Genomic DNA, 57,041 nt, shown 5'->3' with positions numbered 1-57,041 from the left:
GCCCGGCGCCGCGGGCACTCCGCCGTCCGCCTGACCGGCCCGCACGGCACGTCCGAACGGCGTTCCGGCATCGACTTTCGCCATCCGGCGGTCGACGTCCGGCCGCTGCCCGGGTCCGGGTGGCGGCGGCAGGCTCGGAGCATGATCCGAGTCGAGAACCTCAGCAAGCGGTACGGCGAGCACCAGGCCGTCTCCGACGTCTCCTTCGTGTGCGCGCCCGGCACGGTCACCGGCTTCCTCGGGCCGAACGGCGCGGGCAAGTCCACGACGATGCGCATGATCTGCGGGCTGACCGAGCCGAGTTCCGGCCAGGCAAGCGTGCTCGGCGTTCCGTACCGCAACCTGCCGAATCCGGGACGCCATGTCGGGGTCCTGCTCGATGCCGCCGCCCGGCATCCGGGCCGCAGCGGCCGGGAGACGTTGCTGCTGGCCGCGATGATGCTCGGCGTCGACCGGGCGCGGGTGGACGAGGTGCTCGACGAGGTAGGGCTCGCGTCGGCCGCCAAGCGGCGCGTGGGCGGCTATTCGTTCGGCATGCGGCAGCGGCTCGGGATGGCGCAGGCGCTGCTCGGCCGGCCGGGGGTGCTGATCCTGGACGAGCCGTCCAGCGGTTTGGACCCGGAGGGCATCCACAACATGCGGATGCTGCTGCGCGATTTCGCGGACCGCGGCGGGACGGTGCTGCTGTCCTCCCATCTGCTGTTCGAAGTGGAGGCGCTGGCCGACCGGTTCGTGATGATCTCGGGCGGCCGGGTCGTCGCGCAGGGCGCCAGGGACGAGTTGCTGCAGGAGCGTTCGGGCACGCTGGTGCGTTCCGCGGAGCCCGCGCAGGCCGCATTGGGCGAGGCGCTCGCGCAGGCCGGGCTGGCGGTGCGTACCGCGCATGCGAGCGGCGCGCTGGTCGTCGACGCCGTGCCCGAGCAGGTGGGCATCGCGGTCGCGCGGGCCGGCGTACCGCTGGTCGAACTGCGGGCCGCCGACGACCTTGGCCTCGAACAGCTCTTCCTGAGCCTGACCGGAACCGCGAACGCCGAGGAGGCGAAGGCATGAGCACGGACATCAACGCCGGCACGTACACCGACTCGGGCACGCGCGGGCAGACCGGGTTCCGGCAGTCGGCCGAGGCGGTCTTCGATCCGGCAGGCGCCCCCGCCGCCCCGAGCGGCCGGGTACTGACCCTCGTCGAGTTGCGCAAGATGACCGACACGCGCTCCGGCCGCTGGCTGATGGCCGTGATCGTGGCGGCGATGTTCGGCATGGTGTGCCTGGTGGTGTTCGCCGGCGAGAAGGGCGACCGCACCACGCCCGAGCTGTTCCTGGCGTCGCAGACCGGCATGTCGCTGCTGCTGCCGGTGGTGGCGATCCTGTCGGTGACCGCGGAGTGGTCGCAGCGGTCCGGGCTGACGACGTTCGCCCTGGTACCGCGGAGGTCGCGGGTGATCCAGGCGAAGCTCCAGGCCGGGCTGATCCTCTCGGCGGTGTTCGTGGCGCTGAGCGCGGTGGTCGCGTGGGGCGGGCACGCGCTCGCGCTGGCCACCGGCAACGCGGACGGCGGTTGGGGCATCCCGCCCGCCCTGGCCGGCACCCGGCTGCTCGACTGCGCGGTGTCGATCGTCACCGGGATCGGCTTCGGCATGCTGCTGACCAGCCCGATCCTGGCGATCCTGGCGCTGTACGCGGTGCCGCTGGTGCTGGGCATCCTGGGCAGTACGGTCGCCGCGCTCGACGGCACGATGGAGTGGCTGAACCCGGGTCAGGCACTGTCCCCGCTCAGCGAGGACGCCGGCATCTCGGCGACCGAGTGGGTCCGGATCGCACTGAACTGCGGCATGTTCGCGGTGCTGCCGTTCACCGGCGGCCTGCTGGCCTTGCGGCACCGCGAGTTCAAGTGACGGACGGGCGTCCCGGGCCGAGCCGGTGCGCGAGGGCGGTGTGCCGCCGTCCCGCCGAGACGGTGCGCACCGCCTGCGCCAGGGCCCGGCGCGAGCCGACCAGGACGACGAGCTTCTTGGCCCGGGTGACCGCGGTGTAGAGCAGGTTGCGCTGCAGCATCATCCAGGCGCTGGTGGTGACGGGGACGACGACGGCCGGGTATTCGCTGCCCTGCGAGCGGTGGATGGTGACCGCGTAGGCGTGCGACAGTTCGTCGAGTTCGGCGAAGTCGTAGGGGATGTCTTCGTCTTCCTCGGTCCGCACGGTCAGCGTCTGGTCGTCGGGGTTGATGCCGGTGACGACGCCGCCGGTGCCGTTGAAGACGCCCGCCTCGCCCTTGTCGTAGTTGTTCCGGATCTGGGTGACCTTGTCGCCGATGCGGAACGTGCGGCCGCCGAAGCGCTTTTCGGGGGCGCCCGGGCGGCCCGGCGTGAGGGCTTCCTGGAGCAGCAGGTTGAGCGCGCCGGCGCCCGCCGGGCCGCGGTGCATGGGGGCGAGGACCTGGACGTCGCGGCGCGGGTCGAGTCCGAAGCGGCGCGGGATGCGGCGGGCGACGACGTCGACGGTGAGGGCGGCGGCGTCCTCGGCTTCCTCGACCGGGAACAGGAAGAAGTCCGCGAGGCCGTCGGTGACCGGCGGGCGGCCGGCGTTGATGCGGTGCGCGTTGGTGACCACTCCGGACTGCTGGGCCTGCCGGAAGATCTTGGTGAGCCGGACGCGCGGGACGCGGTCGGCGGCCAGCAGGTCGCGCAGCACCTCGCCGGCCCCGACGCTGGGCAGTTGGTCGACGTCCCCGACGAACAGCAGGTGGGCGCCCGGCGGTACGGCCTTGACCAGCCGGTTCGCGAGCAGCAGGTCGAGCATGGAGGCCTCGTCGACGACCACGAGGTCGGCATCGAGCGGCCGGTCCTGGTCGTATGCGGCGTCGCCGCCCGGCTTCAGTTCGAGCAGCCGGTGCACGGTGGCCGCCTCGCTGCCGGTCAGTTCGGCAAGGCGTTTGGCGGCGCGCCCGGTGGGGGCGGCGAGCACGATCTTGGCCTTGCGGGCGCGCGCGAGTTCGACGACCGAGCGGACCGTGAAGCTCTTGCCGCAGCCGGGCCCGCCGGTCAGCACCGCGACTTTCTGCGTCAGCGCGAGGCGGACCGCGGCCTCCTGCTCGGCGGCCAGTTCGGTGCCGGTGCGGTCGTGCAGCCAGGCGAGCGCCTTGGTCCAGTCGACGCTGCCGAACGCGGCGAGCCGGTCCTCGCGGGCGCCGAGCAGGCTGCGCAGCCGGCTCGCGAGGGAGATCTCGGCCCGGTGGAAGGGCAGCAGGTAGACGCCTTCGACGTCGTCGCCCTGCGAACCGGTGGAACTGACGGTGCCGGGCAGGGTCTCGCGCACCACGCCTTCCTCGGCGACGAGTTCGTCGAGGCAGCGCTGCACCAGCGGGGCCGGGACGTCGAGTATCCCGACGGCGTCCGCGACCAGGTCGTCCTGCGGCAGGTAGCAGTGCCCGGCGTCGGCGCCCTCCGAGAGGGTGAACTGCAGTCCCGCCTTGACGCGTTCGGGCGAGTCGTGGGGTATGCCGACGGCCTGCGCGATGGCGTCCGCGGTCTTGAAGCCGATGCCCCACACGTCGGAGGCGAGGCGGTACGGCTCGGTGCGGACCACGGTGATGGACTGCTCGGCGTACTCCTTCCAGATGCGCACCGCGGGCGAGGTGGAGATGCCGATGCCCTGCAGGAAGACCATGACCTCCTTGATGGCCTTCTGCTCGACCCACGCGGCGGCGATCAGGTCGCGGCGCTTGGGGCCGAGGCCGGGGACCTCGATGAGGCGGGCGATGTCGTGCTCGATGACGTCGAGGGCGTCGACGCCGAAGAACTCCACGATGCGGTCCGCGATCCGCGGCCCGATGCCTTTGACGAGGCCGGAGCCGAGGTAGCGGCGGATGCCCTGCACGGTGGCGGGCAGCACGGTCTCGTACGAGTCGACGAGGAACTGCCGGCCGTACTGCGGGTGGCTCCCCCAACGGCCGTGCAGGCGCAGGGACTCGCCGGGCTGCGCGCCGAGCAGCGGCCCGACCACGGTGAGCAGGTCGCCGAGACCCGAGCCGCGGCCGGTGTCGACGCGGGCGACGGTCCAGCCGTTCTCGTCGTTCTGGTACGTGATGCGCTCCAGCACGGCGTCCAGCCGGGCACCCGGGACACGGTCGCCGGCCGGGCCGCCGGGCGGCCCCGATGCGGGCGCCGGCGGTCCGTCCGAGGCCGGGTGCGTCGGTGCCGTCATGGTGGTCCAAGCTAGTCCGTGCCGGGGACAGCCGCGGGGCCTTGTCCCCAGCCTGCCGCACCCGGAACGCAAGTGATTTGCAGAATTCTTGCAAAAAATCGACGCTGGTCGTACTAGTCTTGCGGGCATGGTGCGTCGACTTGCTGAAGTTGCCAAGAAGGTCGGAGTGAGCGAGGCGACGGTCAGTCGCGTGCTCAACGGGAAGTCCGGGGTGTCGGAGGGGACCCGGGCCGCGGTGCTGACCGCGCTGGACGTCATGGGGTACGAGCGGCCCACCCAGCTGCGCGGCGAACGCGCCCGGCTGGTCGGCCTGGTGCTGCCGGAACTGCAGAACCCGATCTTCCCCGCGTTCGCCGAGATCGTCGTCGGCGCGCTCGCGCAGCGCGGGTTCACGCCGGTGCTGTGCACCCAGACGGTCGGCGGGGTGAGCGAGGCCGACTACGTGGAGATGCTGCTCGACCAGGCGGTGTCCGGCGCGGTGTTCTTCGGCGGCCTGTACGCGCAGGCCGACTCGCCGCACGGCCACTACGCCCGGCTGGCCGAGCGCGGGCTGCCCACGGTGCTGCTCAACGCGGCCGTCGACCACCTCGACTTCCCCCGGGTGAGCTGCGACGACGCAGCCGCCGCGGAGCAGGCCATCGACCATCTGCAGGCGCTCGGGCACGAGCGGATCGGCATGGTGCTGGGGCCCCGCGACCATGTGCCCTCGAACCGCAAACTGGCCGCCGCGAAGGCCGCGATCGACATCGCCGACGACCGCGTCGAGCACACGCTGTTCTCCTCGGAGGGCGGCCAGGCCGCGGCCACCCGGCTGATCAACCGGGGCATGACCGCACTGGTGTGCGCGAGCGACCCGCTGGCCCTGGGCGCGGTGCGCGCCGCCCGCCGACTGGGCCGCAGCGTGCCGGGCGACGTGTCGGTGGTCGGCTACGACGACTCGGCGCTGATGGCCGCCACCGACCCGCCGCTGAGCACCGTGCGGCAGCCGATCGAGCTGATGGGCCGGGCCGCCGTGGAGATGCTGATGGCCGAGATCGCCGGCCATCCGGTCACCCACGACGAGTTGCTCTTCGAGCCGGAACTGGTGCTCCGCAAGTCCTCGGGCCCGGCGCCCGCGGAGGCCGCGGCACCCTGAACCGAGGCCCGGCCGGGCCGTGATCCAAGTTCTTCTCATCGCTGTCAATTTTTTGCGGACTTTCATCGAGATATTGAGTCCTGCTGCTCGCCGTGGTTGAGTGTGGCCCGCGCCACGCACGAACCGGCCGCATTACGGCCGGTTCGTGCGCATCTCCGTCTTTGTCAGACCCCCGGGCAGAAGGGCCTCCCCCCATGCGCAGCTCCACCCGGTACCGCAGAACCTCCGCGCTGTTCCTCGCCGCCGGCCTGCTCCTCACCGGCGCCGCGTGCTCCGACGACGACTCCGGGGACAAGGCCGCCGACGCGGGTGCCGCCTCGGGCGGCGGCACCGGTGCGGCCGAGGGCAAGAAGGTCTCGCTCACCGTCAACTGCAAGCCGCCGCGCACCGCGGAGGTCGACCGCAAGCAGTGGGAGCAGGACGTCGCGGCGTTCGAGAAGCTCAATCCGAACATCAAGATCGAGTCGAAGGACGCCTTCCCCTGCTCGGACCCGACGACCTTCGAGGCGAAGCTGTCGGGGAACCAGATGGAAGACCTGTTCTACGTCAACTACACCAACGTGCAGACGGTCCTGGCCCGCGGGGCCGCGGCCGACATCACGCCGTACGCGGAGAAGGTCCTCAAGGACAAGGAGATCCGCCCGGACCTGGTGAAGTTCTTCCAGGACGGCAGCGGCAAGACGTTCGGCATACCGCGCACGAACTACTCGATGGGCCTGGTCTACAACCGGGCGCTGTTCGCCAAGGCCGGCCTCGACCCGGCCAAGCCGCCCGCCACGTGGGACGAAGTCCGGGCGGCCGCCAAGAAGATCGCCGACCTGGGCAACAACACCGTCGGGTACGCCGACTACAGCGCGAGCAACCAGGGCGGCTGGCACTTCGTGGCCGAGCTCTACTCGCGCGGCGGGCAGGCGGTCTCCGCGGACGGCAAGACCGCGACCGTCGACACCGCGGAAGGCCGCGCGGTCCTGCAGACCCTGCACGACATGCGCTGGACCGACAACAGCATGGGCAGCAAGCAGCTGCTGACCATCAACGACGTGCAGCAGATGATGGGCAGCGGCCGGCTGGGCATGTACCTGGCCGCGCCGGACAACATCACGCAGATCGTCAACGAGTTCGGCGGCAAGCTCGCCGACGTGGGCATGGGCCCGATGCCCGACGGCAAGGGCACGCTGGCCGGCGGCGACGGCTACATGTTCAACAAGAAGTGCACCCCCGAGCAGATCGAAGCGGGCCTGAAGTGGCTGGAGTTCCTGGCCCTGACGCCCGGCAAGGGGCTGAACGACTGGGCCCGCGGCAAGCAGGACAAGGAGCCCGTCGGCCTGCCCGAGCCGGCCATCTGGACCGGGGCCGCGGCGAAGTCCAATGACGACCTCAAGGCGCAGAACGCGACGCTCCCGGTGGAGAACTACCAGGCGTTCGTGGCCGCCACCGGGAAGGTCCCGGCGATCGCGGAGCCCGTGCAGGCGCAGCAGATCTACTCGGTCCTCGACGGCGTGGTGTCCAGCGTGCTGACCAAGAAGGACGCCGACATCGCCAAGCTGCTGAGCGAGGCCAACGGCAAGATCACCCAGGTTCTCGGCAAGTCGTAGCCGCAGCCGCCGCCCCGCGCGGCAGCAGCGCCGAGACCGCCGGGTGGACCGGGGGCCCGCCGCTGCCCCGCGGGCGCCCTGGGGGGGGGGGGGGGGGGCGCCCCCCCGCCCCCCCCCCCCCCCCCCCCCCCCGCCCGGCCCGCCTGGGCCGCCTGGGCCGCCTGGGCCGCCCGGCTCACCGTGCGGCCGACCGCCCCCGGTCCCCGCGACCTGGTCCCCCGGCCCCACCGACCGCCACCCGCCATCCGCCGCCGGCCCGTCCGCCGCAGCGAGGGAGTGCCCGCCATGACCAGCACCGCCGTCGGTGCGCCCCGGAAGCCCGGGGAACCCGGAAAGCCGAGAAGGCCCCGGGTGACGTCCGGAGCGGCCGGCCCGTCCGGCCGCAAGCCGTCCGGCAGCCTGCGCCGCAAGATCACCGACAACCTCACGGCCTACGGCTTCCTGGCCGGCGGGCTCGCCTGCTTCGCGCTCTTCTCGTGGTACCCCGCGATCCGCGCGATCCAACTGGCCTTCCAGCGCACCGGCGGGCAGAGCGAGAGCGGCGGGACCGAGTGGGCCGGCTTCGACAACTTCACCACGGTCTTCCGCGACCCGGAGTTCGCCGCCGCGTGGCGCAACACCCTGCAGTTCACGCTGCTGGCGCTGCTCATCGGCTTCGTGGTGCCGTTCCTGCTGGCCCTGCTCATCAACGAGATGCGGCACGCCAAGACGTTCTTCCGGCTCGCGGTCTACCTGCCGGTGATGATCCCGCCGGTGGTCACCGCACTCATGTGGCAGTGGTTCTTCGACCCGGGTCCCGGCCTGTTCAACGAACTGCTGCGGGCCCTGCACCTGCCGACCTCGAACTGGACCAACGGCGAGGACACCGCGATGGTCTCGCTGGTCCTGGTCGCCACGTGGGCCAACCTGGGCGGCACCGTCCTCATCTACCTCGCCGCACTGCAGGGCATACCCGGCGAGCTCTACGAGGCCGCCGAACTCGACGGCGCCAACCTGTGGCAGCGGATCCGGCACGTCACCATCCCGCAGACGCGCTTCGTGATCCTCATGCTGATGCTGCTGCAGATCATCGCCACGATGCAGGTGTTCGTCGAACCCTTCATCATCACCGGCGGCGGACCGGGCGACTCGACCATCACCGTGCTCTACCTCGTCTACAAGTACGCCTTCGTCTACAACAACTACGGGAGCGCCTGCGCGCTGAGCGTGCTCCTGCTGGCCTTCCTCGCCGCCTTCTCCGCGCTCTACCTGCGCCTGACCCGCCACCACGGCTGAGGAGGGCGACGATGGCCGCCAAAGAGACCACGCACGTCCGCACCCTCGTATCGCCGATGCGCCTGCGCACCCGGCGCGGCCGCGCGACCTACTGGACCGTGTTCACGCTGACGGTCGCCGGCTTCACCTTCGCGTTCCTGTTCCCCATCTACTGGATGGTGACCGGCGCGTTCAAATCCCCCGACGAACTCCTCCAGAGCCCGCCCACGTACGTGCCCGAGGAATGGCACGCGGACAACTACTCCGAGGCGTGGAGCCGCATGGACCTGGCGCGCGTGCTGCGCAACACGGTCCTCCAGGCAGGCGGCGCCTGGCTGTTCCAGATCGTGCTGTGCACCGCGGCGGCGTACGCGCTGTCCAAGCTCAAGCCGGTGTTCGGGCAGATCGTGATGGGCGCCATCCTGGCGACCTTGATGGTCCCGGCGTCCGCACTGCTGGTGCCCAAGTACCTGACCGCGGTGGACGTCCCGTTCGTGGGCGCCAACCTGCTCAACACCCCGTGGGCGATCTGGCTGCCCTCGGTCGCGAACGCCTTCAACCTGTACCTGCTGAAGCGGTTCTTCGACCAGCTGCCGAGCGACGTCCTGGAGGCCGCCGCGATCGACGGCGCCGGACCGCTGCGCCGCCTGTGGTACATCGTGCTGCCCATGTCGCGGCCGGTGCTCGGCGTCGTGTCGATCTTCGCGGTGGTCGCGGTTTGGCAGGACTTCCTGTGGCCGCTGCTGGTCTACCCGGACACCGACAAGCAGCCGATCAGCGTCGCGCTCGTGCAGCTCTCCGCGAGCCTCCCGCTGACCTATCTGATCGCGGCCATGGTCATCGCGAGCATCCCCGTGGTCGCCGTCTTCCTCCTCTTCCAGCGGCACATCATCGCCGGCATCAGCGCCGGCGGCGTCAAGGAATAGCCGCCCCTCCCCCGCCCCCGCACATCCCGCAACCCCGCACCGCCGTACGAGGTACGACGTACTGCCGTACAGCCCGAAAGGACACGCGACGTGGCAGAGCACGGCCCGCACAACGCACCGGAGACCCCGTGGTGGCGCAGCGCGGTGATCTACCAGGTCTATCCGCGCAGCTTCGCCGACGGCGACGGCGACGGTACGGGCGACCTGGCCGGGGTCCGGCAGAAGCTGCCGTACTTGGCCGAACTCGGCGTCGACGCGCTGTGGTTCAATCCCTGGTACCCCTCGCCGATGGCGGACGGCGGCTACGACGTGGCCGACTACCGCGGTGTCGCACCGGAGTTCGGCACGCTGGCCGGCGCCGAGAAGCTGATGGCCGACGCACTCGAACTGGGCATCCGGACGATCGTCGACATCGTCCCCAACCACGTGTCGAGCGAGCACCCGTGGTTCCGGGCGGCCGCCGCCGACCCGGCCGCGCCCGAGCGCGAGCTGTTCTGGTTCCGTCCGGGCCGCGGCCCGGACGGCGAACTGCCGCCCAACAACTGGACATCCGAGTTCCACGGGCCGGCCTGGACGCGTACCACGGATCCGGACGGCACCCCCGGCGACTGGTACTTGAACCTCTTCGACTCCCGGCAGCCCGACCTCAACTGGGCGCATCCGGCGGTCCGCGCGGAGCACGAGGACGTGCTGCGCTTCTGGTTCGACCGCGGGGCCTCCGGGGTGCGCATCGACTCGGCGGCCCTGCTGGAGAAGGACCCGGCGCTCCCCGACCTCGTGGGCCCCGCGGGCGCGCCCCAGGAAGGCGGCCACCCGTACATCGACCGCGACGGCCTGCACGCCATCTACCGGTCGTGGCGGCGTATCGCCGACTCGTACCCGGACCCGCGGGTTTTGATCGGCGAGATCTGGCTGCCCGACCACGAGCGCTTCGCCCGCTACCTGCGCAGCGACGAGATCCACACGGCCTTCAACTTCGGCTTCCTGACCTGTCCGTGGGACGCGGACCGGCTGCGCGATTCGATCGAGGAGACGCTCGCCGCGCACGCGCCGGTGTCCGCCCCCGCGACGTGGGTGCTCGCCAACCACGACGTGACGCGCACGGTGACGCGCTACGGACGCGAGGACACCTCCTTCGGGTTCGCCGCGAAGGCCCGCGGAGTGCCGACCGACCTGGAGCTGGGCACCCGGCGGGCGCGGGCCGCGGCGCTGCTGACCCTCGCCCTGCCGGGGGCGGTGTACATCTACCAGGGCGAGGAGTTGGGCCTGCCGGAGGTCGAGGACATCCCGGCCGACCAGCTGCAGGACCCGATGGCGCTGCGCTCGGGAGGCGTGTCGCCGGGGCGGGACGGCTGCCGCGTGCCGCTGCCGTGGTCGGGCGACGCGCCGCCGTACGGATTCGGCCCCGCGGAAAGCGCGGCCCGGCCGTGGCTGCCGCAGCCGGACGACTGGGCGCCGCGTACCGCCGCCGCGCAGGACGGCGACCCGGACTCGATGCTGGAGCTGTACCGCACCGCGATCCGCCTGCGCCGGGCCGAACCCGCGCTCGGCGACGGCACGTTGGCGTGGCTGCCGGACGCCGCTCCGCAGACCCTGGCGTTCCGCCGGGGCGACCGCTTCGCCTGCGTGGTCAATCTGGGGCCGACCCCGGTCGCGCTGCCGCGGCACGATGCGGTGCTCGTCGCCAGTGGGCCGATGGCGGCCGGCGGGGAACTCCCCGCGGACACCGCGGCGTGGCTGCGTATGTGAGGACTCGCGCGGCCGACAGGTGCGCCGCGAGCGCGCGGGGATGCGCGGAAGGCCGTGCGTCGCGACCGGTGATCCCGGTGGCGCGGCGCACGGCCCGTCCTGCCGCCTGCCTCTGCCGTCACGGACGGACGATGCCGACCGGGTTGGGCACCGGGACCGCGTCGGTGTCCATGATGTAGCGGGCCAGCGGCACGGCCAGGTTGACGGCCTCCTCGACGGCGTACTCCCCCAGTGCGCGCAGCGGTGCGGACGCCAGGCGGTTGGTGGCCTCCTCGACCGAGGTGCGCAGCGCCGTGCCGGTGTCGGTGAGGTCGCCCGCGCTGTCCAGGATGCCGCGCCCGATCAGGTCGACCAGGGCCCGCTCCCACTGTGCCTCGGTCCACCCGCGGGTGGTCTGCACGCGCTGCCCGGGGGTGAGCCCGGTGGCAGCGTGCGTGATCGCCGCGTGCAGGCCGTCCAGGCCGTGGTCGACGCAGGCCAGCACGTGGCCGTCGCCGCGGTGCTCGCGCAGGACGGTGGCGGCTCGCCACAGCCGCAGCCTGGCCGAGGCGTCGTCCGGGAGCCGCACGGCGGACCAGGCCGCGGCCAGCGGCCGGCCGCCGAAGTCGCAGTTGCCCACTGCGTGTTCGAGGAGCGTGACGAGGCGCTCCTGGTCGGCCTCGGAGCCGGGCGGCAGCGCGCGCTCCAAGGCCCGGTCGACCGTTTCGAGCTGCGTGGCGAGGACCTTCTCGGGCGGCGCGAACGCCCACGCGTCGGGCAGCGCGCGCTGCACGCGGTCGGGCGCGAAGCCGAAGAACATCGCGGTCACCGCCTCGGGGCCCACCGCGCCGAGGGGCGCGGCGCGGCCCGCGAAGTAGCCCATGAACCAGCCCTTCAGCCCGATCGCCTTGGCGCCCTCGGCGACCTCGGGGGCGAAGTAGACCAGGGCGTGCAGGGGTTCGATGCCCGCCCACAGGCGCCGGGCCGGATGGGTCTCGAACGTCATGTCGCTTTCCCCGTCTTCCGCGAGGCCGCTCGGTCCGCGGTCTCTGCTGCGTCGGCGCTGTCCGCCGGGTGGTGCGCCCCTGCACCGTACGCCGGTACGCCGGCGGCGGGCAGACCGGCCGCGGACGGCGCCGCGGGCGGGCCCTGCGGCCCCTGCGGTGCCTGCGGTCCGCGCGGCACGAGGAGCAGCGCGGCAAGTGCGGCGGCCAGCGAGGATCCGGCGAGCAGGTACCAGGCGCGGGCGAAGCCGCCGGCCGGGTCCCCGGCCGCCCCGGCTCCGGTGCCGAGCAGCAGGACGGTCAGCGAGACCCCCAGTACCGCGCCGAGTTGGCGGAGCATGGTGACGACCGCCGAGCCGGTCGCGGCGTGTTCCTGCGGCACCGCGGTGGCCGCGGCGGCGACCAGGGTGGGCAGCATCATGCCGACCCCGACGCCGGTCAGCGCCATGCCGGGCAGCAGCGCCGCGGCGTAGGAGGCACCCGGATCGAGCAGCAGCGCCCACCACAGCGTCCCGGCGGCGAAGACCGTGCCGCCGATCGCGGCGAGCAGGCCGGGGCCGATGCGCGCCACCAGGCCGCCGGCCAGGATCGCGGTCGGCGGGACGAGCAGCGGGCCGGGGGCGATCGCCAGGCCGGTGCGCAGCGCGGACCAGTCCCATACCCCTTGGCACCACAGCACGATGGAGAGCAGCATCCCGGCGAAGGCGAGGCCGAAGAGCACGGACGCGAGACCGGCCACGCTGAACGCCCTGATCCGGAGCAGCGCCGGGGCCACGACGGGCCGCGGGTGCCGGGCCGTGCGGTACGCGAACCCGGCGGCGGCCAGGACCGCCACGGCCCAGGCGGCCAGCGTCCGGCCGCCGGCCCAGCCCCAGTCCTCGGCCTTGACCAGGCCCAGGGCGAGAGCACCGATCCCGGACGCGAGCAGTGCTGCGCCGAGCAGGTCGGGCAGCGGCTCGCGCGCCGCGGCCGGCCCCCGCGGGAGTACGCGTATGCCGACCACGACGGCCAGCACCCCGACCGGGACGTTGACCAGGAACACCCAGCGCCAGCCGGACGCGACGAGCAGCCCGCCGAGCACCGGTCCCAGCGCCGCGGCCAAGCCGCCGAGCGCGGTCCACACGCGCACCACCGCGGCGCGCTTCTCGGGCGGGTAGGCCGACATGAGCAGGCCGAGCGAGGCGGGCATCAGCAGGGCCGCACCGGCGGCCTGCAGGAGCCGCGCGCCGACCAGCCACGCGACACCGGGCGCCGCGGCGCAGAGTGCGGATGCGAGCGTGAACAGCACGGTGCCGCGCAGGAACGCGGCCCGGTGCCCGCTGCGGTCGGCCAGCCGGCCGGCCGGGACGAGCAGGGCCGCGAAGACCACCGCGTAGCCGTTGAGGACCCACGAAAGGTCGGCGAGGTCCGCACCGGACCACGTACGGGCCATGGCCGGTACGGCGACGTTGACGATGAAGAGGTCGAGGTTGACGAGCACGACCCCGGCGCAGACGACCGCCGCAATGACCGTCCGCCCCCGTGCCGTTCCCGGCACTTCGGCTCCAGTGGCTCCGGTTCCTTCGGGTGCGGCGGAGTGTCCCGCTCCCGCGGCGACTTGGTCAGGTGGCATTTGTCGGTCCCCTCCCCAGGTGGCGCGCACGCGGCTGCGCCCCGGTCCGTGCATCGAGTGAGTTGCATGAAAGAACTCAGGCGTCGCCATGCTGGCCGAAGTGAGTCCTTTGACGCAACCCACTAGGCTGGCCGCATGCGCCGCAAGAGCTTCGAAGACATGCCCTGCTCGGTCGCCCAGTTCCTCGAGGTGGCCGGCGAGTGGTGGAGCATGCTCGTGGTCCGCGATGCGTTCCTCGGCGTCACGCGCTTCGACGACTTCCAGAGCCGGCTCGGCATTTCCCGCAACGTCCTGGCCCAGCGCCTGGAGCACCTGACCGCGCACGGCGTGCTGGAGCGGCGCCCCTACCAGGACAACCCCGTCCGGTACGACTACCGGCTGACCGACAAGGGCCGCGCGATGTGGCCGGTGCTCAATGCGATGCGCGAGTGGGGCGATGCCTGGGCCGCCCCCGACGGCCCTCCGCTCGTGGTCGTGCACAAGGCCTGCGGGCACCCCGTCGACACCGTCACGACCTGCGGGCACTGCGGCGAGCCGGTGGGTCCCGGGCGCGTCTCCGCGGCCTCCGGGCCCGGCGATCCGGACCGCGTCCTCATGCCGCCCGGCGCCCGCGCGGGCGGCTGACCTGCGGCCGCGCGGCGGCCGTCACTTTCCGTCCGAACCCGGACGCAGACACCATTGACTGTGCCAAATATCGGCGATAGCTTCGCGGCACCCGGTTCCGGCGGGGACGACCGCGCGCGCAGGTACGTGCCCAGGACTCCCCGGCGCCCAAGCAGCACCCGTGAACTGCGATAACCGCACGCAGCAGCCCGCCCGCCCGCGTGCCGAGCAGAAGGACCATGCGCATGCCTGTCATCAACGAGCAGATCGAGATCGCCGCCGCCCCCGAGGCGGTCTGGGCCCAGCTGATCAAGTTCGAAGACTTCCCCAAGTGGATGGTCCCCCACGTCGAGTTCCCGGCCGGCGGTCCCGAGAAGCTCGAGGCCGGCGTCGAGTACGACGAGAAGATGAAGATGATGGGCTTCCCGGCCGACATCAAGTGGACGATCAAGAACGTCGAGGCCGGCGTCCGCATCGACCTCGAGGGCAAGGGCCCGATGGGCGTCGGCATGACCGAGTCCTTCATCGTCGAGGCCAACGGCGAGGGCACCCTCTTCAAGATCGACTCCGAGGTCAAGGGCGGCGCGGTCTCGATGATGGCCGGCAAGGTCACCAAGGCCACCCAGGAGGCCCTGGTCGAGTCGCTGGGCAAGTTCCAGGCGCTGTTCGCCTGACCGCCCGGCCCGCCGGCCCGATCCCCGGCCGGCCCCGGCGCCTTCGGGCCGCCGCACGCAGCTGATCCCGGGCCCGGGACGTCCGCCACTCGGCGGCGTCCCGGGCCCGCGGCCGTTCCCGGGCGGCCGGGCGGTCCATGTCCCGCACCGCAGTCACCGCCACCTGTGATACTTGGCCGACCGTCATCCATCGCCATCCGAGGTGGGCCGTCGGTACGGGGCGCGGTGCCGCGTACCGGGCGTCCCGGGGAGGGACCCGCCGATGCCCGCCGCATTCCCCTGGCCGATCCACCAGACGACGCTGGCCAACGGCCTTCGCGTGGTCGTCGCCCCGGACCCGTCGGTGCCGCTGGCCGCGGTCAACCTCTGGTACGACGTCGGCGCCCGGCACGAGCCGCCCGGCAAGCACGGGTTCGCGCACCTCTTCGAGCACCTGATGTTCGAGGGCTCCGCGCACGTGGCCAAGAGCGAGCACTTCGCGCTGATCCAGGCCTGCGGCGGCGACGCGATCAACGCGTCCACCAACCCGGACCGCACGAACTACTACCAGACCGTGCCGTCCGGCCGGCTCGAACTCGCGCTGTGGCTCGAGGCGGACCGCATGGGCTCGCTCGCGCTCACCCAGGAGACCCTGGACAACCAGCGCGACGTGGTCAAGAACGAGCGCCGGCAGCGCTACGACAACGTGCCGTACGGCCGCTGGACCGAGGTCATGGTCGGCCTCGCCTACCCCGAAGGCCATCCGTACGCGCACTCCACGATCGGCTCGATGGCCGAGCTGGACAGTGCCTCGCTGGCCGACTTCACCGAGTTCCACGCCACCTACTACGCGCCCGACAATGCCGTGCTCACCGTCGTCGGCGACGTCGACCCGGACAACGTCGTGGCGCTGGCCGAGCGCTACTTCGGCCGGCTCACCGCGCGCGGCTCCTTCCCGGCCCCGCAACCGGAGCCGCTGCCCCGGCAGTTCGGCGCGCCGTGCGCGGTCACCCTGGCCGAGGACGTCCCGGTGCCGCGCGCGTTCCTGTGCCACCGCGGCCCCGCGTGGGGATCCGCGGACTTCCCGGCCGCCGAGATCCTCACCACCGTGCTGGGCCGCGGCCGCGGCTCGCGGCTCTACCGCGCGCTCGTCACCGACCGCCGCCTCGCGCAGGCCGAGGGCGGGTTCATGGCCGCGTGGGGGCTGATGCACTACCCGTCGATGGTGATGGGCGCGTGTGCGCCGCGCGAAGGGATCGCCGCCGAGGACGTGGTCGCCGCGTACGTCGAGGTCTGCGACGAGGCCGCGCAGGGCGGCGTCACCGCGGCCGAACTGGACCGGGCCCGGGCCATGTTGACCGCGGACTGGCTGCGCGAGCTGGCCACCGTCAACAGCCGCGCGGACGCACTCGGCCAGTACGCGACCCGGTTCGGCGACGCCGAGCACATCCGGTCCCGGATCGAGCTGCTGGACGCGGTGACCGAGGAGGACGTGCTGCGGGTGGCCGCCGAAACGTTCCGCGCCGACAACCGGATCGTGCTCACCTACCTGCCCGAGGCCGCCGCCGACGCGGCACCGCCGGAGCCCGCCGGCACCGAAGACCCCGCCGATTCCGCCGACTCCGCCGACTCCGCCGAGGAAGAGGACGCCGCATGACCGCCGAGCAACTGGTCGCCGAGCGCCCGGAGGGCACCGCGCCGCGCCCGTACGTCTTCCCCGAGGTGCGCCGGCTGCGCGTGGCGGGCGGCGAGATCGTCGCCGCGCACCTGCCCGGCCGGACGATGGCCTGGGCCGGGCTCCTGCTGGAGGCCGGGGTGCTGCACGAGCCGGCCGGCCTGGGCGGCCTCGCCCGGGTGACCGGCGGCCTGCTGGACGAGGGCACCGCGCACTACACCGCCGACGAATTCGGGCTCGCCGTCGAGGGCCTGGGGGCGCGCTGGACCTGGACGCACGACTGGGAGACGCAGGGCATCGGCATCGACGTGCCGGTGGCCCGGCTCGGACCGGCCGTCGACCTGCTCGCCGAGGCGGTGCGCCGCCCGGCGTTCACGGACGCCGACGTCGAGCGCTTCCTCGCCGACGTGGCCAGCTCCCTCAAGCAGTCCTGGGCGCAGCCCGGCACCCGCGCGCAACAGGCCTACCGGGAGGCGCTGTTCGGGGCAGGCAGCCGCTACGGGCAGCTGCTCGACGGGACCCCGTCCAGCAACGCCCGGGTCACCGCGGACGACATCCGCGCCTTCCACGCGCGGCGCATGACCGCACCCGGCACGCTGCTGGTGGCCGCCGACCTGGACGCCGTCGACCTGGCGGCGCTGGGCGAGGCCGTCTTCGCGGGGGCATCCGGTCCGGACGGCCGTGCGGAGGCGCCGCCCGCCGCGCAGGACCCGTCCGGCGTACGCGTGCTGCTCGTGGACCGGCCGGGCGCCGTGCAGTCGGTGCTGCGCATCGGGCACACCGCGCCGCCGCGGTCGACGCCCGACCTGGTGGCGATCGACCTGTTCGCGGAGATCCTGGGCGGCTCGTTCACGTCGCGGCTGAACCACCGGCTGCGCGAGGTGAAGGGCTACACGTACGGCGCGGGTGCCTCGTTCGCGCACGGCCGCCGGATCGGCACCTTCACGATGGCGTCCTCGGTGCACACCGAGGTCACCGCGGATGCCGTCGCGGACGCCCTCGCCGAGATCCGCCGCATGCAGGAAGGCGGCGTCACCGCGGAGGAGTTCGAGACGACGCGGGCGCACGCGCTGGGCAGCATGCCGATCCGGCTGCAGACCCCGCGGGGCATCGGCGCGCGGCTGCGCGAAGCGGTGGTGCACGGGCTGCCGGACGACCATGTCACGCGCGAGTACGCCGAGATCGTGGCGGCCGAGCCTGCCGCCGCGGACCGGGCGGCAGCCACCTACCTGCGGCCGGATGCGCTGACCGTGGTCGTCGAGGGCGATGCGGAAAAGGTGCGGGCTGGGCTGGACGCCGCGGGCTTCGAGGTGCTGGCGGTGGATCCGCAGGACTGAGGCGGACGTGCCCCGGACGGCTCGCCGCGGGCTATTCGCCCGGCGCGTTGCGCACGTACTGCTGGCGGTAGGCGCTCCAGACCGCCGGGCCCAGATCGTGCGTGACGCTCGGCGGCAAGGGCCAGATGGGTCCTTGGAGTTCGCAGAGCACGATGTGGCGGTCGCGGCCTGCGTCGAACCAGCGGATGCCGACCGAGCCGGGGGCGGGCAGCAGCGCGGGCACGGCTTCGTCGTGCAGCCACCGCGCCACGTTGTCCGCTTCGCCCTGCACGGCCAGGTGCAGCAGCTTGTCGCCGGCCGGGAAGAGGCGCGCGATGGACACCGCGGGCCACCGCCACCGCTCGCGGCACACCAGCCTGCTTCCGGTGAGCTCGGCGACGAGTTCGGGCGGCACGGCGCTGCCGGTCGACGCGAGGCCCCGGAACCCGGGGGTGTCCAGCACCCCCGGGTGCTTCAGGTCGTACAGCGTCAGGAAGCGGGCGGGGTCCGGGAATTCCGCGTCGTCCGCGAGCCCGCCCGGCTCACCGGACGCGAACGCCCCGGCCAGTTCGAAGCGCCGCACCCGCCGGACGCCCGGGACGCGCAGCACCAGGCCGTGGTACCGGTCGCTCCACGGGGTGAAGGAGCCGTCGGTCGCCACCGGCAGATCCGAGCGCACGTGCAGCAGCCCGGCCCCGAACTCGAACCGTGCGAGAGACTCCCACGTGCCCGATCCGCCGCTGCCCATGGCCATCCGCCTCCGCCTCGTCGGCGCAGCGGTACCTACCCGGCGGGGCGGGAAAGCATGTCCTCTTTGCCGAACATCCGGGCCGTGTCGGCCGCCGACGGGGTACCCGCGTGCGGGTCGGCGCCGGCTGCCAGGAGCGCCTGGGCGATCTCCTTCTCGTTCTTGAACACCGCGCCGGCCAGCGGGGTCTGGCCGCGGTCGTTGGCCCGGTCGACGTCCGCGCCGCGCTTGATCAGCACCTCGACGGCGGCCAGGTGGCCGTTGTACGCGGCGAGCATGAGCAGCGTGTGGCCGGCCTCGTTCGCCAGGTCGACGGGCAGCCCGGCGTCCACGTAGCTGGCCAGCATCTCGGCGTCCCCGCTGCGCGCAGCGCCGAAGACGCGGCCGGCCAGCTCCTGCATGGCGGCCTCGTCCGCGTCGGCGCCCTCGGGGGTGAGATTGCCGGGTCCGGTCCGGTCGGTCATCGGTGGCTCCCTGCTGTTCGGTGCGTGGTCTCTCCGGGCGGCAACCCGGCCCTGCGGTCATGCATTCCACGGCCATCTTCGCCGACGCGCTGCGCGGGGCCGCCCGGCGACCCGGCCCGGCTGGCAGGATCGGTGCCGAGTACCCGAAAGGAGCCCCATGGCGCCGTCGAAGACCGTCGCGATCACGGACGACCTCTACTCCTACATTCTCGATCATTCGACGCCACCCGATGAGGTCCAGCAGGACCTGATCGAGCAGACCCACGCGCTCGGCCGCACCGCCACCATGCAGATCCCGCCGGAGCAGGGCACCTTGCTCACGCTGCTGACCCGGCTGGTCGCCCCGCGCTTCGCGGTCGAGATCGGGACGTTCACCGGCTACTCGGCGCTCGCCATCGCCCGCGGGCTGCCGGACGGCGGCCGGCTGCTGTGCTGCGACGTGTCGGAGGAGTGGACGAACGTGGCCCGGCAGGCCTGGCTCAAGGCCGGTGTCACCGACCGCATCGAGCTGCGCATCGGCCCCGCCCTGGAGACGCTCGACGCGCTGCCTTCCCACCCGCACATCGACCTGGCGTTCGTGGACGCGAACAAGGACGGCTACGTCGCGTATTGGGAGGCGCTCATTCCGCGCATGCGGCCGGGCGGCCTGGTGCTGGCCGACAACGTGCTCTACAGCGGCCAGGTCGTCGACCCGGCGCGCAGCGGCGCGGCCGCCGAGATCCACCGCTTCAACGAGCACGTCCGCGCCGACCGCCGGGTCGAGTCGGTGCTGCTGCCGGTGGCCGACGGCCTGACCTTGGCCCGCGTCCGCGACGAGGCCTGACGGCCGCCCAGGGCCGCAGCCCGCAGTCGGGCGCCGATCTCCGGTTCCTGTCCGCGCTCGCATACGTCGGCAGCCCGCTCGTCCCCGCCGCAGGTTCGGCGGGGACGAGCGGGCCCGGGATCGCTCTTGCGTCCGCGTCGGCATTCAGGCGGTCGGTGCCCCCAGGACCTGGTGGAGCCTTCGGGCCGCGGTCACCGCGCGCGAGCTGCCCTTGGCTGCCGCGAACTGCGCCAGGCCCGCAACGGTGCCGGAACCGTGCGTGCGCGACGCGCAGTCCGCGGCCAGGCCCAGCAAGTCCCCCAGCACCGCGTTCGGGCGGGTGCCGGCCGGGACGCAGTCGCCGCCCGGGATCAGCTCCGGCAGCAGCCCCGTCATCAGCTGCCACGTCGCCGCGTACGCGCCCGCCCCGACGACCTGCTTGAGCGAATCCGCCAGGCGGTTGGGCTTCACGAGGCCGGTGTGGATCAGGCCGGCCAGCGTGCGGCCCAGTTCGAAGGCGTCCCACGTCCCGTCGTCGCGGGCGGCGAGGGTGAGGTAGGCGTCGGCGGCGTACGCACGATCCTCGGGAGTCCGCGCCCCGAGGCCGTAGGCGAGCGCCAGCCGCATGCCGGGCCCGATCGGGCCGTCGGCCTCGGCCAGCAGCGGCAGGATCTCGGCGCCGCCCGAGTCATTCTCGGCCGCAAGGGCCAGCGGCATCACCGCCCACGCGGCGACCACGTCGCGGTGCGCGGGCGCCAGCAGCGCCCAGGACGCGACGTCGTCCTGGCATGTCCACCAGTCCGCAGCCCTATTGGCCTCGACCGGATTCGCCAACGCGCACAGCGCCGGTGCCAGGACACCGTTCTCGAACGCGGCCGGCGCCCCGGCAATCACGGCAAGCCCCCGGGCGTCGGCGTATTGGCGCTCGGACCACGTCGCGTCCTCGGTACCTCGCAGAGGGCGCGGTCGCGGCAGCGGATACAAGGAGATGTCGGGTGCCGCCATCCCGCCTGCCGCCAGGACCTCCGCGGCCCACTTCCCGGCCTTGGACCCCAGCTTGTCCGCTCGGGCCACGACGTCCGGGTCGATGTCCCGGGGCAGCCGCAGCAGGGCCTGTTCGAGGTCGCAGGGCCACGGGACGCGCCCGGCGGCCTCGTACTCCTCCAGCCCGTCGACCAGCGCGGCCGGGTCGACGCAGCCGGACGCGGTCGCCGGGCGGGCGAGGTACGGATCGCCGCTCGCATGCGGGGTGCGGAGGCGCCGGGCCACCTCGTACAGGCGGCTCAGCAGCGCACGCTGCGGTCCGACGGTCGACTTGTCGAACGCCGGGGTGCCGTCGTCGCCGAGCAACCTGCGGAACCAGCCTTTGCGTTCCTCTTCCTGGCAGACCGCGGCGACCATGGCGTGGACGGAATCCTCGGTCTCGAAGACGGCCGAACCGCGCCAGGTGACCCGGGCCGTGACCTCGTAGCGCTCGGCCACCGGTGCGAGTGCGGACACCAGGGCTTCGCGGTCCCGGGCCGACTCGCGCAGCAGCGCGTCCACCACCCGCTCCAGTGCCCAAGGATCGACCGGGACGTCCGCGCCGGACCAGCCGCGGGAGCGGGCCGCGGAGAGCAGCGCGGCGATCTCCTCGGCGAGTTCGGCGGCCGACCCGATCTCGGGCGGGAGTTCGCGCGGGACGAAAGGCGGGAGGACGAACCCGTCGTCCTCCGGCGGCATCGCCGACGGGTCCTCGCCGAGCAAATCCGCGGCCTGGCTGCGCGCAGGCTCCCCCAACGTGTCCAGGGCAGCCCGCAGTTCGGCCCGGACGTGCATCGCCTGGGGCTCGGCCAGCTTGGGCAGGTGCTTCGCGAACGACTTCATGGCCCGCTCGTCCATTTCGCCGTCGCCCTGGGCGAAGACGGTGGCCGCGGCCGCGAGGAGTTCCCCTGCATGGTCCGCGTGCTGCCTCACCGCCTTGTCGAGCCAGGTGAACTGCGTGCGGACCAACTTCTTCTCGGGCCGGAAAAGCACCGACCGGGTGGCCTCGGCGACCTGCTCGGCGGTCAGCCGTCCCGCCTCGTCCAGGCGCCGCAACTTGGCCTGTGCCAAAGCCGCGACGACGCCGAGCGCATCAGGGAGGAGGCGCAGCAGCACGCCCGTCCGCTCGGCGGCTTCGTCGTCGGTCATGTCGAGGGCGAGCAGGACGCCGAGGAACCCGCGGACGTCGGGTGCGGGGCCGCCGCGGAGCAGCCGCGACAGCACGGTGTCCAGCAGAGAGCCGCGCGGCACCAGTCCCGCATCGGAGACGGCCCGCAGGGCCTTGGGCCAACTGCGTCCGGGGTGAGTCTCCTCCCAGGAGGAGGTGGCTCCTATCCGGCGGCCGAGGACGTCTGCCGTGAACAGGCGCGGCACCATGACCGGGGTATAGGGGTCGGCGGTCATCTTGTACGCCAGGGAGTCGTTGGCGCTGTCGCGTTCGAGGGCGGTGAGCCAGCCGATGGTGTAGCCGTCCCCCTCCGCGGGGCCCAGTCCGAGTTCCCGGCACAAGTCGTCGACGACCTGCCAGTCCTCCGTCGTCGTGGTGTCGCCGAGGCGGCCGGCAAGCCGCTCGGCGATGTCCGGCAGCCATTCGGCAGGACGCAGGGCGAGTGCGGCGGCGATGTGCTTGCGCGGGTTCGACTGCCCACCCCAGCGGAAGTCGGCGCGCAGGAGCCACTGGACGATGCCGGCCGGTCCGCCGAGGCAGGCCGCGCCGCAGACCTTGAGGAGGGTGCGGCGCTTGGCGCGGCGCTGCCAGTCGGAGTCCCAGGGTTCCTGGCGCAGGTCTTTGGCGGCGGCCTTGAGGACCGGGGCCAGTGCGCGCCGCTCGGTCTCGCCGTATTGTCCGATCAGCGCGACGGCGCCGCCGATTCCGGACGTCCGGGCGGCTTCTTGCAGGGCCTCCCAAGTGAGTTCGGGCCTGCCCCCGCTCGTGTCCGTCGTCTTCGTCATGGCGGTCGTGGCGGTCGTGTGGATCGTGTCGCTCATCAGGCGTCCTCGGCCTCGGCACCAAGCTGCGCGGGAACGGCAGGTGCAGCAGCGGCAGCTGCGGGCTGCGTGCGCCTCCGTACTATCTGTGCGGCGAGTACATGCTTGCAGGGCCCGCGTCCGCCGCGGTGCTTGGCCCACCATTCGCAGGTGCACGAGCCGTCTCCGGCGAGGCGCACTTGATAGGTCGTGGGGCCGCTCACGACGCGGGCCGCCGCCGTGCCGTCCGGCAGCACGCAGCCGTCGTCGACCAGGGCGTGCGCGCCGCGCAGGCGCGGGTTCATGCGCTCGGCTTTGCCGGTGTCGTACGGGAGTTCCCGGTGGAAGTAGGCGGCCTCGGAGACGTCGTAGCCGATCCGCCCCGAGGTGCCCAGGCGTGCCAGTGCGGCCCGTACCCGCTCGGCGGTCAGGCCCGCATCGCGCGCGAGGTCGCCGACGTCGATGCGCGGTTCCCAGGCGAGCAGTGCGGAGACCAGGTCGGCGTCGGCGGCCGCCTCGTCGGTGGCCAGGTCGCCGAGGACCGCGCCTTCGCCGGAGAAGCCGCGGGTGGCGTCAGGCGAGAGGGTGAGCGTCAGGCGCATGCCGGGGAGTTCGACCTCCCACGCGGAGGCGGCCGGTCCGGCCGCGGCGCCGACGGGCGGGCCGTACACACGAAGTGCCTTGGCGTGCCGCAGGACGCGGGCCAGGGCGCGCAGCCGGTCCGGGCCCGCGATGCAGACCGCGCCGGCGGACGGGCCGGGGGCGGTGCGCAGCGTACGGCCCTGCGGGCGGACCCACAGCGTCTGCCGGGTGTTCCTCGGCAGCGAGCGCAGGAAGCGGACGGCTTCCACGGCGGTGAGTTCGGCGCGCAGGTCGAAGCGGGCGGCGATCACCTGGACCTCGGCGAAGCCGCGCAGCCAGCGGTCGGGCAGCGGCACCTTCTTCTCCACCACCGGGCCGTCGAAGGTGGTGACGGTGACGTCGTCGGGGCCGACGGCCATGTGCAGCGGGTCGCTTCCGCCGACCATGGCGAGGGCTTCGCGCAGCGGCGCGTTCACGTCGACGTTGGTGGTGCCGGTGCCGAGCATGTCGCCGTCGATGCCGGCCGGCAGCACGTCCAGGCGGGCGTACACGCCGCCGCAGCCGCTGAACGACTCGAAGCGCAGCCGGTCGCCGCTGCCGGTCACCACGGGGTCGAGCGAAGCGCGGCGCAGCGGCTGCCAGTAGCGCGTGGCGGCGACATCGGCGACCGCGAGGAGGCTGCCGGCCGCGGCCTCAGGGGCGGTGAGGAATCCGGCGAAGAAGCGTGGGAACGGCGCGAGTCCGTGCGACGTGAGCCCGCCGCTCGTCTCGAGGGCGAGCGACGGCCCGCCCGCGCCGGTGTGCAGTGCCGAGGACCGCAGATAAGTGAAGGAGTACACGCTGGACGACATGCCCGGCAACGTAGGGCCGCGGTCCGACAGATGACCGGACGGATGGCCGGCGGACGACCAAACGGATCATCGGACGGAACACCCGGCGATCTCCGGGCGATCTCCGGACGGATCACCACCGGAGCCGTCGCACGTTTGATCCACCGGCTATTTCCGTCAGGTCACACGTGTGGTTACCGGCGGGCGGCTCGCGGTACGGTGTCGGCTTGCGGCTGCGCGCCGTGGTGGGGAATTCGCGGGGTGGGCCCGGGTGGACGGGGCTCGGCAGTCCGTTCCGCACATGTCCGCAGGGGATCGACATGCGTTCACGTTTGTCCGGCACAACCTTTGCAGGCCCTTGCGGGTCTCACAGTCCGGTACGCACCAGTCCACAGTCCGACACACCGTCAGCTCCGTGATCCCGCACGGTGATCCAGGTACGTAGCAAGATGGCGTGAAGCAACCGATGGTTCAGCGTTTCGGGGACACGCGAGATGGCGCTGTCATACTATGCGCTGGTCCATTCTGCCGGAGGTAGGACGTATGCCCACAGCGCAGCCGGGGAGCGGCTCGACGGTTCGCCGTATTCTCCTCGGTTCCCAGCTCCGCCGACTCCGCGAGGCCAAAGGCATTTCGCGCGAGGAGGCTGGGTATGAGATCCGCGCCTCCGAATCGAAGATCAGTCGAATGGAGCTGGGCCGTGTCAGCTTCAAAGACCGCGATGTGGCGGACCTGCTGACGATGTACGGCGTGACGGACGAGACGGAGCGTGAAGCTCTGCTGAACCTTACCCGGGAGGCGAACGCCACGGGCTGGTGGCACAGTTACGGTGACATCCTGCCGAGCTGGTTCCAGGTGTACGTCGGCCTGGAGGAAGCGGCGTCGGTCATCCGTACCTACGAAGTGCAATTCGTACCGGGCCTGTTGCAGACCGCGGACTACGCCCGGGCGGTCATCGTCGCAGGCCAGCCGACCGCGACCCCGGCCGAGGTGGAGCGCCGCGTGGGCCTGCGGACCCAGCGCCAGCTCATCCTGGACCGGGACAAGCCGCCGCGGCTCTGGGCGGTGCTGGACGAGGCGGCGCTGCGCCGGCCGATAGGGGGCCGCGACGTCATGCGCGGCCAGATCCAGCATCTGATCGACTCGGCGGCCGATCCGCACGTGACGATCCAGGTGATGCCGTTCCGGTTCGGCGCGCATGCCGCCGAGGGCGGGCCGTTCACCTTGCTGCGGTTCCCGGAGCCGGACCTGCCCGACGTGGTCTACCTCGAGCAGCTGACCAGTGCGCTCTACCTGGACAAGCGCGACGACGTCGACCAGTACACCGAGGTGATGGAGCGGCTGAGCGTCGACGGCCTGCCGCCCGATCGCAGCGTCGACCTGCTGGCCAGGATCCTCAAGGAGACCTGACAGGCGCGGGCCGCACCGGATTTCCTCCGGCGCGGCCCTTGGTCGTTCCGGGGTCAGGCGATGAGGTTGTCGAAATCGCCGTCCTTGGCGCCCAGGATGAGCGCGACGATCTCGGCGCGGGTGTAGATGAGGGCGGGCCCTTCCGGGAACCGCGAGTTGCGCACGGCTATGTCCCCGTCGGGCAGCGCGGCCATCTCGACGCAGTTGCCCTGCGAGTTGCTGCGCCGGCTCTTCTGCCACGTCACCCCGTGCAAAGACCCGGCCGGCATCCCGTTGTGCGTTCCGTGCATGACATGTCTCCTGGACCTCTTGCCGGGCGAACCGGCGACGATTGCCCACCCCCGGTGGTACGACCTGTGCCGTTCGTCGCGCCCGGCACCGTAGGCCCGGGAAGGTTCCCGCATGCCCCGGCGCCGTTCGCCGTGTCCCCTGCCACTTGTATCTGCACGTGCATCTGACCATGCAAATGCAGCGTACGAAGTGATGATAGCGCACGCCCACACACCGCCACACAAGCTCGGGACGCCCTATATCCAGCATTACAGGGAGCACCTAAGAATCGCTTAAGAATTGCCCGTACGATGCGGCGGAAATCGTTCACAACGATCATGCGGCGGCAAATCACCCAAGCCGGGCGGGAAATTCCGGACATTCCGGAGGAGTGTTCTCGCGCCGTGGCGTACAGGAATGCCGAATATCCGGAGGGCAATCGCGTCCGGTCGTTCTGCATACGCAGGGCGGCACCCTGAGGTTGCCGCCCTGCGAAGTACGTGAAAAATATCTCCGGCTATTGCCCGGGTATCTGGAACATCGCCCACACGACTTTCCCGGTGCGGCCCGGCATGCCGGTCAGCGGAAACCAGCCCCAAGAACTGCTGAAGCATTCCACGATATGCAGGCCGCGGCCGGTCTCGGCGCCGTCGCCCAGGTCCTGCGGGGCGGGCAGGCCGGCCCCCGGGTCCTGGACCGCGCACATCACCCGGGCGCCCTTGCGCAGCAGGGCGAGCTGCACGGGGTGGCCGGCCGGCCCGGCGTCGGAGTCCGCATCGGCCCCGGCCGCCGGACCGCCGCCCACGCCGTGGCACAGCGCGTTGGTGACCAGTTCGGACACCACGAGCGAGAGATCGTCGGACAGCGGGGCGGCTCCCCAGCTGGCCAGCGTGTCCTGGGCGAAATCCCGCGCGGCCTTCACCGAGGCGCGCTGCGGCGCGAGCGCCCGCACGGCGATGTCGGTGACGGCTCCGCGCTCGGCGGCCGGGGCATCCTCACCCGGCAGCTCCATGCGGAAAAGGGTCGCCACGGAGAATCCCGCGGCACTGACGGCGGTCATACGCACCTCCGGGCGGGCGGCCGACCCGGACGCGACCCCCGCGTCCCTCGTAAGCGCACCGGGCCCGCTCCGGTGCAGCGGTGGGACCTGACGACCACCGTCTTGCCTCCCGCGAATCGAACCGGCCCGTCGATGCGTATCCACGCGCTTACTTCGCGCGTGCACCCTGTTCATTATGTCGATGCGCACGGCGGGTGCAAGACCAGATGCACGTGCAGTCTCGATTTATGCAGCTGCACCCCTCGGATGCACGTGCATCTTAAGGGTGCACGCGGCAAATCGACAGCGTTTTCCCGGAGATTTCCGTTTTGCGAATGAGTAGCGCCCGTCACACACCGTGCTTGGCAGGACGCAATCGCGCGGACGGTGTGCGCAGGGTGTACGGAACGCGCGAGAGGCCGCGGAAGCGGCCTGGCGGCCTTCCTCCGGCAAAGCGAACGGGCGGCCCCGCGTGAGACGCGGGACCGCCCGTGGGCGCCTGCTGCGGGCCCGTACAGGCCCTTCGCAGAGGGAACTTCGGAACTACACCGAGCTGGTCTGCGGAGCCGCGGAGACCGGCGCCGACGCCGTTCCCTCGTTGCCGCTGCGGCGGCCGAACAGCAGCGCGGCACCGGGGACCAGGATCAGCACGATGCCCGGGATCAGCAGGTAGTACGGGACCTGGCTGACCGGCTTGCTCGCGGTCGGGATGCTGTCCGCGTCCTTGAAGCTGCCGATGTTCTTGCCGATGTCCTCGACCATCCCGTCGAAGCGGGTCAGGATGCGCGGGAGTTCGACGAGGCCCTTGCCGACGTCCTTGAAGTCCGAGGACAGGCCGGCCGAGTACTCCTCGGGCGACTTGCCGGCGATCTTCGCCAGGTCCGGGACGACCTGCTGCTGCATCTGCGTGGCCATCCCCTCGAGGATGTCCATGTCGGTGCGCGCCTGCTTGTAGCCCTGCTCGCTGAACGTCGGGCGGAACGCGTCGAACATCTTCTCGGCGGCCTGCGTCTTGCCGATCTCGTCGGTGGCCAGCGTGCCGCCGACCATCAGCACGCCCACCGCGAGCGCCACGCTCAGCGCGACGGTGGGAACGGCGGTGCGGCCGCCGCGGAACGAGAAGAACAGACCCGCGGCACCGACCACCGTGAGCAGCACGCCCGGCACCAGGAACAGGTAGGTGACCGCGGTGTTGGGCAGGTGCGCGTCCGGGATCTCGTCCGCCTTGCGGAAGTTCGGTCCCTGCTCCTCCATCACCGCGACCAGGTGGTCGAAGCGCGGCATGATCGTGTCGACCTGGTTGAGGCCCGCGCCGACCTTGTCGTACCGGGCGGAGAGGAACGCGTAGGTCTGCTCGGGGTTCATGCCGATCCGAGAGCCCAGCTGCGGCAGGGTCTCGGCCTTGAGCTGCTTGAGCATCAACTGCATGGTGACCAGGTCCTCGCGGCTGGTCTTGAGGCCTTCCTTGGACATCGCGTCGCGGAAGCTGTCCTGGACGTTGTCGACGCCCTGGGTCTTCTTCGGCAGGCCGTCCGCCAGCGGGAAGACGATCAACCCCACTCCCAGCAGAAGCACCAGCGCCAACGCCACGCGGTGGAACGTACGCACAGCCGATCTCCCTTCACGCACCGCTGACCGCGGAAACCGTCGGGATCACCGAGCGGATCCGACCAACGCCGGCGCGTTACTTTCCGGTATGTCACTCGCGGTGGAGATCTTGTCAGCCTCTGCGCATACGGTCACCTACCAGCCAGTAATGTCACGCGATCGAGATCTTGACCTGCGCTTGACCATGTCAACCGTTCGGGACGCCCGCTACGGTGCACAGGTGGACTTGGAACTGACGGCGGACCAGAAGACGGTCCGGGACGCGTTCGCGAGATTCTTCGCGGACCGCAGTCCCCTCACGGTGGTACGCGACGCCGAACCGCTCGGGTACGCGCCCGCGCTCTGGGCCCGGCTCCGCGAGACGGGAGCCCCCGGCATGGGGGTGCCGGAGAAGCTGGGCGGCGGCGGCGCGACCGCACTCGACCTGGTCCTTCTCATGCAGGAGGCCGGCCGCACGCTGGCCCCGGTCCCGCTCGCCGAGCACCTGGCCGCCACCCGCACACTCGCCCGCACTGCGGCCGGCGCCGGGGCGCCGTGGTTCGCGGACGCGGTGGAAGGCGACGTCCTCGCCGCCCCCGCGCTGCACCCGGCCGTCGAGGGCACCACGCGCCTGGTGCCCGGCGGGGCGGTCGCGGACGTGGTGGTCGGGCTGGACGGCGGCGACCTGGTCGCGGTGCGTTCCGACGCCCCGATGACCGCGCCGCCGAACCACGCCTGCGCGCCGCTGGCCGACCGCGTGCTGCGCGGCCCCGGGGTGCACGAGCGCATCGTGCTCGCCTCCGGCGCCGACGCCGCCGCGCTGTTCGCGCGGATGCGCACCGACTGGCAGCTGGCCACCGCGGCCGCGCTGACCGGACTGGCCGCGCGGGCGCTGGAGATCGGCATCGCGTACACGTTGGAGCGCCGCCAGTTCGACCGGCCCATCGCCGCGTTCCAGGCCGTGCAGCAGGGCCTGGCCGACCTGGTGGCGCCGCTGGACGGCATCACGCTGCTCACCGCGCGGGCCGCCTGGACCGACGACGAGGGCGATGCGGCGGACGCGGCGCGGCTGGCGTCGATGGCGTTCCTGGCCGCGTCGGAGGTCGCCCGGAACACCACGTACCGAGCCCTGCACTACCACGGCGGCTACGGCGTGACGCTCGAGTACGACATCCAGTTGTTCTTCCGCCGGGCCCGCGGCTGGCCGCTCGTGCTGGGCGACCCGGACGAGGAGTATCTGCGGCTGGCGGACCGGCTGTTCGGCCCGGCGGCCGGCCCGGGCACGGGACCGCGCGCGGGAGACGGCGCCGGACAGAGCACAGGAGGGGCCCGCTGATGGACTTCGCACCCAAGGCGTCCGTCGAGGAGTTCCGGGCCTCGATCCGCCGCTTCATCGCCGACCACCTCACCGCCGAGATGGTCGAACGCGCGCACCGCACGGGGACGTTCCACGACTGGGAGTTCCACCGCGCGCTGGCCGCCACCGGCATCATCGCCGAGGGCATGGCCGGTGCGGGCCGCGAGTCCGGCCGCGATCCGCTCGAACTGTACGTCCTGTTCGACGAGATGGGCCTCGCCGGTGCGCCGTTCTACGGCCTGGCCAACGCGATGCTGGTGGCCGGCGTCATCGAGCAGATCGGCAGCGACTTCCACATGAGCGAAGTCCTGCCGCGCTTCCACAGCGGCGAGGCGATCGCCGCGCTCGGGTACTCCGAGCCCGGTTCGGGGTCGGACGTCGCGGCCGCGGCCACCCGCGCCGAGCGCATCCCGGGCCACCCCGGGGACGAGCAGGTGTGGCTGGTCAACGGGCAGAAGATGTTCACCACCCTGGTGCACGAGGCCGGGTACGTCATCCTGCTCACGCGCACCGACCCGGATCTGCCCAAGCACCGCGGCCTGACGATGTTCCTGCTGCCGATGGACCTGCCGGGCATCGACTTCCAGGCCGTGGACACCATGGGCGGGGACCGCACCAACATCACGTACTTCACCGACGTGCGGGTGCCGGACCGCTGGCGGCTCGGCGAGGTGAACGGCGGATGGGACGTCATGAAGGTCGCGCTGGCCTACGAGCGCGGCGTGTTCGGCAACATGAACCAGGGCGTGACGCTGCTGCGCCGGTTCGCCGCGTGGGCCGGGACGGCCGAACGCAGTGACGGCACGCGGCTGATCGACGACCCGGGCGTGCGGCGCCGGCTGGCGCGCATCGCGATCGACAACGAGATCACCGCTCTCCTCGCGGTGCGGCCCGCGCTCCTGGCCAGCCAGGGCCGCCTGCCCACCACCGAGGGCTCGGTGGCGAAGTTGTACGCGAGCGAGGCGTACAACCGGGCCGCCGAGGCCTGCCAGGAGATGGCCGGTGCGGTGGGCCTGCTCTCGCCGCTGCACGGGGCGGGCGGCGGTGCCGCGGATCTCCCGGACGCCGACTGGGGGTTCGTCGACCTCGCGGCCCGGGACGCGCCGGTCACCACGATCTACGGCGGCACCAGCGAGATCCAGCGCAACAACATCGCGGAGCACCGCCTTGGCCTGCCCCGGGCGCGCTGACCGCGCGGAACCGCGGTACGCGGAAGTCTCTTCCCGCCATTTTGCCGTGCCTTGACGCTCGGTCCGCGGCGGCCGCGGGGGGTGCCTCCCGCGGCCGCCGCGGAGGGGCGATCCCGGGCATATCCCGCGCGGGATAGGCGCCCCGGCACCGGTGAGCGGAGCTACCGCCGGGTACGACGGGGCGTCAATGCGCGATGACCCGGCGCAGGTCGGCGATGGTGCGAAAGGGCTGCTCGACATCTGGCAGACTTCCTGCCCGTCCGGTGGGGCGGACTCCTCGGCTCGGAGGAGTGCTCGCCGTTTCCATATAGGGGCCCGACCTCGGGTGCGGCGTGCGGCGCCGCGGTCCGGGCCGAACGAGGGAGTGCGATGCGGCCCCTGCACAAGGACGATCCGCGGCAGATCGGCGGCCACCGGCTGGTCGCCGTGCTCGGCGAGGGCGCGACCGCGCAGGTCTTCCTGGGCGCGACCGCGGAGGGCCGTCCGATCGTGCTCAAGGCGGTGCGGCCGGTGCCGTCCCGCAGTGCCGCGTTCCGCGCCCGCTTCGCGCGCGAGGTGGCCGCCGCGCGCCGGGTCGACCATCCTTATGCGGTCCCCGTCGTGGACGCCGAAGTCGGCGGTCCGGTGCTGTGGCTGGCCACCGCGTACTCCCCTGGGCCCGGTCTGCAGGAGGCCGTGGAGAAGTACGGCCCGCTGCCTCTGCACAGTGTGCGCACGCTGGCTGCGGGACTCGCGGGCGCGCTCGACGCGCTGCACGCGGCCGGGCTCACGCACGGCCGGATGGGCCCGACGCAGGTGTCGCTGGCCCCGGACGGGCCGCGCATCGTCGATCTGGGCGTGGCGCGCAGCCCCGACGGCCCTTCCGTGAGCGATGCCGGCGTGGTCGCCGGAACGGTGCTGCCCGCACCGGCGTTCCGCGCCCCCGAGCAACTGGACGGCCGCGTCGCGGGTCCGGCTGCCGACATCTTCTCGCTCGGCTCGGTGCTGGTGTACGCGGCCACGGGGTGCGGGCCGTTCGGCGACGACAGCGCGCCGCAGGTCGGCGAGCGGGTTCTCCGGGACGCTCCCGAACTGGACGTGCTGCCCTCGTGGCTAAGGGAGTTGGCGTCCGCCTGCCTGGCGAAGGACCCGGCGGACCGGCCCACGGCCGCGCAGATCCACATGGCCACGGCCAGCGAACTGGACGGTCCGGGCTGGCTGCCGGGCAACCTGGCCGGCGAGGTCGCGCACCGCGCGGCGACGCTGTGGGCGCACGCGAGCGCGAGCGCGGGCCAGGTGCCGCATGCCCGTTCGGGCCAGGAGCGGGTGGATGCGTTCCGCGGCGCGACGGCGACCGGAGTCGGCGCGGGCGGAATGGGCGCGGCGGGTACGCAAGGTGCCGCGGGCGGGCCGCGCGGTCCGGTGCCGCCGATGCCGCCCACGGTCCAGACACCGCCTGTGCCGCCCATGCCGCCCGCATCGGCTGCGGGGGCAACGGCCGCCGCGGCCGGGCAGATTCCGCCGCGTGATGGTGCCGGTGTGCCGCCCATGCCGTCCGCACAGGCAACGGGGGCGCCGGGCCCGACGCCCGCACGCGGAGGTGCTCCCGTACCGCCTATGCCGCCCGGGCCGCCTGCGGCCGGGCAGATTCCGCCGCGTGGAAGTGCCGCCGTACCGCCGATGCCGCCCCAGCCTCCGGCGCCCGAACCCTCGGCAGCCGCGAACGGAAATTCCCACCGCGGGACTTCGCCGACCGGACCGGCAACTGGCAGCGCGGCGGCGGATGATGCGCGCGCGGCGGCGGGCCGTACGCAAGCTCCGCCGGCTCCGGGTGGGCCGGGGGCCGCCCGCTACACGCCCGTGCGCCCGGGGACGACCGCCCCCGGCGTCGCCCCTACCGCGCCCGCGGCTGCGCAAGGTGCCGAGGCTCCGGGCGGGCCCGAGTCCGCGGGCTACACGCCCGCGCGGCCCGGGACGACCGCCCCCGGCGGCGCGCCGGCCGCGCCGACCTCACCTGCCGCACCCGCGGCTGCGGAAGCTGCCGAAGCTCCGCCGGCTCCGGGCGGGCCGGGGTCCACGGGCTACACACCCGTGCGTCCGGGAACCGCTGCCTCCGGCGGCGTGCCCGCCACGCCTGCCGGGCCCGCTGCTCCCCCGGTCCCCGCGGCCCCCGCGGGACCGCGGGTCTTCGGCGGGCCGGCCGCGGCGCTCACGCACGCCGCCTCGCCCGCCGACGCACCGACCGACGCGCCGCCGGTGGACGGCACCGGCGGCGCCGACACCGCCGACGAGCAGCCGGTGACCGCCCGGATCTTCGTCCCGCTGCCCGACGAGCCTGTCGAGATCGTCGACGACGAGATCATCGAGGCCGAACTCGTCGACGACGACGAGCCGCTGCCGCCGCGAGCCTCCGCGTCCGCCCAGCCCGGCGTCACCGACCTGCCCGGCCGTCCGGGCGGCGCAGGACGCCACGCCGCGCCGCCGCCGGATGCGACCGGCGGTGCTTCCGGTCCGGATACGGCGTCCGGTCCGTCCGGTCAGTCCGCTGCCGAGGCCGCCGGAGCCGCTCCCGGGCGTCCGCCGCGCGAAGGGCGCAGGGCACGCCGCGACCCCGGCGGCATGCCGCAGGCCGAGCCGGTCACCGCCCCCCGCCGGGCGCCCGCCGGACCCGCGCACGACCCCGCCGAACGGCGCCGGTTCCTGGCATGGGTGGCGGGCGGTGCCGCGCTGCTGGCCGGCGCCGCGACGGGCGCGGTGCTCTGGGGCGGCGACGGCGGTTCGGACAAGAAGGTGCGGACCGCGCCGGCCGCGGAGCCGTCCATGATGCCGACGGTGGCCGGCGTCGAGCTGCGCACGTGGTTCCTCGAAGGCTCGCTCGCCCCCGCGCATCCGCCGCTGCTGGCCGAGGCGCTGCAGGGCAAACTGCCGGCGAACACGCGCCTGGCGGTGCCCGAGATCCTCCCGCGCGCCTCGGCCGCGGACCGGATCGCGGCCGCGCTGCTCGGCGGCGGTGCCGCGGCACCGGACATCGTCGAGGTGGACGTACTGTCGCTGGCGGGCCACATCGCCGCCGGTCGCCTGCTGGACCTGACCCCCTATCAGGACATGCTCGATGCCGACACCTGGCTGCCCGCGCTGCGCAGCACGGTGCGCAGCGGCGAACGCCTGTACGCCCTGCCGCTGACCGCGTCCGTGCCGGTGGTGCTGTTCCACCAGGGCATGTACAACGCGGCCGGGGTCGCGGTGCCGCGCTCGCGCGAGGAGTGGGTCGACGGTCTGGAGCGGTTGCGCGCGCACTACGCGGCCAACCCGTCGTTCCGGAGCATCTGCCTGCCGGGCAAGGCCTGGCCGGTGCTGGCCTCGCTGATGTGGGACGCGGGCGGATCCGTGGCGCTGCGCGAAGGGGATTCCTGGCGCGGGGCGTTCGACCTGCCGGGTTCGGTCGAGGCGGTGCGCTTCTTCCGGCAGCTGCAGCAGTACGCGCCGGAGGCCAAGGACCTGGACGAGGCGGACCTGAAGATCGGCGAGATGTTCGCCCGCGAGGACACCGCGTCGGTGATCGGGTCGGTGTCGCTGCACGGCGCGGCGCTCGCCGCGAACTCGGGACTGGCCTCGCAACTGGGCGCGTTCGCGATCCCGGGGCAGGCGGTGGACCGGCCGAGCGCGGTGGGCGTGCGCGGGACGGCGCTGGCTGTGTCGGCCAAATGCCGGGACGTCCAGGCCGCCGTCCAGGTACTCGCGCTGCTGTCCGGCAACGAGTGGCGGGACCGGGTCGCGGCGGACAGCCGGGTGATGTCGCCGCGGACCGCGGCGCAGGCGGCGCCCGGCCCGAACCCGATGCTGCGCGCCGCCGCGGGGGCGGCGGCCGCCGGGGGCCGCCCCTATCCGGTGGCGCCGGGCTGGTCGGAGCGTCCGCTCGTGGAGTTCGGCCGGGCGGTGCTGTCCGGTACCGACGCCGCGGCCGCGGCGGTGTCCGCGAACCAGCTCGTGGCGGCGGAGTTCGGGCGTACCACCGGCTGAGCCGCGCGCCGCCGGGGTGCGCCCGCGCGCCCCGGCGGGGCAACTGATCCACGTTACGCCGGACTCGTCCCCCCGCGATCCACTTCACCCGAACCCGCGGCCGCGGTCCGCCGCGCCGGTCAACCTTCAGGGAACTCCGTCTTCGCGTCCGGCTTTTGCCCGATACCCGCCGGTCACGCTCCGAGTCCATGAGGGTGCGGTCCGCCATGCTCACGCTGTCCGGGTGCGATGTATGAACGCTCCAGTCCCGCCTGCCCCACCCCCGGTCGGGCCGCCCGCCGGGCCTGCGCCCGGGCCGCTCGGCCCGGACGGCCCGCGGCTGATCCAGGAGAGCCTGGCGCTCGTCGCCCCCGCCGCGGACAGCCTGGTGTCGCACTTCTATGCCCTGCTCTTCATCGACCGGCCCGACCTGCGGTCGATGTTCCCGCCGATGATGGACGCGCAGCGCGACCGGCTGCTCGCCGCCCTGCTGCGCCTGGGCACGAGTGCCCACGACCCGGAGTCGCAGCGTGCGTTCCTGGCCCAACTGGGCCGCGACCACCGCAAGTACGGGGTGCTGTCCGAGCATTACGGGGCGGTCGGCGCGGCCCTGATCGGGGCGCTGGCCCGCTACTCGCGCGACCGCTGGACCCCGGCGACGCGCAATGCGTGGCTGGCGCTGTACACATGGGCGGCCGAGGTGATGATCGGCGCCGCCGACGAGGACGCGGCCGTCACGCCGGCCTGGTGGGACGCCCAGATCATCGCGCACGAGCGCCGCGGCTCGGACATCGCGATCATCACGCTGGCCCCGGACCGGCTGCTCCCTTACCGACCCGGGCAGCATGTGACGGTCGAGACCCCGTGGTGGCCGCGGGTATGGCGGCACTACTCGATCGCCAACGCGCCGCGCCCCGACAACCTCCTGGAACTGCACGTGCGGGCGTTGCCCGCCGGCTGGGTGAGCCAGGCCCTCGTGCACCGTGCCCGGGTGGGCGACCACATAAGACTCGGGCCCGCACGCGGGGCGCTGGTGATGCGCGGCGAGTCGCTGCGCCGGGCGCTGTGCGTCGCGGGGGGTACCGGTCTGGCGCCGATCAAGGCGCTCGTGGAGCACATGGCGCAGCGTCAGCTCGCGCACGAGGCGTACGTCTTCATCGGCGCCCGGTACAGCTCGGAGCTGTACGACGTCGCATCGCTGAACCTGATGGCGGAGATGTACCCGTGGCTGCACGTGGTGCCGACGGTGTCCGACGAGCGGTCGTACGAGGGGGCGCGCGGCACGCTGCCGGACGTGATCGCCACGTACGGGTCCTGGCACGACCACGACGTGTTCATCAGCGGCTCCGAGGCGATGGTGCGCGCGACGACCAACCGGCTGACCGCGGACCTCGGCGTGCCGCCCGGGCGGTTGCTGACGGAAAGCCTGGACACGGTGTCCCAGGGGGCCCGCCTGCTCGATGCGTGACGGCGTACCGTGTACTCGGCAACGAGCACGAGAGAACGGGCACACACATGGTCGCGAAGCCTCCGGTCGCAGACGTCGACGACAGCGGTCTGACGGTGAGTGCGCCGAAGCGCTACGCCGCCGGGGTGCCCGCCGTCCTGGCGACGCTGAAGCACGCGGGCCGCGAGATGGGGGTGCGCCGGACCGCGCTCACGCTGCTGAAGGTGAACCAGAAGGACGGCTTCGACTGCCCGGGCTGCGCCTGGCCCGAGGGGGACCACCGCAGCCCGATCGGCGAGTACTGCGAGAACGGCGCGAAGGCGGTCGCCGAGGAGGCGACGCTGCGCCGCGTGACGCCCGCGTTCTTCGCCGCGCACTCGGTCGAGGACCTCGCCGGGCGCACCGACTTCTGGCTGGGGCAGCAGGGCCGGCTCACGAGCCCGATGTACCTGGCCGAGGGCGCCTCGCACTATGCGCCGGTGAGCTGGGACGACGCGTTCGGCATCGTCGCCGAGGAGTTGGCCGCGCTGGACTCCCCCGACGAGGCGGCGTTCTACACGTCGGGCCGGACCAGCAACGAAGCCGCTTTCCTGTACCAGTTGTTCGTGCGCGCGTTCGGTACGAACAACCTGCCGGACTGCTCGAACATGTGCCACGAGTCGAGCGGTTCGGCGCTGTCCGAGACGATCGGCATCGGCAAGGGCAGCGTGTCGCTGGAGGACATGCACCAGGCCGACCTGATCCTGGTGGTCGGGCAGAACCCGGGCACCAACCACCCGCGCATGCTGAGCGCGCTGGAGAAGGCCAAGCGCGCGGGGGCGCACATCGTCGCGGTGAACCCGCTGCCCGAGGCCGGGCTGATGCGGTTCAAGAATCCGCAGCGCCCGAACGGCATCGCGGGCAGCGGCACCGCACTCGCCGACGAGTACGCGCAGATCCGGCTCAACGGCGACCTGGCGCTGTTCCGGGCTCTGAACCGCCTGCTCCTGGAGGCCGAGGACGCCGCGCCCGGCACCGTCCTGGACCGCTCGTTCATCGACGAACACTCGGCGGGGTTCGAGGAGTTCGCCGCCGACGTGCGCGGCACGGACTGGGACGACGTGCTGGCGGCGACCGGGCTGCGCCGCGAGCAGATCGAGCGCATCCACGGCCAGGTGCTGCGTTCGGAGCGCATCATCGTGTGCTGGGCGATGGGCCTGACGCAGCACCGCAATTCGGTGCCGACCATCCGCGAGGTGGTCAACTTCCTGCTGCTGCGCGGCAACATCGGGCGCCCGGGTGCGGGGGTGTGCCCGGTGCGCGGGCACAGCAACGTGCAGGGCGACCGCACGATGGGCATCTACGAGAAGCCGTCCGCGGCCTTCCTGGATGCGCTGGACGCGGAGTTCGGCTTCGCCGCACCGCGCGAGCACGGGCACGACGTGGTGGACACGATCCGGGCGATGCGCGACGGCCGGGTCAAGGTGTTCATGGCGGTCGGCGGCAACTTCGTGGGCGCCACCCCGGACACGGCCGCCACCGAGGCGGCGCTGCGGCGCACCGCGCTGACCGTGCAGGTGTCCACCAAGCTGAACCGCTCGCACGCGGTCACCGGCCGGCGGGCCCTCATCCTGCCGACGCTGGGCCGTACCGAGGCTGATGTGCAGGCCACCGGCGCGCAGTTCGTGACCGTCGAGGACTCGATGAGCGCGGTGCACGCGTCCACCGGCCGCTTGGCGCCGGCGTCGGTGGAGCTGCGCTCGGAGGTGGCCATCGTGTGCGGTCTCGCCGAGCGCGTCCTCGGCGACCGGGTCGAGGTGCCGTGGCGGGCGTTCCGCGACGACTACGACCTGGTCCGGGAGCGCATCGAGCGCGTGGTGCCGGGCTTCACGGACTTCAACCGGCGTGTCCGGGTGCCCGGCGGCTTCGTCCTGCCGCACGGTCCGCGCGACGAGCGGAGCTTCCCGACCGCGACCGGCAAGGCCAACTTCACGGTGAACGCCCTGGAGGTGCTGCGGGTGCCGGCCGGGCGGCTCATCCTGCAGACGGTCCGCTCGCACGACCAGTACAACACCACCATCTACGGCCTCGACGACCGCTACCGCGGCATCAAGGCCGGCCGCCGCGTGGTGTTCGTGCACCCTGCCGACCTGGCCGAACTGGGTTTCGCGGACGAGGAGATGGTCGACCTGGTGAGCGAGTGGAAGGACGGCGTCGAGCGGCGCGCGCCGGGCTTCCGGGTGGTGGCGTACCCGACCGCGCGCGGCTGTGCGGCGGCGTACTTCCCGGAGACCAACGTGCTGGTGCCGCTGGACAGCACGGCCGAGGTCAGCAACACGCCCACGTCCAAGTCCGTCGTCATCCGGCTGGAGCCGGCCGGCGCCTGACCTCGCCACGCAGTACGGGGCACAAGGCGATATCGCCTTGTGCCCCGCCGATGCGGACCGGTCAGCAGCCGCAGTCGCACCCGCAATCGCAACCGTCGCAGCAATCACAGCAGTTGCAGCACTCGCAGCAACTTCCGTCGCAGTTGCCGCAGTTGTTGCACGGGCCCTGGCGCTGCTGGCCGGTGCAGGGGTCGGTGAACTCCTCGCGGCAGCACGCCTGGCAGGTGCAGCAGAGGCCGACCCAGATGAGGCACGCGGCGAACACGTTGTGGCGGCGGCCGGGGGGCCGTCCGCTGCCGCCGGGGCCGCCTCCGCCGGGCGGCGGGTTCCACGGGTCGCCGTGGCCCGGGCCGAACGGGTTGCCCGGGCCCGGGTTCTGGCCGGGGCCGGCCGGCGGCGGCTGCCATCCGGGCGGGCTCTGCTGCGGCCACGAGGCGGCGGGGGCGGCCGGGGCGGCCTGGTTCCGGACGAGACCGGCGGCGCCGGAGGCGTCGGCGAGGCCCGCGTTGGGCGCGAGGTCCGCACGCGACACCGCCGCCCGCAGGTCGTTGCCCTTCTTGCCGCTCTTGTCGTGCTTGTCGTGCTTGCCGTGCTTGTGCGCCTTCTTGTCGCCGCTCTTGTGCCCCGCGCACGACGTGCCATGGGACTTCACGGGGAATCCGGCGTGCTCGAAGGTGCGGTCGACGGCCGCCTCGACCTCGTGCACGAGGAGGGTGTGCACCAGGCGCTGGTCGGTGAAGTCCGCATCCCGCAGGGCGAGGCGGATGCCGTGCGCGGCGTCGCGGCACAGCCGGTACGCCTCTTCCGGGCCGGTCCCGGTGGCGAGCAGCGGGTTCCAGGAACCGGATTCGCGGTCCTCCCAGATGTCCTCGACGGCGTCGAGCAGGTGGGCGAGGCGGCCGAACAACCGGCCCGCCTCGGCCAGCGCCTCGGCATTCCCGGGCCGCCCGGCCAGGACCGCGGTGTGCGCGAAGGCCGCCGCGGTCGCCGTCTCGGTCGGCTCGGTGACCACCAGCACGGACGTGCCGGGACCGGCAAGCGCCTCGATCTCGCCCTGCCTGCCGACCGCCTCGGTCAGGACCGCGGTGTCGAACCCGACGTCGTGGCCGGTCCCTTCGCCCTGCCGGGCCCAGCGCGTGGCCAGCCGCCGCGCGCCGCCCGCGACGCCCTTGCGGGCGAAGACGCCGTCCCGGTCCTCGACGTGGTCGCGCATCTTGGCGGACGCGAGGACCAGCGACACCGCGGCGGCCAGCCGGGCGCCTTCGCCGCGCGCCACCTCCGCGGTGCGCATGCCGCGCAGCGGACACGGCCCGGCCTTGCGCCGGCCCTCCGCCGCGCTCTCGCTCTCCGCCTGGGCCTCGACGAGCACCGAGATGATGAGCCCGTCGTAGTTGGTGGCCACCCGCGCGGCCTGCCCGTGGTCGTCGCGCAGCGCGAGGCACAGCCCGCACAGGTGCGCCATCCAGGCGTCCCGCAAGCCTTCCGTCAGCCGATGCCGGCACGGCCTGATGATGCCGAACACGCATACCTCCCCGATCCCGCCCCCGTCGGCCGCGGCCCGGACACCGCGGCCCCGTGGCCGCGCAGGGCCCGGTGCGCACCACAGGTTAGCGACCCCCGCAGCTTCCCGCGGGAGTACACAGCCCGGCGCCCGCCACCCCCGCCACCCCACGGCCGCAGCTACGCTCGCCGGTCGATCTGACGCCCCCTCAGGAGTGGCTGGGCAGGGGCAGTACGGTGGCGCGCGTGATTCTTGTGATCTGCACCGGGAACATCTGCCGTTCGCCGATGGTCGAGGCGATGCTGCGGCACCACTTGGCGGCCGCGGGGCTTGCGGATTGGCCGGTGGCGTCGGCGGGCACGATCGGCTGGGGCCAAGCCGGGATGACCGCGGAGAGCGCGGAGGTGCTGGGCGAGCACGGGATCGCCGCGCACGACCACACCAGCCGCAAGATGACCGCGGCGATGCTGGACGAGGCGGACCTGGTGCTCGGCATGACGCGCGAGCACATGTGGAGCGTCGGGGCGCATTCCGCGGCGGCCGCGGAGCGGTCGTTCGTGCTGGGCGAGCTGGCCCGGCTCGGTGCGGACGCGGGGCCGCGGGACGGGCGGTCGCTGCGCGAGTGGGCCGCGGACGTCGACAAGCTGCGCGACGAGCGGCGGATGAGCCGGGCCGGCGACGAGCTGGCCGACCCGCTGGGCGAGCCGATCGAGACGTACCGCAAGCTCGCGGTGCGGGCCGAGGACCAGGTCCGGCGGCTGGTGGCGCTGCTGGCCGGATGAGGCCCCCGGGTGGCCGGAAGCCGCCGCGACGTCGCGGCGCGCGCCCGCGTTACGGGTTCTCCCAATCGCGCATCGGTCCGATCACATAAGGACTCGGGGGTGCTCAGGGACCGGAGCCGCGGCTTACGATCGCGGTCCGATTTCCGGACACAACTGATCGGTCGCCCCTGTGGTGCGCGGCCACGGGGGAACAGGACTCGACGGCATGATGCATGAGGAAAGACGCGGTACCAAGGGCATACTCGGCGCCGCGCTGGGACTGGTCCTGATCGCGGTCCTCGCGGTGGGCGGGCTCGTCGGATTCCGGGCCCTGACCGAGGACGACGGCAGCGACCGCACGACGGCGGGGGCCACCGTGGCGCCCACGCCGGACCCGCTTCCCTCCGCGGCACCGAGCACGGCCGCGCCGAGCTCCGCGCCGCCGAGCGCCTCCCCGTCCGCCTCCGCGTCGGCGTCCGCATCGCCGAGCGCGGCCGAGACCGGTCCCGGGTCGAAGACCATCGATCCTGCCTTGCAGGCCGCCGCCGAGCGGATCACCGCCCGGAACAACGCCGCCCTCGTCGCGCTGGACATCCGCAACGGCGAGATCCTCGCGGTGACCGAGCAGGCCACGTCGCTGTCCGGCAACCTCGCGCCCGGCTCCACCTTCAAGATCGTCACCACGGCGCTCCTGCTGAACAAGGGCGCGGTCACCCCGAACACGCCGGTGCCCTGCCCGGCGACCGCGTTCTCGGGCAAGCCGTGGAAGAACATGAACGACTACGCCAACCCCGGCGCGACCTTCAAGACCGACTTCGCGATGTCCTGCAACACCGCGTTCGTCGGGCTGCAGGACAAGATCACGAACACCGAGCTGTCCGCGTTCTCGACCGAATACTTCGGCCTCAACAGCAATGCCTGGACGGTGAGGCCCGGTCTCGCCACCACGGACGGCGTCGTCCCGCCGGCCGTGAGCGACGTGGACAAGGTCGCGCAGATGCTCGGCCAGGGCGAGCTCAAGATGAACCCGATGACGATGGCCTCGGTGACCGCGACCGCGATCACCGGGCAGTTCCGGCAGCCGATCACCGAACGCGGCGGGCCGGTCCACACCGCCCCGCGGAAGCTCACCAAGAAGGTCAGCGACGACATCCGCAACATGATGGTCGCCTGCGCGACGACCGGGACCGCCAAGAGCGTCTTCGCCGGCATGAACGGGGTCGGCGCCAAGACCGGCACCGCCGAGGTGGGCGCGGGCACCAACGCCTGGATGGTGGCGTACCGCGGGAACATCGCGGTGGCCGTGGTCGTACAGGGCGGCACCTCCGGCGCGGGCGACGCCGGCCCCGTCGTGCGGGCCTTCCTCGACGCCGTCCCCGCGGGCCGCTGAAGCCCGCGGGCCGCGGAACCGGCCGGCGCCCGGGATCCTTGGGCGCCGGCCCATCGCTCCCGGGGCCGGCATCTGGCACGATGAGCCGGTGAGCGATCTTCCTGAGGACCGTCCGGTGGCCTTCGCGGGCGGCCGCGCCGAGAGCTTCGTCGACCTGCTGAGCCTCGACGAGATCGAGCAGAACATCTTCCGCGGCTGCTGCCACGCCGGGGCGCCGCTGCGCGCCTTCGGCGGGCAGGTCGCCGCGCAGGCGCTGATCGCCGCGGGCCGCACCGTTGTCTCGGACCGGCACGTGCACTCGCTGCACAGCTACTTCCTGCGCCCGGGCCGCACCACGTCGCCGATCATCTACCTGGTCGACCGGGTCCGCGACGGCCGCTCGTTCACCACCCGCCGCGTGGTCGCGGTGCAGAACGGCGAGACCATCTTCACGCTCTCCGCGTCCTTCAAGGTGCCCGAGGAGACCCCCGAGCACCGCCGCGCGATGCCCGACGTGCCGCGCCCCGAGGACCTCCCGGACCCGTACGAAGGCCTGCCGCGCGAGGCCCGCGACCACTACGAGGTGTCCCAGACGCGCCTGGTCATGGACCTGCGCTTCGTGCCCAAGGACCGGGACGCGCCCACCCACCTGACCGACGGCATCCCGCACCAGCGCGTGTGGATGAAGGCCGCCGAGAAGCTGCCGGACGACCCGCTGCTGCACGTCTGCGCGATGGCGTACATGTCCGACCTCACGCTGGCCGGCACCGCGGCCGCGCCGCACATCACCGACCCGCAGAACCTGCAGATGGCGTCACTGGACCACGCGATGTGGTTCCACCGCCCGTTCCGCGCGGACGAGTGGCTGCTGTTCGCGCAGGCCTCCCCCACCGCGCAGGACGCCCGCGGCTTCGCCATCGGCGAGTTCTACGACCACGAGGGCGTCCTCGTCGCGCACGCCGTCCAGGAAGCGGTCATCCGCCAGCACTGACCCGGTGCCGGACGGATCCCGGCCCGGTACTGACAACGTCCGATTTCCGCCAGGCCGCGCCGCCGGCTGCTGGTCGAATGAAGGCATGACGACGCACGCCGAGAAGGCTCGGCTCTTCCGTTCGCTGCACACGCCGTCCGCTCCGCTGGCGCTCGCCAATGCCTGGGATGTCGGCAGTGCCGTGGTGATCGAGGCCGCCGGGGCCGCCGCGATCGCGACGACCTCGGCCGGGGTGGCCTGGTCGCTCGGGTCGCGGGACGGGGACCGGCTGGCCCGGGACCGGGCGCTGGACCTGATCGCGCGGATCGCCGCGGCGGTGGCGGTCCCGGTGACCGCGGACATCGAGGGCGGCTTCGGGGACGGTCCGGACGCGGTCGCGGAGACCGTGGCCGGGGTGGTCGCGGCCGGCGCGGTGGGCATCAACATCGAGGACGCGGCCCGTCCCCCGGCCGAGTTGGCGTCCCGCATCGAGGCGGCGCGGCGGGCGGTGGAGCGCGCCGGGGCGGAGTTGTTCGTCAACGCGCGGATCGACACGTTCCTGTTCGGGCTCGGGGAGCCGGAGACGCGGCTGCCCGAGACGCTGAAGCGGGCCCGCATGTACGTGGACGCAGGCGCGGACGGCATCTTCGTGCCCGGGGTGGCCGACAGCACGACGATCGCGGCGCTGGCCGCCGAGATCTCCGTGCCGCTGAACGTCATGGCCGGGCCCGGGACCCCGCCGGTCGGCGAACTCGGCGCGCTCGGGGTGGCGCGCGTCAGCCTCGGTTCGGGCGTGGCGCAGGCCGCGTACGCCGCCGCTCGGCGCGCGGCCAAGGAGCTGTACTCCGAGGGGACTTACGCATCGCTCGAGGATGCGCTCGCGTACCCGGAGGTCAACGACCTGCTGCCCGAGTAGGGCGTCGGGTAGGACGTCGGGTAGGCCGTCGGCGGGTCAGCCGAGCTTGGCGGCCAGCTGGCGGACGACCTGGACGATGACCTTGTCGCACCAGTACGCCAGCTTCGCCTGCGTGGTGTCGCCTGGGACCAAGGGGCTGCGGCCGCTGGCGGAGACCAGCGAGTACCTGCCTTGGCAGACGATCTCGGCGCCCGTGCGGTAGCAGGGCATGCCGAGGCGGGTGCCGTAGTCCTCGAAGCCGTCGCGCTTGGCGGCGGAGGTCTTGTTGCGGGTGTAGTACGTGCCGACCTGGTCGGTGAACAGGTCCTGCTTGATCTCCACGCTGGAGGTCACGTCGGTGCTGCCTTCGATGTTGTGGAAGGCGTAGTTGCAGTAGACGTAGCGCAGGTTCTGCGGTGCTTGCTTGGGCTGGACCGGGCCCAGCGGGCTGCGTTCGACCGGGCCGCCCCACGGGACGATGGCCTTCAGCTCGGCGTCGGTGAGCAGGTCGCAGGCCTGCGGCCAGGTCCGCTCGTCCGTGACCGACACCTTGATCCTGGGTCCGGTCGGCACGGCGGTGCCGAAGACGAGTTCGCGCGGGGAGGCCGGGGCGGACGGGCTGGGCGCGGTGCTGCCGGGGCCTGGCGCGTTCCCCGGGCCGGGCGCTGCCGAAGCGGCGCCGGACGTGGTCGCGTCGGCGGCACGCCCCGCTGCCGAGGTGCCGTCGTCGCCGGAACATGCCGTGCCGGCCAACGCGATTGCGGCCAGCAGCACTGCTGCCGGCCGCGCGGTAGACGTCGCGCGACGGCGCACCGGGCCTCCAAGATCACGTGGTGAGGGGTGCCGACCCTATCGGCACGGAGTGCGGGGCCGGCGCCACTGCCGAGCGCCGGCCCCGCGCACGCCCGCGCAGGCCCCGTCGGCGGGCACGTCCCAGAGCCGCCGCTGCACGGGCCACCGTGGGGTGGTGCGTCCATGATCTGCCGGGGTGCCCGCGCCGTCACGCTGTTTCGGCCCTGGCCGAAACACCCTCCGCCCGGGGCGTCAGGACACGGTGACCCCCAGGGCCTGGGCGAATGCCGGGGCCAGGTCCATCAGTTGCAGGTGGTTGATGGTGGCGCCGCGGAGTGCGGTCAGGCCCGAGGTGATGCGCAGGCCGGTGGCGTCGCGCAGGTCGGTCTTGGCCAGGGTGGCCTTGTCGAGCTGGATGCCGTCGAGGTTGCTGCCGGGGAAGCTGACGCCGGTCAGCGTGGCGCCGGCCAGGTCGACGTCGCGGAGCAGGCAGTTGACGAAGGCGACGTCGCGCAGCGCGGCGGTGCGCAGGTTGACCGAGTCGAACTTGCAGTTGTGGAAGACCACGCGCCGCATCTGCACGCCGTGCAGTTGCAGGCCGGCCAGGAGGCCCGCGGAGACTTCGGCGTCCAGCCAGTTACTCTCCGCCAGGTCGGTGCCGACCAGGCGGACCGTGTCGAACCAGACGTCGTCGAAGCGGGCGCGGCGGAAGCGGCCGCCGGTGACGGCCACGTCCGAGAAGGCGCACTCGGTGAACCGGCTGCCGCCGCCGTCCTCGTCGTCCAGGCTGCTGCCCTCGAAGTGCACGTTCTCGTACGTGTCGTCCCGGTAGAGGCCGCCGTCGAACGGCTCCATCCGGTGGGCGAAGGGCAGTTGGGCCAGGTCGCGCGGGACGGGGACGGGCATGGGCGGGCCTCCGGGGAGTCGGGGAAGACCCATGCCTATCGGACGCCGCCGACGTGCCGCGAATCCGGCACGCCGACGCGCGTCCTCCCGGGGTCGCCTTACCGCGCGGCGCCGACGCTCTCCCGGGGGAACCGGGCGAGCGGGGCCGCCCCGCGGAAGAAGGTCTCGGCCCGCTCCAGGGCCCGGAGGTCGTTCTGCACCTGCCCCGGCCGCGAACCGTTGCCGAACAGCACGCCGCCGAAGCGCATGCCCATGTACGCGGCCGTGTTGTTGAGGGTGGTGACCATGCCGTCCGCGACGGCCTCGTCGTCGGCCGACATGACGGATACCGCCCACAGTGTGCGGCCCGCCATGTGCTCCTTGAAGTCCAGGCCCGGAGCGCCGAGCCACCCCGACCAGTAGTCGAGGTAGCGCTTGGTCTGCGCGGACAGGCTGTACCAGTAGAGCGGCGAGGCGAGCACGACGTCGGTGGCCGCCATCGTGGCCTCCTGGAGGAGGGCCTCACTGTCCGAGACCGGCCATTCGCCGGTCTCGTGCCGGCCGTCCTGGAAGTCGGGCAGCGGGAGCTTCGCCAGGTCCACCCAGCGCTGCGTGCTGTCCGCGGGCAGGTTTTCCGCGGCGGCGCGGGCGAGGGCCTCGGTGTTGCCGTCCGGGCGCGAGCTGCCGAGGACGAAGAGGAACGAGCGCGCGGACGCGGAGGAGACGGAGGAGACGGAAAAGTCGGAGGAGTCGGTGGATGCCATGGCGTCGCTCCCAGGCTCGGAATGCGGTGCGGGGCGGAATGCCCGCCCGCGTCGCGACGCTATGGCTTCACATCGGTGGGAAGGTCAAGCGGCTCGAGGACGACGGGACGGGACGGATGCTGATCGGAGAGTTGTCGCGGCGTACCGGAGTGGGTGCGCGGCTGCTGCGCTATTACGAGGAGCAGGGCCTGCTGGTGCCGCGCCGCGGCACGAACGGCTACCGCGAGTACGACGCGGACGCGGTGGTGACCGTGCGGCAGGTGCGCGCGCTGCTGGAGGCGGGGCTGTCCACCGAGGTGATCCGCGCGGTACTGCCCTGTGTGCACGGCGAGTTGCCGGAGTTCGAGTGGTGCGTGGACGTGCGGGCCATCCTGGACCGGGAGCTCGCGGCCGCGGACGAGCGCATCGGCGACCTGAACCGCAGCCGCGACAACCTTGCGGGGTTCCTCGCGCAGCAGTAGCGGCGGCTCCGCCCGCAGGCAGGCAGGCCGGGCAGGCCGGGCAGGCCGGGGTGGTCGCTACTCGATGCGGGCGCGTATCTCCGCGGCCGCGCTCCGGAGTTCGGCCAGGACCGTGCGGACCGCCCGGCGGGCGCTGCGCTCAGGTCGGTGCAGCGCGTCGATGTGCCGCACGGCCCGGACGCCGGACAGCGGCCGCAGCACCACGCCCGGGTGCGGGAGCGCGGTCCAGCGCGGCATCAGGGCGACGCCGCCGCCGGCCGCGACGACCTCGGCGACCACGGTGAACTCGTTGATGCGGTGCCGGATGTCCAACTGGCGGTTGGCGGCCGCGGCGACGGCTTCGATGGTGGCCATCAGCGGGAAGTCGTCGTGCACGGTGATCCACGGCAGGTCGGCCACGTCGTGCGCGGTGAGGCGGGCCTTGGCGGCCAGCGGGTGACCGGCCGGGACGGCGACGTCGAGGGGCTCGCGCAGCAGCGTGGTCGCGTTGACGGTCCGCGGCCAGTCCGGGGCGTGCTCCAGGCGGTGCGCGATGACCACGTCGTACTCGCGGGTGAGCGGCGGGAAGCGGTGCCGGGCGACGTCCTCGTCGGCGAAGGCGACCTGCGGGCTGCCCGGAGCCGCGCAGGCGCGGGCCAGGAAGGGGAAGAACGCCGCGCCCGCGCTGGTGAAGGCGGCGACCGAGACCGTGCCGTCCGGGCGCCCGAGGTGGTCGTCGACCGCGTGCCGGGCCCGGGCCAGCGCGTTCTCGACGTCGATCGCGGCGTCGGCCAGCACCCGGCCCGCGGCGGTGAGCACCAGGCGGCGGCCTTCGCGCTCGGTGAGCGGGACGCTGATCGAGCGCTGCAGGAGCCGCAGTTGCTGCGAGATCGCGGACGGCGTCACCAGCAGCGCGTCGGCGACCGCGGTGACGCTGCCCAGTTCGCCGAGCTCGCGGAGGATGCGGAGCTGCCTTTCGTCCATGCCGCATCATACGGTGATCTTGAAGGGCTGCTTAAAGGTCCTTTGAGAACTTGATACTGGGCTACATGATCGCCGGTGCGGCACGGTTGGGCGCGTGCCTGCCGCTCGTCGTATCGACGTCATCCTGCTGCTCGTGGCGATCGTCTGGGGTTCCAGCTACCTCGCCGCGAAGACCGCCGCGTCCGCCACCCCGGTCCTGGTCGTCCTGTTCGCGCGCTTCGCCATCTCGGCGGCGGCGTGCCTCGCGCTGCTCGCGGTGTGGCGCGGGCCGGCCCGGATATCCCGGGCCGAGTTCAAGGTCGGCGGTCTCCTCGGCCTGACCCAGGCCGCGGTCCTGGTGGTCGAGACGTACGGGGTCGCGCACACCAGTGCCGCGAACGCCGCGCTCATCATCAGCCTGACCATCGTGCTGACCCCGCTGCTCGACCGGACCGGGGCGAACGGCCGCCTGCCCGGGACGTTCTTCGCCGCCGCGGGCGTGTGCGTGATCGGCGTCGGCCTGCTCATGTCGGGCGGCGGGCTGCATGCGCCGCGCCTCGGCGACCTGCTGATGCTGGCCGCGGCCGGGATACGCGCCGTGCACGTGGCGCTGGTCGGGCGGTTGACGGCCGGCCGCGCACTGCGGCCGATGCAGCTGACTACCGTGCAGACGCTGGTCGGCACGGTGCTGTTCCTGGTCCCGGCGGGCGGCAGCATCGCGCCCCGCTCGGCGATGCCGGGGCGGGTACGTGGGCGCAGCTGGTCTATCTGGCGCTGTTCTGCAGCGTGTTCGCGTTCCTGGCGCAGACCTGGGCGGTGCAGCGCACATCGGCGAGCCGGGCCACGCTGCTGCTCGGCACCGAGCCGGTCTGGGCGGTGGCGGTCGGCGCGGGTGTGGGCGGCGAGGCGCTGACCGCGGTGACCGGGCTCGGGGCCGCGACGGTGGTCGCGGGCACCTACTGGGGACAGGCGATCGAGCGCCGGCACCGGGCCGGGCCGAAGGCGGCCGCGGCGGACCGTCCGGAATCCGTCGGCGTGGCAGCGATGAGTTCGGCGCCCGGCGCGGGTCTTCTTGACGGGGAGCCCCGGGCGCGGCCCCGCCGCGACGTGCGGACGGCCGGAGACCCGGGGGCCCGCGAGCGGCAAGGAGAGCCGGCATGAGGAAGCTCATCGTGGCGGAGATGGTCACTCTCGACGGGGTGATGGAGGCGCCGGGCGGCGAGCCGTCCCATCCGCACACCGGCTGGGTGTTCGACTACCAGGGCGACGAGCAGATCGGCCACAAGTTCCGGGAAGTGCAGGAGGCGGACATCCTGCTGCTCGGCCGGGTCACGTACGAGTCGTTCGCGGGCGCCTGGCCGACGTACGAGGGCGAGTTCGCGGACACCATGAACGCGATGCGCAAGGTCGTGGTGTCGAACACGCTGGCCGATCCGGAATGGAACAACACCGAGGTGGTCGGCGGCGACGCCGCCAAGGCGGTCGCCGCCCTGAAGGCCGAGGACGGCGGTCCGATCCTGGTCAACGGCAGCCACACGCTGGTGCAGGCGCTGCTGGACGCGGACTTGGTGGACGAACTGCGGCTGATGGTGTTCCCGGTGACCATCGGCGCGGGGCTGCGGGTCTTCCCGGACACGGTCCGCAAGACGGTGTGGCGGCGCGTCGGCAGCACGGAGTTCGAGTCGGGCGTGTGGGAGGACCGGTTCGTGCCGGCCTGACCGGCGCCGCGGTACCCCGGACGGCCCAATCCGGGACGGAAGTTCGGTCCGCGCGCCATACTCGCGGCGCGCGGCGGGCATCCGCACCCCCGGGCCCGGCCGCCGGCGGCCGCGGGCCCGGGACCGGAGGTGCCGTGCAGGAACGCCCGCAGGCCGGGACGCAGCGCCGCGGCGCGCCCGTAGGCGGCGTCTGGGCGGGCCTGCTGGTGCTGCTCGCGGCCGCCGCGGTCTTCGATCTGAGCACGCCGCCGCAGTACACGGCCGGACCGTTCCTGGCCGCGGCGCCGGCCATCGCGGTCGGCACGCTGCCGTTCCGGCAGACGTGTGTGCTGGTCGCCGCGACCGCGGCCATCGCCGGGGCGCTGACGCTGCAGGACCGCGACGAGTTCCACGGGCACGGCGTGGTGGACCTGATCGGCGTGCTCGTCGTGTGCGTGACCTGCCTCGTGCTGGCCCGGCTGCGGAGCCGGGACGCCCGGCAACTGGCCTCGCTGCACACGCTCGCCGAGCTGCTGCAGGACTGCGTGGTCCGCACGCCGCCGGCCCGGGCCGGGAACCTGGCCTGTGCGGGGCGCTACCGGGCGGCGCGCAGCGAGGCGCGGATCGGCGGGGACGCGTACGCGGTGGAGGACACCGTGTTCGGCGTGCGCGTGGTGGTCGCGGACGTGCGCGGCAAGGGGCTGGGAGCGATCGAGGCGGTCAGCGTGCTGCTCGGGGCGTTCCGCGAGGCCGCGCATTACGTGGGCGACTTCGCGCACGTAGTGCACCGCACCGAGCTGTCGCTGGACCGCGAGGGGCTGCGCCGGGGCGGCATCGATGCCGCCGAGGGGTTCACCACGGCGGTGTTCGCGGAGATCCCGCATGGCGCCGCCGAGCTGCGGATCCTCAACCGGGGGCATCCGGGACCGGTCCTCGTCGGTCCGGACGGCAGCGTCCGGGTCCTCGAACCGGGCACGTACGAACTGCCGCTGACGCTGCCTCGGCGGCTGCTGGGCCGGACGGTCCCGCCGCAGGACGATGCGGCTTTGGACCAGCACTCCTTCCCGGTCGGGGCCACCCTGCTGCTGTTCACCGACGGAGTGACCGAGGCCAGGGACGCGGCGGGCACCTTCCTGGACCCGGCCGCGGCGCTTGCCGGCCGGCGGTTCGCCGACCCGGACTCCGCCGCGGACGCACTGCTGTCCGCGGTCGCACAGTGGACCGGCGACACCCTCGACGACGACGTCGCGATCGTCGCGGTCACGCACCGGCCGCCCGGCGATGCGTGACCGCGGCGGCTGCTGTGGCCGGGCTCAGGCCGCCCCGGCCGCGCGGGTGCGGAGCCGGTTGACCACGGTGTGCACGGCGTCGCGCGAGTAGAGCAGCGGCAGGCTGACGGGGCGTTCGCGGACGAGTGTGTCGACGGCGACCACGAGTGCGCGTTCCGCGCCCATCCCCGCGCCGCGGACGTTCCCGGGCAGCACCGCGACGAGTTCGGGCACCGCGGCGAGCGGGACGGTCCGGGCCCGGCCGTGCACGGTGACCGCGGTGCCGAGCGTGTAGTCGGCCAGGAACAGCGCGACGGGCCCGGCGTATCCGGAGGCCTCGGCCGGCACGTCGAACTCCGCGACGGCGATCGTGTGCGGGTCGAGCACCCGGATGAAGCCGATCGGCCCGCCGCGGTGCACGATCTCGGGGCGGCCGGCGTAGTCGACCGCGGCCAGGCAGAGGCTGTCGCGCAGTTGCAGGAAGAGCCGGTCGTCGGCGCTGATGCGGTCGGGGCCCGCGGCGGGTTGCGCCGCGGTCATGAGGGTGTCGTGCACCGGGTCTCCTCGTGGGCTCGGCACGTCCGCAGGGTCGGACGCGAGGTCTGGCACTTCCGACGGTAGGAGCCCCCCGGGCCGCGGACGAGGGACCGAGGACGCCACCACAGGGACCCGGCGTGCCACCCGCCCGGACCTCCCACGGCTCTCCCGGCTCTCCCGCTCCCCCGGCTCTCCCGGGTCTCCCGACGGACCTGCAAGCCGGGTGAGGGTTCGTCGGTCAAGATGGACGGACGCTGGAGGGACCGACGAAAGGCCGGTGCAGGTCCGATGGTCGTCAAGATCGCGCACCGCGGGGATCCGCTGCTGGTGCGGGAGAACACCCTGCCGTCGCTGGCCTCCGCGGTCGAGGGCGGCGCCGACTGGATCGAGGTCGACGTCAAGCTCACCCGGGACGGCGTCCCGGTGCTGCTGCACGACGACACGCTGCGCCGGCTGTGGCGGGTGGACCGGCGGGTCGGGGACCTGGTCTGCGCCGATCTGGCCGGGGCGACCGCGGCCGTGGACCGCGGCGAGTGGTGCATCCCGACGCTGCGGGATGCCGTGGAGTTCGTGCTCGCGTCGCCCGTATCGCTGATGCTGGACCTGCCGGGCGTGCCCGAAGGGGAGGCCTCCGCCGCCCTGGTGCGCGAGCTCGGCTGCCTGGACCGGGTCGTGTTCACCGGGGATCCGCGGGCGCTGGCCGGCATCCGCGCGGCGGCGCCGAAGGCGGTGCTGGCGATGAGCTGGAAGTCGCCGCTGCGGCCGCCCGCCGACCTGATGCGGAGCGTACGGCCGGACTTCCTCAACTTCCGGCACATCTGGGTGACGCGGCGCCGGGTCGGGGCCGCGCACGCGGCCGGGCTGGGGGTGTCGGCATGGACGGTCGACCGGCCGCGGCGCATGGCGTCGCTGGCCCGCAAAGGCGTCGACGCGATCATCACGAACGACATCCGCGCGCTGGTCCGCACCTTGGGTGAAGCCACGCCGCCCGGTCCCTCGTTCGGCGCATCCGAACAGCGCACCAAAGGGACAAATGGCTGAATCCCGGAGGAAGTGCGTCTCCTTGCTCTGAGCTGCTCGTTCTCCAGCACGCCGAGGCATTCCGACTCGGGGTCAACAGTGGAGGAACAGTGAACAGCGCGAAGAAGGTCGTCGCGGTGACCGCGACCGCTCTGGGTGTCGTCGGCATGGCGGCGGGTGCGGCCAACGCGTCGGCCGAGTCCGACGGTGCCGCGGTGGGCTCGCCGGGCGTGGTCTCGGGCAACCTGCTCCAGGGCGACGTGCACGTCCCGGTCAACGTCTGCGGCAACACCGCCGACGTCATCGCGCTGCTGAACCCCGCGTTCGGCAACATGTGCATGAACCACGGCTGATCGAACACTTCGGCCTCCGGCCCGGCCGACGGCCGGGCCGCCGCGAAGGGCTCGGCCGGGTCACCCCCAGCCGAGCCCTTCGCGCCGTCCGGACACGGCCGCGCGGCGGTCGCAGGGGTAGCCGGTGAGCAGGCGTACCAGCGTGGCCGGGCCGAAGTAGCGCTCCGGCGCCTCGGCGCCGGCGAATGCGCCGAGCAGCCGCGACACCTCGCCGGGCCGGCGGGCGACCGCGGCGAGCAGCAGGCGCTCCGCGATGCCCGGCTGATGCCGGGCGAGCCGCAGCGTGAGGTCGTACATGCCGCCGAGCGCCCGGTCCCGGTCCCGGTGGTACGCGGCCAGGACGCCGCGCGGCCCCTCGCCCGCAGGCCGCGCCTCGGCCGGGCTTTCCGAGGCCGACTCCGGAACGAACGTGCCGCCGGCACCCAGGCAGTCCGCCAGCGCGCCGGACAGCCGGGCCGCGTCGGTGAAGGCATTGGTGATGCCCTGCGCGGTCACCGAGTCCATCACCACCCCGGCATCCCCCACCAGCGCCCAGCCCGGTCCGTACGGGACCCGGAAGCGGTTGGGCTGGTCCGGCGTGGTGCGCAGGCGTTCGGCCCGGGTCGCGCCGGCCAGCCGCTCGCCCAGGTCGCCGCAGCGCGCCGCGGTGGCCAGGTAGCCGCGCTCGATGCCGCCTCGGAATTCCTCGAACTCGGCCATCGGCGCCGACATGTAGACCATCGTCAGATCGTCGTTCGTGGGGAAGACCGCGACCGCGCGGCCGCGCTGCTGGTAGAGCTCGCCGTGCTCCATCGGAAGCCCGGACCAGTAGCCGTAGCAGGCGAAGGCGCGCGGCGGCCGCTCCCGGTACGCCCGCGCCCGGACGGCCTGCGCGACGAACGAGTGCTTGCCGTCCGCGCCCACGACGTACCGGGCCGTCTCGTCGACCGCGGCGCCGCCCCGCCCGCGCGCCCGTACGCCGACCACGCGGCCGTCGCGCCACAGGAGTTCCTCGACGCGCACGTGCTCGCGGACCTCTGCGCCGGCCTCCCGGGCGGCATCGGCGAGCATCGCGTCCAGGACGGTGCGGCGCGGGCTGTACAGCGTGTCGACGCCGCGGAATTCCGGGAAGTCCCCGGCCAGCACGGTGTCCTCGGCAATGAAGCGGACGTGGCGGGTGGGCGGCGTGCCGGCCGCGCGGAGCCGGTCGAGCAGGCCCCAGTCGCGCAGCAGGGCGACGCCGGGCACCTGGATCTGGTGCGAGGACACCGTGTCGCTCGGCAATCCGGCGCGTTCCAGGACCAGGACGCGGAGGCCGCGCCGGGCGAGCAGCATCGCGGTGGCGGACCCGGCGACCCGGCCGCCCACGATGATCACGTCGTATGCCACGCGGCCTCCTCGGAAGCAGTTACATACCGTCAGTCGGAATGTTAGAGCGTGCGAACCCCCGCCCGCACGCGGCCCGTTCGACTGTGACCCGCTTCACGCTCCGCGGATCTCCGGAAGGCCGGATCGCGCATCGGTGTTCGCGTCCGCGGCCCGGGTCGCCGCCAGGTGTGCGGCGCGGGGGTACGGTGGCGCGCGTGGCCGAGACGAACACCCGTACTGCCTCCCCGCGGATCGCTCTCGCGGCGGCCTTGCTCCTGGCCTTCGCGGCCGGATGCGGCGGGGACGGGGGCAAGAAGGCGGCGCCGTCCGCCTCGGCTCCGCCGGGCGCTGCGGCGGCATCCCCGGCGCCGGAGGCGCCCCTCTCCTCCCCCGCCCCCTCGGACGCGACCTCGCCCTCGGCCTCGTCCGCCGCGCCCGGCGCCTCCGGGAGCCCCGGGGCGGGCAAGTCACCCGGCAGCCCGCCGACTTCGCCCGCCCCCGCGGCACCCGCGGGCCCCGCGACCGGAGGCAAGCCCGGCGCGCCGCCTCCCGCGAACGCCGGGTTCGACTACCAGATCGGCGGACCGTACGCGCTGCCGCCCGGGGTCCAGGTCGTGGTCCGCGACCGCGGCGCCGCACCGCAGCCCGGTGCGTACAACGTCTGCTACGTCAACACCTTCCAGGCGCAGCCGGATGCGAAGGCCTGGTGGGAGAAGAACCACCCGGACCTGCTGCTGCGCGACGGCGGTGCGGTGGTCATGGACGAGGACTGGGGTGAGGCCCTGCTGGACGTGTCCACCGAGGCGAAGCGCTATGCGCTGATCGGTGTGGTCGGCCCGTGGATCGACGAGTGCGCCCGGCGCGGGTTCCAGGCCGTGGAGCCGGACAACCTCGACTCGTTCGGGCGGTCGCACGGCAAGCTGACGCTCGCCCACAATGCCGCCTTCGCGACGCTGCTGGCCGCGCGGGCGCATGCCGCGGGCCTGGCGATCGCGCAGAAGAACACCGTCGAGATGCTGGACCGCCGCGGCGCGGTCGGCTTCGACTTCGCGGTGTCGGAGGAGTGCGGGCAGTACGACGAGTGCGGCGCGTTCGCCGGGGCGTATGCGAACCGGGTCTTCGTCGTGGAGTACACGAAGGCCGACTTCGACAAGACCTGCGCCGGGTTCGGCGCCAGGCTGTCCGTGGTCCTGCGCGACCGCGGCGTCACCGCCCCCGGGCAGGCCGGGTACGTCCGCGCGTCCTGCTGACACGGCGGATGCGCCCGGGGGCGTGCGCGCGGAGCCGGGTCACGGCGTCCAGATCGCCCGGCGGGCGTAGGCGGGTGCCCAGGTCGCGGTGTACAAGTCGCGGACCGGCGGCGGCAGTTGGCCGAGGACCGCGGTACGGGAGGAGTCGGTCGCGCCGTCCAGCAGCCAGGGCAGGAAGGTTGGGGTCTCCGCGCCGAGCCGGGCGGTGTGCTCGGCACCGAAGCGGGCCAGCAGTCCGGGCGTGGCGACATCGTCGATGATCGCCAGCGCCTCGTCCTCCTCGTGCCTGAGGTGCCCGCCGAGACCGGAGTGCAGGCGGTCGGCGATCGCGGCGAGCTTCTCGGGCCGGGTCGACGGGTCGGCGATCGCCGCATCGAAGAACGCGATGCCGGGGTCGACCGCGGCGTGCTCGGCCTCCATCGCCTCGATGACCGCGAGGTCGTCGGGCCGGTCGGCGAGGGCCTCGGTGACGGCGGGCCACAGGACGTCGTCCTCGGCGCCGTGGTGGATGTGCAGGTAGTGCTTGAACAGCTCCCATCCGGCGGCCGCATGCAGGATGTGCCGGGGGTCGTCGTCGGCGCGCTCGGTGATCCGGAGGATCTGCTCGAGCTCGCGGCGCAGCGCGTCGTGGATCGCGAACATCATCGTCATGTCGTTGCGGAAGGTCTTCGCGGCGGCGGTCATGGCGTCCGTCCTCGTCTTCGTGCTCGGGCTTGGTCCGACACCGCATTGACGGAACGCGGGGCAAGAGTGTGACGGCTCCCAACGATCGGCTTCCACGACCGCGGACACGGCGCGCCAATATCTCGAAACAGTAACTTACCTTCCGCTTACTAGGTTTCTGCTGTTGGTTGAGCGTTGCCCTCCGGTGCCGAGCAGGCGCCGCCGTCCTTCCCCTTGTCCTTCCGTCCCTCGGAGGCGGCCCATGGAACGACGTTCATTCCTCACCCGCAGCGCGGCGGTCACCGGTGCCGCCCTCGTCGCGGGTCCCTTCCAAGGCCTGGTCGCGCACGCCGACTCGGGCGGCGCGCGGCGCGGCCCCGGGTTCGGCGCGCTGCGGCCGGTGCCGGACGGCACCGACGGCGTGGTGCGCCTGCAGCTGCCGAAAGGATTCACTTACCGCAGTTTCGGGGTGGCCGGCGAGACCATGAGCGACGGCGTGCCGACCCCGGGCCGGCACGACGGCATGGCCGCCTTCCCCGGCCGGCACGGCGGCACGGTCCTCGTCCGCAATCACGAAGTGCCGGGCATCTCCCCGGCGTTCGGCAACACCGCGGACGCCTACGACGCGTCCTGCGGGGGCGGCACGACCACCCTCACGCTGGACCGCCGCGGCCGCCTGGTGGACCACCGGGTCAGCCTCAACGGCACCGTCATGAACTGCTCGGGCGGGCCGATGCCCTGGGGCGCCTGGGTGACCTGCGAGGAGTCGGTGGACGGCCCCGAGGTCGTCTCGCCGTTCCCCGG

The 57,041-nt window shown here is 73.1% G+C and carries 50 protein-coding genes (2 of these 50 cut by a window edge); 32 read left to right on the top strand and 18 right to left on the bottom strand.

Translation table 11 applies throughout. The features are described from left to right. The 3 genes from LZ495_RS12375 to LZ495_RS12365 all read left to right on the top strand — a co-directional run. On the top strand, positions 1-34 hold the 3' portion of the coding sequence (locus LZ495_RS12375; RefSeq protein WP_308268029.1) for a response regulator transcription factor. It extends 635 nt beyond the left edge of the window; 34 of the gene's 669 nt are visible here — the last part of the coding sequence; its start codon lies beyond the left edge, outside the window; its stop codon occupies positions 32-34. A gap of 107 nt (positions 35-141) precedes the next feature. Next, entirely contained in the window at positions 142-1,050 is a 909-nt protein-coding gene (locus LZ495_RS12370) for an ABC transporter ATP-binding protein (RefSeq protein WP_235052172.1), read from the top strand. Beyond that, positions 1,047-1,892, top strand: coding sequence for an ABC transporter permease (locus LZ495_RS12365; protein WP_235052171.1), 846 nt, complete (start codon positions 1,047-1,049; stop codon positions 1,890-1,892). The genes LZ495_RS12370 and LZ495_RS12365 overlap by 4 nt, the downstream gene beginning before the upstream one ends. Here LZ495_RS12365 and recD2 read toward each other — a convergent pair. Next, on the bottom strand, positions 1,885-4,200 hold the full coding sequence (gene recD2 / locus LZ495_RS12360; RefSeq protein WP_235052170.1) for an SF1B family DNA helicase RecD2: 2,316 nt from the start codon (positions 4,198-4,200) through the stop codon (positions 1,885-1,887). The two genes, LZ495_RS12365 and recD2, sit on opposite strands and share 8 nt — an antisense overlap. 127 nt (positions 4,201-4,327) lie before the next feature. On the opposite strand from recD2, the gene LZ495_RS12355 reads away from it, so the two are divergent. The 5 genes from LZ495_RS12355 (at position 4,328) to LZ495_RS12335 (ending at position 10,859) form a co-directional block, all read left to right on the top strand. Then, on the top strand, positions 4,328-5,335 hold the full coding sequence (locus tag LZ495_RS12355; RefSeq protein WP_235052169.1) for a LacI family DNA-binding transcriptional regulator: 1,008 nt from the start codon (positions 4,328-4,330) through the stop codon (positions 5,333-5,335). Between the two features lie 194 nt (positions 5,336-5,529). Beyond that, a complete protein-coding gene (locus tag LZ495_RS12350) occupies positions 5,530-6,930 on the top strand; it encodes an ABC transporter substrate-binding protein (RefSeq protein WP_235052168.1) in 1,401 nt (466 codons plus the stop codon). Between the two features lie 285 nt (positions 6,931-7,215). After that, entirely contained in the window at positions 7,216-8,205 is a 990-nt protein-coding gene (locus LZ495_RS12345) for a carbohydrate ABC transporter permease (protein ID WP_372498559.1), read from the top strand. Positions 8,206-8,216: 11 nt separating this feature from the next. Beyond that, complete coding sequence (locus LZ495_RS12340) at positions 8,217-9,110, top strand: carbohydrate ABC transporter permease (protein WP_235052166.1); 894 nt, start codon at positions 8,217-8,219, stop codon at positions 9,108-9,110. Positions 9,111-9,200: 90 nt separating this feature from the next. Next, a complete protein-coding gene (locus LZ495_RS12335; protein WP_235052165.1) occupies positions 9,201-10,859 on the top strand; it encodes a glycoside hydrolase family 13 protein in 1,659 nt (552 codons plus the stop codon). A gap of 118 nt (positions 10,860-10,977) precedes the next feature. Here LZ495_RS12335 and LZ495_RS12330 read toward each other — a convergent pair whose 3' ends face one another. Together LZ495_RS12330 and LZ495_RS12325 are read right to left on the bottom strand one after the other, a co-directional pair. Beyond that, a complete protein-coding gene (locus tag LZ495_RS12330; protein ID WP_235052164.1) occupies positions 10,978-11,844 on the bottom strand; it encodes an SCO6745 family protein in 867 nt (288 codons plus the stop codon). Then, positions 11,841-13,379 carry a DHA2 family efflux MFS transporter permease subunit gene (locus LZ495_RS12325; RefSeq protein ID WP_235052163.1) on the bottom strand — a complete coding sequence of 513 codons (1,539 nt, stop codon included), beginning with the start codon at positions 13,377-13,379 and terminating at the stop codon, positions 11,841-11,843. The genes LZ495_RS12330 and LZ495_RS12325 overlap by 4 nt, the downstream gene beginning before the upstream one ends. A gap of 210 nt (positions 13,380-13,589) precedes the next feature. On the opposite strand from LZ495_RS12325, the gene LZ495_RS12320 reads away from it, so the two are divergent. From LZ495_RS12320 to LZ495_RS12305, 4 genes are all read left to right on the top strand, one after another. Next, positions 13,590-14,078 carry a winged helix-turn-helix transcriptional regulator gene (locus LZ495_RS12320; protein WP_235052162.1) on the top strand — a complete coding sequence of 163 codons (489 nt, stop codon included), beginning with the start codon at positions 13,590-13,592 and terminating at the stop codon, positions 14,076-14,078. A gap of 224 nt (positions 14,079-14,302) precedes the next feature. Then, on the top strand, positions 14,303-14,731 hold the full coding sequence (locus LZ495_RS12315; RefSeq protein WP_235052161.1) for a type II toxin-antitoxin system Rv0910 family toxin: 429 nt from the start codon (positions 14,303-14,305) through the stop codon (positions 14,729-14,731). A 262-nt stretch (positions 14,732-14,993) separates the two neighbouring features. Next, positions 14,994-16,367: a M16 family metallopeptidase gene (locus LZ495_RS12310; RefSeq protein ID WP_235052160.1), complete on the top strand. Its 1,374-nt coding sequence runs from the start codon at positions 14,994-14,996 to the stop codon at positions 16,365-16,367. Continuing rightward, positions 16,364-17,722, top strand: a complete 1,359-nt coding sequence (locus tag LZ495_RS12305) for a M16 family metallopeptidase (RefSeq protein WP_235052159.1) — start codon at positions 16,364-16,366, stop codon at positions 17,720-17,722. Before LZ495_RS12310 ends, LZ495_RS12305 begins: the two co-directional genes overlap by 4 nt. Before the next feature lie 31 nt (positions 17,723-17,753). On the opposite strand, the gene LZ495_RS12300 is transcribed toward LZ495_RS12305, so the two are convergent. Further along, positions 17,754-18,455, bottom strand: coding sequence for a hypothetical protein (locus LZ495_RS12300; protein ID WP_235052158.1), 702 nt, complete (start codon positions 18,453-18,455; stop codon positions 17,754-17,756). 29 nt (positions 18,456-18,484) lie between these two features. Next, complete coding sequence (locus tag LZ495_RS12295; RefSeq protein ID WP_372498558.1) at positions 18,485-18,913, bottom strand: ankyrin repeat domain-containing protein; 429 nt, start codon at positions 18,911-18,913, stop codon at positions 18,485-18,487. Positions 18,914-19,070: 157 nt separating this feature from the next. Here LZ495_RS12295 and LZ495_RS12290 point away from each other — a divergent pair, with 157 nt between their 5' ends. Further along, positions 19,071-19,736, top strand: a complete 666-nt coding sequence (locus LZ495_RS12290) for an O-methyltransferase (RefSeq protein WP_235052157.1) — start codon at positions 19,071-19,073, stop codon at positions 19,734-19,736. A gap of 144 nt (positions 19,737-19,880) precedes the next feature. On the opposite strand, the gene LZ495_RS12285 is transcribed toward LZ495_RS12290, so the two are convergent. Next, the gene (locus LZ495_RS12285) at positions 19,881-22,727 is read right to left on the bottom strand and encodes a DUF6493 family protein (protein ID WP_235052156.1); all 2,847 of its coding nucleotides are present in this window, start codon (positions 22,725-22,727) and stop codon (positions 19,881-19,883) included. Beyond that, positions 22,727-24,139 (bottom strand): SWIM zinc finger family protein, encoded by a 1,413-nt coding sequence (locus LZ495_RS12280; RefSeq protein ID WP_235052155.1) that lies wholly within the window; start codon positions 24,137-24,139, stop codon positions 22,727-22,729. Before LZ495_RS12280 ends, LZ495_RS12285 begins: the two co-directional genes overlap by 1 nt. A 522-nt stretch (positions 24,140-24,661) precedes the next feature. On the opposite strand from LZ495_RS12280, the gene LZ495_RS12275 reads away from it, so the two are divergent. Further along, entirely contained in the window at positions 24,662-25,528 is an 867-nt protein-coding gene (locus LZ495_RS12275) for a Sco1979 family transcriptional regulator (protein ID WP_235052154.1), read from the top strand. Between the two features lie 53 nt (positions 25,529-25,581). On the opposite strand, the gene LZ495_RS12270 is transcribed toward LZ495_RS12275, so the two are convergent. The 3 genes from LZ495_RS12270 to LZ495_RS12260 all read right to left on the bottom strand — a co-directional run bounded on the left by LZ495_RS12270 (position 25,582) and on the right by LZ495_RS12260 (position 28,445). Further along, on the bottom strand, positions 25,582-25,818 hold the full coding sequence (locus LZ495_RS12270; protein ID WP_235052153.1) for a DUF397 domain-containing protein: 237 nt from the start codon (positions 25,816-25,818) through the stop codon (positions 25,582-25,584). A 497-nt stretch (positions 25,819-26,315) separates the two neighbouring features. Then, positions 26,316-26,858 carry an ATP-binding protein gene (locus LZ495_RS12265; RefSeq protein ID WP_235052152.1) on the bottom strand — a complete coding sequence of 181 codons (543 nt, stop codon included), beginning with the start codon at positions 26,856-26,858 and terminating at the stop codon, positions 26,316-26,318. A 522-nt stretch (positions 26,859-27,380) separates the two neighbouring features. Then, entirely contained in the window at positions 27,381-28,445 is a 1,065-nt protein-coding gene (locus tag LZ495_RS12260) for a hypothetical protein (RefSeq protein ID WP_235052151.1), read from the bottom strand. 220 nt (positions 28,446-28,665) lie between these two features. Between LZ495_RS12260 and LZ495_RS12255 the strand changes: the two genes are divergently transcribed. From LZ495_RS12255 to LZ495_RS12235, 5 genes are all read left to right on the top strand, one after another. Beyond that, positions 28,666-29,760 (top strand): acyl-CoA dehydrogenase family protein, encoded by a 1,095-nt coding sequence (locus LZ495_RS12255; RefSeq protein WP_235052150.1) that lies wholly within the window; start codon positions 28,666-28,668, stop codon positions 29,758-29,760. Next, entirely contained in the window at positions 29,760-30,971 is a 1,212-nt protein-coding gene (locus tag LZ495_RS12250) for an acyl-CoA dehydrogenase family protein (RefSeq protein WP_235052149.1), read from the top strand. Before LZ495_RS12255 ends, LZ495_RS12250 begins: the two co-directional genes overlap by 1 nt. A 369-nt stretch (positions 30,972-31,340) precedes the next feature. Further along, complete coding sequence (locus tag LZ495_RS12245) at positions 31,341-34,970, top strand: serine/threonine-protein kinase (protein ID WP_235052148.1); 3,630 nt, start codon at positions 31,341-31,343, stop codon at positions 34,968-34,970. Between the two features lie 232 nt (positions 34,971-35,202). Beyond that, on the top strand, positions 35,203-36,417 hold the full coding sequence (locus LZ495_RS12240) for a globin domain-containing protein (protein ID WP_235052147.1): 1,215 nt from the start codon (positions 35,203-35,205) through the stop codon (positions 36,415-36,417). Between the two features lie 47 nt (positions 36,418-36,464). Beyond that, complete coding sequence (locus tag LZ495_RS12235) at positions 36,465-38,762, top strand: FdhF/YdeP family oxidoreductase (protein ID WP_235052146.1); 2,298 nt, start codon at positions 36,465-36,467, stop codon at positions 38,760-38,762. A 61-nt stretch (positions 38,763-38,823) separates the two neighbouring features. Here LZ495_RS12235 and LZ495_RS12230 read toward each other — a convergent pair whose 3' ends face one another. Further along, a complete protein-coding gene (locus tag LZ495_RS12230) occupies positions 38,824-40,284 on the bottom strand; it encodes a DUF5685 family protein (RefSeq protein ID WP_235052145.1) in 1,461 nt (486 codons plus the stop codon). A gap of 224 nt (positions 40,285-40,508) precedes the next feature. Between LZ495_RS12230 and LZ495_RS12225 the strand changes: the two genes are divergently transcribed. The 4 genes from LZ495_RS12225 (at position 40,509) to LZ495_RS12210 (ending at position 44,279) form a co-directional block, all read left to right on the top strand. Beyond that, positions 40,509-41,045, top strand: a complete 537-nt coding sequence (locus tag LZ495_RS12225) for an arsenate reductase/protein-tyrosine-phosphatase family protein (protein ID WP_235052144.1) — start codon at positions 40,509-40,511, stop codon at positions 41,043-41,045. 205 nt (positions 41,046-41,250) lie between these two features. Then, a complete protein-coding gene (locus tag LZ495_RS12220; protein WP_235052143.1) occupies positions 41,251-42,414 on the top strand; it encodes a penicillin-binding transpeptidase domain-containing protein in 1,164 nt (387 codons plus the stop codon). Positions 42,415-42,502: 88 nt separating this feature from the next. Beyond that, on the top strand, positions 42,503-43,384 hold the full coding sequence (locus LZ495_RS12215; RefSeq protein ID WP_235052142.1) for an acyl-CoA thioesterase: 882 nt from the start codon (positions 42,503-42,505) through the stop codon (positions 43,382-43,384). 85 nt (positions 43,385-43,469) lie between these two features. Then, complete coding sequence (locus LZ495_RS12210; protein WP_235052141.1) at positions 43,470-44,279, top strand: isocitrate lyase/PEP mutase family protein; 810 nt, start codon at positions 43,470-43,472, stop codon at positions 44,277-44,279. Between the two features lie 36 nt (positions 44,280-44,315). On the opposite strand, the gene LZ495_RS12205 is transcribed toward LZ495_RS12210, so the two are convergent. The 3 genes from LZ495_RS12205 to LZ495_RS12195 all read right to left on the bottom strand — a co-directional run bounded on the left by LZ495_RS12205 (position 44,316) and on the right by LZ495_RS12195 (position 46,699). Continuing rightward, a complete protein-coding gene (locus tag LZ495_RS12205; protein WP_235052140.1) occupies positions 44,316-45,032 on the bottom strand; it encodes a hypothetical protein in 717 nt (238 codons plus the stop codon). Between the two features lie 270 nt (positions 45,033-45,302). Next, positions 45,303-45,956, bottom strand: coding sequence for a pentapeptide repeat-containing protein (locus LZ495_RS12200; RefSeq protein WP_235052139.1), 654 nt, complete (start codon positions 45,954-45,956; stop codon positions 45,303-45,305). Between the two features lie 98 nt (positions 45,957-46,054). After that, positions 46,055-46,699: a flavodoxin family protein gene (locus LZ495_RS12195; RefSeq protein ID WP_235052138.1), complete on the bottom strand. Its 645-nt coding sequence runs from the start codon at positions 46,697-46,699 to the stop codon at positions 46,055-46,057. Positions 46,700-46,815: 116 nt separating this feature from the next. Between LZ495_RS12195 and LZ495_RS12190 the strand changes: the two genes are divergently transcribed. Continuing rightward, complete coding sequence (locus tag LZ495_RS12190; protein WP_235052137.1) at positions 46,816-47,160, top strand: MerR family transcriptional regulator; 345 nt, start codon at positions 46,816-46,818, stop codon at positions 47,158-47,160. Between the two features lie 57 nt (positions 47,161-47,217). On the opposite strand, the gene LZ495_RS12185 is transcribed toward LZ495_RS12190, so the two are convergent. After that, the gene (locus LZ495_RS12185; RefSeq protein ID WP_235052136.1) at positions 47,218-48,123 is read right to left on the bottom strand and encodes a LysR family transcriptional regulator; all 906 of its coding nucleotides are present in this window, start codon (positions 48,121-48,123) and stop codon (positions 47,218-47,220) included. Between the two features lie 94 nt (positions 48,124-48,217). On the opposite strand from LZ495_RS12185, the gene LZ495_RS12180 reads away from it, so the two are divergent. From LZ495_RS12180 to LZ495_RS12165, 4 genes are all read left to right on the top strand, one after another. Beyond that, complete coding sequence (locus tag LZ495_RS12180; RefSeq protein ID WP_235052135.1) at positions 48,218-49,015, top strand: DMT family transporter; 798 nt, start codon at positions 48,218-48,220, stop codon at positions 49,013-49,015. Continuing rightward, positions 48,901-49,263 carry an EamA family transporter gene (locus LZ495_RS12175; RefSeq protein ID WP_235052311.1) on the top strand — a complete coding sequence of 121 codons (363 nt, stop codon included), beginning with the start codon at positions 48,901-48,903 and terminating at the stop codon, positions 49,261-49,263. The genes LZ495_RS12180 and LZ495_RS12175 overlap by 115 nt, the downstream gene beginning before the upstream one ends. After that, positions 49,260-49,820, top strand: coding sequence for a dihydrofolate reductase family protein (locus LZ495_RS12170; protein WP_235052134.1), 561 nt, complete (start codon positions 49,260-49,262; stop codon positions 49,818-49,820). The genes LZ495_RS12175 and LZ495_RS12170 overlap by 4 nt, the downstream gene beginning before the upstream one ends. 134 nt (positions 49,821-49,954) lie before the next feature. After that, positions 49,955-51,088: a PP2C family protein-serine/threonine phosphatase gene (locus LZ495_RS12165; RefSeq protein WP_235052133.1), complete on the top strand. Its 1,134-nt coding sequence runs from the start codon at positions 49,955-49,957 to the stop codon at positions 51,086-51,088. A gap of 24 nt (positions 51,089-51,112) precedes the next feature. Here LZ495_RS12165 and LZ495_RS12160 read toward each other — a convergent pair whose 3' ends face one another. After that, complete coding sequence (locus tag LZ495_RS12160) at positions 51,113-51,622, bottom strand: hypothetical protein (RefSeq protein ID WP_235052132.1); 510 nt, start codon at positions 51,620-51,622, stop codon at positions 51,113-51,115. Positions 51,623-51,892: 270 nt separating this feature from the next. Here LZ495_RS12160 and LZ495_RS12155 point away from each other — a divergent pair, with 270 nt between their 5' ends. Beyond that, entirely contained in the window at positions 51,893-52,645 is a 753-nt protein-coding gene (locus LZ495_RS12155) for a glycerophosphodiester phosphodiesterase (RefSeq protein ID WP_235052131.1), read from the top strand. A 146-nt stretch (positions 52,646-52,791) separates the two neighbouring features. Further along, a complete protein-coding gene (locus LZ495_RS12150; RefSeq protein WP_235052310.1) occupies positions 52,792-52,977 on the top strand; it encodes a chaplin in 186 nt (61 codons plus the stop codon). A gap of 60 nt (positions 52,978-53,037) precedes the next feature. On the opposite strand, the gene LZ495_RS12145 is transcribed toward LZ495_RS12150, so the two are convergent. Then, positions 53,038-54,345 (bottom strand): NAD(P)/FAD-dependent oxidoreductase, encoded by a 1,308-nt coding sequence (locus LZ495_RS12145; protein WP_235052130.1) that lies wholly within the window; start codon positions 54,343-54,345, stop codon positions 53,038-53,040. Positions 54,346-54,539: 194 nt separating this feature from the next. Here LZ495_RS12145 and LZ495_RS12140 point away from each other — a divergent pair, with 194 nt between their 5' ends. Continuing rightward, a complete protein-coding gene (locus tag LZ495_RS12140; RefSeq protein WP_235052129.1) occupies positions 54,540-55,574 on the top strand; it encodes an endo alpha-1,4 polygalactosaminidase in 1,035 nt (344 codons plus the stop codon). A gap of 39 nt (positions 55,575-55,613) precedes the next feature. Here the strand turns inward: LZ495_RS12140 and LZ495_RS12135 are convergent, their stop codons facing one another. Beyond that, complete coding sequence (locus LZ495_RS12135) at positions 55,614-56,258, bottom strand: hemerythrin domain-containing protein (protein WP_235052128.1); 645 nt, start codon at positions 56,256-56,258, stop codon at positions 55,614-55,616. 241 nt (positions 56,259-56,499) lie between these two features. Between LZ495_RS12135 and LZ495_RS12130 the strand changes: the two genes are divergently transcribed. After that, positions 56,500-57,041 carry the 5' portion of an alkaline phosphatase PhoX gene (locus LZ495_RS12130; protein WP_235052127.1) on the top strand. Its footprint extends 886 nt past the window's final position, so the window shows 542 of its 1,428 coding nt (coding positions 1-542); the start codon lies at positions 56,500-56,502; its stop codon lies beyond the right edge, outside the window.

The organism is Yinghuangia soli, from assembly GCF_021502675.1.
Classification (GTDB): Bacteria; Actinomycetota; Actinomycetes; order Streptomycetales; family Streptomycetaceae; genus Yinghuangia; species Yinghuangia soli.
The sequence above is the reverse complement of the archived record's forward strand: the minus strand, read 5'-3'. Positions and strand labels throughout refer to the sequence as shown.

Bases quoted from the DNA above. Each gene is read 5' to 3' on its own strand.
- LZ495_RS12340 (WP_235052166.1), top strand. From the start codon at position 8,217: ATGGCCGCCAAAGAGACCACGCACGTCCGCACCCTCGTATCGCCGATG.
- LZ495_RS12220 (WP_235052143.1), top strand. From the start codon at position 41,251: ATGATGCATGAGGAAAGACGCGGTACCAAGGGCATACTCGGCGCCGCG.
- LZ495_RS12185 (WP_235052136.1), bottom strand. From the start codon at position 48,123: ATGGACGAAAGGCAGCTCCGCATCCTCCGCGAGCTCGGCGAACTGGGC.
- LZ495_RS12370 (WP_235052172.1), top strand. From the start codon at position 142: ATGATCCGAGTCGAGAACCTCAGCAAGCGGTACGGCGAGCACCAGGCC.
- LZ495_RS12150 (WP_235052310.1), top strand. From the start codon at position 52,792: ATGGCGGCGGGTGCGGCCAACGCGTCGGCCGAGTCCGACGGTGCCGCG.
- LZ495_RS12280 (WP_235052155.1), bottom strand. From the start codon at position 24,139: ATGTCGTCCAGCGTGTACTCCTTCACTTATCTGCGGTCCTCGGCACTG.
- LZ495_RS12265 (WP_235052152.1), bottom strand. From the start codon at position 26,858: ATGACCGCCGTCAGTGCCGCGGGATTCTCCGTGGCGACCCTTTTCCGC.
- LZ495_RS12305 (WP_235052159.1), top strand. From the start codon at position 16,364: ATGACCGCCGAGCAACTGGTCGCCGAGCGCCCGGAGGGCACCGCGCCG.
- LZ495_RS12300 (WP_235052158.1), bottom strand. From the start codon at position 18,455: ATGGCCATGGGCAGCGGCGGATCGGGCACGTGGGAGTCTCTCGCACGG.
- LZ495_RS12270 (WP_235052153.1), bottom strand. From the start codon at position 25,818: ATGCACGGAACGCACAACGGGATGCCGGCCGGGTCTTTGCACGGGGTG.
- LZ495_RS12330 (WP_235052164.1), bottom strand. From the start codon at position 11,844: ATGACGTTCGAGACCCATCCGGCCCGGCGCCTGTGGGCGGGCATCGAA.
- LZ495_RS12195 (WP_235052138.1), bottom strand. From the start codon at position 46,699: ATGGCATCCACCGACTCCTCCGACTTTTCCGTCTCCTCCGTCTCCTCC.
- LZ495_RS12250 (WP_235052149.1), top strand. From the start codon at position 29,760: ATGGACTTCGCACCCAAGGCGTCCGTCGAGGAGTTCCGGGCCTCGATC.
- LZ495_RS12235 (WP_235052146.1), top strand. From the start codon at position 36,465: ATGGTCGCGAAGCCTCCGGTCGCAGACGTCGACGACAGCGGTCTGACG.
- LZ495_RS12200 (WP_235052139.1), bottom strand. From the start codon at position 45,956: ATGCCCGTCCCCGTCCCGCGCGACCTGGCCCAACTGCCCTTCGCCCAC.
- LZ495_RS12290 (WP_235052157.1), top strand. From the start codon at position 19,071: ATGGCGCCGTCGAAGACCGTCGCGATCACGGACGACCTCTACTCCTAC.
- LZ495_RS12275 (WP_235052154.1), top strand. From the start codon at position 24,662: ATGCCCACAGCGCAGCCGGGGAGCGGCTCGACGGTTCGCCGTATTCTC.
- LZ495_RS12350 (WP_235052168.1), top strand. From the start codon at position 5,530: ATGCGCAGCTCCACCCGGTACCGCAGAACCTCCGCGCTGTTCCTCGCC.
- LZ495_RS12295 (WP_372498558.1), bottom strand. From the start codon at position 18,913: ATGACCGACCGGACCGGACCCGGCAATCTCACCCCCGAGGGCGCCGAC.
- LZ495_RS12135 (WP_235052128.1), bottom strand. From the start codon at position 56,258: ATGACCGCCGCCGCGAAGACCTTCCGCAACGACATGACGATGATGTTC.
- LZ495_RS12170 (WP_235052134.1), top strand. From the start codon at position 49,260: ATGAGGAAGCTCATCGTGGCGGAGATGGTCACTCTCGACGGGGTGATG.
- LZ495_RS12320 (WP_235052162.1), top strand. From the start codon at position 13,590: ATGCGCCGCAAGAGCTTCGAAGACATGCCCTGCTCGGTCGCCCAGTTC.
- LZ495_RS12345 (WP_372498559.1), top strand. From the start codon at position 7,216: ATGACCAGCACCGCCGTCGGTGCGCCCCGGAAGCCCGGGGAACCCGGA.
- LZ495_RS12155 (WP_235052131.1), top strand. From the start codon at position 51,893: ATGGTCGTCAAGATCGCGCACCGCGGGGATCCGCTGCTGGTGCGGGAG.
- LZ495_RS12315 (WP_235052161.1), top strand. From the start codon at position 14,303: ATGCCTGTCATCAACGAGCAGATCGAGATCGCCGCCGCCCCCGAGGCG.
- LZ495_RS12210 (WP_235052141.1), top strand. From the start codon at position 43,470: ATGACGACGCACGCCGAGAAGGCTCGGCTCTTCCGTTCGCTGCACACG.
- LZ495_RS12365 (WP_235052171.1), top strand. From the start codon at position 1,047: ATGAGCACGGACATCAACGCCGGCACGTACACCGACTCGGGCACGCGC.
- LZ495_RS12310 (WP_235052160.1), top strand. From the start codon at position 14,994: ATGCCCGCCGCATTCCCCTGGCCGATCCACCAGACGACGCTGGCCAAC.
- recD2 (WP_235052170.1), bottom strand. From the start codon at position 4,200: ATGACGGCACCGACGCACCCGGCCTCGGACGGACCGCCGGCGCCCGCA.
- LZ495_RS12240 (WP_235052147.1), top strand. From the start codon at position 35,203: ATGAACGCTCCAGTCCCGCCTGCCCCACCCCCGGTCGGGCCGCCCGCC.
- LZ495_RS12355 (WP_235052169.1), top strand. From the start codon at position 4,328: ATGGTGCGTCGACTTGCTGAAGTTGCCAAGAAGGTCGGAGTGAGCGAG.
- LZ495_RS12285 (WP_235052156.1), bottom strand. From the start codon at position 22,727: ATGAGCGACACGATCCACACGACCGCCACGACCGCCATGACGAAGACG.
- LZ495_RS12190 (WP_235052137.1), top strand. From the start codon at position 46,816: ATGCTGATCGGAGAGTTGTCGCGGCGTACCGGAGTGGGTGCGCGGCTG.
- LZ495_RS12245 (WP_235052148.1), top strand. From the start codon at position 31,341: ATGCGGCCCCTGCACAAGGACGATCCGCGGCAGATCGGCGGCCACCGG.